47 protein-coding genes and 1 tRNA gene (1 of these 48 running past the window's edge) are annotated in these 57,671 nt (G+C 36.0%); 18 read left to right on the top strand and 30 right to left on the bottom strand.

The window, feature by feature from the left end:
* The 9 genes from mnmG to ilvA all read right to left on the bottom strand — a co-directional run.
* On the bottom strand, positions 1 to 1,442 hold the 5' portion of the coding sequence (gene mnmG, locus ACP5Q2_RS07790) for a tRNA uridine-5-carboxymethylaminomethyl(34) synthesis enzyme MnmG (RefSeq protein WP_428098910.1). It extends 424 nt beyond the left edge of the window; the window shows 1,442 of its 1,866 coding nt (coding positions 1-1,442); it begins with the start codon at positions 1,440 to 1,442; its stop codon lies beyond the left edge, outside the window.
* Between the two features lie 12 nt (positions 1,443 to 1,454).
* Positions 1,455 to 2,768 carry a tRNA uridine-5-carboxymethylaminomethyl(34) synthesis GTPase MnmE gene (mnmE, locus tag ACP5Q2_RS07785; protein ID WP_424605891.1) on the bottom strand — a complete coding sequence of 438 codons (1,314 nt, stop codon included), beginning with the start codon at positions 2,766 to 2,768 and terminating at the stop codon, positions 1,455 to 1,457.
* Positions 2,769 to 2,782: 14 nt separating this feature from the next.
* Positions 2,783 to 3,628, bottom strand: coding sequence for a bifunctional methylenetetrahydrofolate dehydrogenase/methenyltetrahydrofolate cyclohydrolase FolD (gene folD / locus ACP5Q2_RS07780; protein ID WP_424605892.1), 846 nt, complete (start codon positions 3,626 to 3,628; stop codon positions 2,783 to 2,785).
* A 1-nt stretch (position 3,629) separates the two neighbouring features.
* Positions 3,630 to 6,047 (bottom strand): DNA gyrase subunit A, encoded by a 2,418-nt coding sequence (gene gyrA / locus ACP5Q2_RS07775; protein WP_428098906.1) that lies wholly within the window; start codon positions 6,045 to 6,047, stop codon positions 3,630 to 3,632.
* Positions 6,048 to 6,067: 20 nt separating this feature from the next.
* Entirely contained in the window at positions 6,068 to 8,458 is a 2,391-nt protein-coding gene (gene gyrB, locus ACP5Q2_RS07770; RefSeq protein ID WP_428098903.1) for a DNA topoisomerase (ATP-hydrolyzing) subunit B, read from the bottom strand.
* Positions 8,459 to 8,464: 6 nt separating this feature from the next.
* The gene (gene recF / locus ACP5Q2_RS07765; protein WP_428098900.1) at positions 8,465 to 9,472 is read right to left on the bottom strand and encodes a DNA replication/repair protein RecF; all 1,008 of its coding nucleotides are present in this window, start codon (positions 9,470 to 9,472) and stop codon (positions 8,465 to 8,467) included.
* 12 nt (positions 9,473 to 9,484) lie between these two features.
* Positions 9,485 to 10,591 (bottom strand): DNA polymerase III subunit beta, encoded by a 1,107-nt coding sequence (gene dnaN / locus ACP5Q2_RS07760; protein WP_428098898.1) that lies wholly within the window; start codon positions 10,589 to 10,591, stop codon positions 9,485 to 9,487.
* 266 nt (positions 10,592 to 10,857) lie between these two features.
* The gene (gene dnaA, locus ACP5Q2_RS07755) at positions 10,858 to 12,189 is read right to left on the bottom strand and encodes a chromosomal replication initiator protein DnaA (RefSeq protein WP_428098895.1); all 1,332 of its coding nucleotides are present in this window, start codon (positions 12,187 to 12,189) and stop codon (positions 10,858 to 10,860) included.
* Positions 12,182 to 13,384, bottom strand: coding sequence for a threonine ammonia-lyase (gene ilvA, locus ACP5Q2_RS07750; RefSeq protein ID WP_428098893.1), 1,203 nt, complete (start codon positions 13,382 to 13,384; stop codon positions 12,182 to 12,184). The genes dnaA and ilvA overlap by 8 nt, the downstream gene beginning before the upstream one ends.
* 112 nt (positions 13,385 to 13,496) lie before the next feature.
* Here ilvA and ACP5Q2_RS07745 point away from each other — a divergent pair, with 112 nt between their 5' ends.
* Together ACP5Q2_RS07745 and ACP5Q2_RS07740 are read left to right on the top strand one after the other, a co-directional pair.
* Entirely contained in the window at positions 13,497 to 14,003 is a 507-nt protein-coding gene (locus ACP5Q2_RS07745; RefSeq protein WP_424605899.1) for a ferritin-like domain-containing protein, read from the top strand.
* Positions 14,004 to 14,032: 29 nt separating this feature from the next.
* Positions 14,033 to 14,821, top strand: a complete 789-nt coding sequence (locus ACP5Q2_RS07740) for an RMD1 family protein (RefSeq protein ID WP_428098889.1) — start codon at positions 14,033 to 14,035, stop codon at positions 14,819 to 14,821.
* On the opposite strand, the gene ACP5Q2_RS07735 is transcribed toward ACP5Q2_RS07740, so the two are convergent.
* Genes ACP5Q2_RS07735 through mqnC form a run of 6 tightly spaced genes read right to left on the bottom strand, consistent with a single transcriptional unit; the run spans position 14,822 to position 27,403 of the window.
* Positions 14,822 to 17,341: a POTRA domain-containing protein gene (locus tag ACP5Q2_RS07735; RefSeq protein ID WP_428098886.1), complete on the bottom strand. Its 2,520-nt coding sequence runs from the start codon at positions 17,339 to 17,341 to the stop codon at positions 14,822 to 14,824. It abuts the gene before it with no gap.
* Positions 17,310 to 20,693 (bottom strand): translocation/assembly module TamB domain-containing protein, encoded by a 3,384-nt coding sequence (locus tag ACP5Q2_RS07730; RefSeq protein ID WP_428098883.1) that lies wholly within the window; start codon positions 20,691 to 20,693, stop codon positions 17,310 to 17,312. The genes ACP5Q2_RS07735 and ACP5Q2_RS07730 overlap by 32 nt, the downstream gene beginning before the upstream one ends.
* On the bottom strand, positions 20,683 to 22,428 hold the full coding sequence (locus ACP5Q2_RS07725; protein WP_428098881.1) for an N-acetylmuramoyl-L-alanine amidase: 1,746 nt from the start codon (positions 22,426 to 22,428) through the stop codon (positions 20,683 to 20,685). Before ACP5Q2_RS07725 ends, ACP5Q2_RS07730 begins: the two co-directional genes overlap by 11 nt.
* Positions 22,421 to 25,228 (bottom strand): excinuclease ABC subunit UvrA, encoded by a 2,808-nt coding sequence (uvrA, locus tag ACP5Q2_RS07720; protein ID WP_428098878.1) that lies wholly within the window; start codon positions 25,226 to 25,228, stop codon positions 22,421 to 22,423. Before uvrA ends, ACP5Q2_RS07725 begins: the two co-directional genes overlap by 8 nt.
* A 10-nt stretch (positions 25,229 to 25,238) precedes the next feature.
* Positions 25,239 to 26,384: a GAF domain-containing sensor histidine kinase gene (locus tag ACP5Q2_RS07715; RefSeq protein ID WP_428098875.1), complete on the bottom strand. Its 1,146-nt coding sequence runs from the start codon at positions 26,382 to 26,384 to the stop codon at positions 25,239 to 25,241.
* Positions 26,381 to 27,403 (bottom strand): cyclic dehypoxanthinyl futalosine synthase, encoded by a 1,023-nt coding sequence (gene mqnC / locus ACP5Q2_RS07710; protein ID WP_424605906.1) that lies wholly within the window; start codon positions 27,401 to 27,403, stop codon positions 26,381 to 26,383. The genes ACP5Q2_RS07715 and mqnC overlap by 4 nt, the downstream gene beginning before the upstream one ends.
* Positions 27,404 to 27,517: 114 nt before the next feature.
* Here mqnC and ACP5Q2_RS07705 point away from each other — a divergent pair.
* From ACP5Q2_RS07705 to ACP5Q2_RS07670, 8 genes are all read left to right on the top strand, one after another.
* Positions 27,518 to 27,589 (top strand) — tRNA-Val (locus ACP5Q2_RS07705).
* A 21-nt stretch (positions 27,590 to 27,610) separates the two neighbouring features.
* The gene (locus tag ACP5Q2_RS07700) at positions 27,611 to 27,964 is read left to right on the top strand and encodes a hypothetical protein (protein ID WP_428098872.1); all 354 of its coding nucleotides are present in this window, start codon (positions 27,611 to 27,613) and stop codon (positions 27,962 to 27,964) included.
* A 127-nt stretch (positions 27,965 to 28,091) separates the two neighbouring features.
* Positions 28,092 to 30,161, top strand: a complete 2,070-nt coding sequence (gene glyS / locus ACP5Q2_RS07695) for a glycine--tRNA ligase subunit beta (RefSeq protein ID WP_428098869.1) — start codon at positions 28,092 to 28,094, stop codon at positions 30,159 to 30,161.
* An 8-nt stretch (positions 30,162 to 30,169) separates the two neighbouring features.
* A complete protein-coding gene (gene ppdK, locus ACP5Q2_RS07690; RefSeq protein WP_428098866.1) occupies positions 30,170 to 32,791 on the top strand; it encodes a pyruvate, phosphate dikinase in 2,622 nt (873 codons plus the stop codon).
* A gap of 51 nt (positions 32,792 to 32,842) precedes the next feature.
* Positions 32,843 to 33,430, top strand: a complete 588-nt coding sequence (locus ACP5Q2_RS07685; protein WP_428098864.1) for a recombination-associated protein RdgC — start codon at positions 32,843 to 32,845, stop codon at positions 33,428 to 33,430.
* A 13-nt stretch (positions 33,431 to 33,443) separates the two neighbouring features.
* On the top strand, positions 33,444 to 33,938 hold the full coding sequence (locus tag ACP5Q2_RS07680; RefSeq protein ID WP_424605913.1) for a hypothetical protein: 495 nt from the start codon (positions 33,444 to 33,446) through the stop codon (positions 33,936 to 33,938).
* A 50-nt stretch (positions 33,939 to 33,988) separates the two neighbouring features.
* The gene (locus ACP5Q2_RS07675) at positions 33,989 to 35,419 is read left to right on the top strand and encodes a sensor histidine kinase (protein WP_428098861.1); all 1,431 of its coding nucleotides are present in this window, start codon (positions 33,989 to 33,991) and stop codon (positions 35,417 to 35,419) included.
* Positions 35,416 to 35,772 (top strand): response regulator, encoded by a 357-nt coding sequence (locus ACP5Q2_RS07670; RefSeq protein ID WP_424605916.1) that lies wholly within the window; start codon positions 35,416 to 35,418, stop codon positions 35,770 to 35,772. Before ACP5Q2_RS07675 ends, ACP5Q2_RS07670 begins: the two co-directional genes overlap by 4 nt.
* A 33-nt stretch (positions 35,773 to 35,805) precedes the next feature.
* Here the strand turns inward: ACP5Q2_RS07670 and gpmI are convergent, their stop codons facing one another.
* The 7 genes from gpmI to gltX all read right to left on the bottom strand — a co-directional run bounded on the left by gpmI (position 35,806) and on the right by gltX (position 44,387).
* Entirely contained in the window at positions 35,806 to 37,335 is a 1,530-nt protein-coding gene (gpmI, locus tag ACP5Q2_RS07665; RefSeq protein WP_428098858.1) for a 2,3-bisphosphoglycerate-independent phosphoglycerate mutase, read from the bottom strand.
* Between the two features lie 2 nt (positions 37,336 to 37,337).
* On the bottom strand, positions 37,338 to 37,700 hold the full coding sequence (locus ACP5Q2_RS07660) for a TraR/DksA family transcriptional regulator (RefSeq protein WP_428098855.1): 363 nt from the start codon (positions 37,698 to 37,700) through the stop codon (positions 37,338 to 37,340).
* A gap of 34 nt (positions 37,701 to 37,734) precedes the next feature.
* A complete protein-coding gene (locus tag ACP5Q2_RS07655; protein ID WP_428098853.1) occupies positions 37,735 to 38,181 on the bottom strand; it encodes a 23S rRNA (pseudouridine(1915)-N(3))-methyltransferase RlmH in 447 nt (148 codons plus the stop codon).
* A gap of 148 nt (positions 38,182 to 38,329) precedes the next feature.
* Positions 38,330 to 40,015 (bottom strand): SulP family inorganic anion transporter, encoded by a 1,686-nt coding sequence (locus tag ACP5Q2_RS07650; protein WP_428098851.1) that lies wholly within the window; start codon positions 40,013 to 40,015, stop codon positions 38,330 to 38,332.
* Positions 40,016 to 40,290: 275 nt separating this feature from the next.
* Entirely contained in the window at positions 40,291 to 41,592 is a 1,302-nt protein-coding gene (locus ACP5Q2_RS07645) for a pyridoxal phosphate-dependent aminotransferase (RefSeq protein ID WP_428098848.1), read from the bottom strand.
* A gap of 18 nt (positions 41,593 to 41,610) precedes the next feature.
* Positions 41,611 to 42,933, bottom strand: a complete 1,323-nt coding sequence (gene der, locus ACP5Q2_RS07640; RefSeq protein WP_428098846.1) for a ribosome biogenesis GTPase Der — start codon at positions 42,931 to 42,933, stop codon at positions 41,611 to 41,613.
* Positions 42,927 to 44,387, bottom strand: a complete 1,461-nt coding sequence (gene gltX / locus ACP5Q2_RS07635; RefSeq protein ID WP_428098844.1) for a glutamate--tRNA ligase — start codon at positions 44,385 to 44,387, stop codon at positions 42,927 to 42,929. The genes der and gltX overlap by 7 nt, the downstream gene beginning before the upstream one ends.
* 41 nt (positions 44,388 to 44,428) lie before the next feature.
* Here gltX and ACP5Q2_RS07630 point away from each other — a divergent pair, with 41 nt between their 5' ends.
* The 6 genes from ACP5Q2_RS07630 to ACP5Q2_RS07605 all read left to right on the top strand — a co-directional run bounded on the left by ACP5Q2_RS07630 (position 44,429) and on the right by ACP5Q2_RS07605 (position 48,890).
* Positions 44,429 to 45,736 carry a diguanylate cyclase gene (locus ACP5Q2_RS07630; RefSeq protein WP_428098841.1) on the top strand — a complete coding sequence of 436 codons (1,308 nt, stop codon included), beginning with the start codon at positions 44,429 to 44,431 and terminating at the stop codon, positions 45,734 to 45,736.
* Positions 45,737 to 45,983: 247 nt separating this feature from the next.
* Positions 45,984 to 46,490 carry a hypothetical protein gene (locus ACP5Q2_RS07625; protein ID WP_424605926.1) on the top strand — a complete coding sequence of 169 codons (507 nt, stop codon included), beginning with the start codon at positions 45,984 to 45,986 and terminating at the stop codon, positions 46,488 to 46,490.
* 81 nt (positions 46,491 to 46,571) lie between these two features.
* Entirely contained in the window at positions 46,572 to 46,736 is a 165-nt protein-coding gene (locus ACP5Q2_RS07620) for a hypothetical protein (protein WP_428098839.1), read from the top strand.
* Between the two features lie 104 nt (positions 46,737 to 46,840).
* Positions 46,841 to 47,137, top strand: a complete 297-nt coding sequence (locus tag ACP5Q2_RS07615; RefSeq protein ID WP_424605928.1) for a hypothetical protein — start codon at positions 46,841 to 46,843, stop codon at positions 47,135 to 47,137.
* Positions 47,134 to 48,132, top strand: a complete 999-nt coding sequence (locus ACP5Q2_RS07610) for a 2-hydroxyacyl-CoA dehydratase family protein (protein ID WP_424605929.1) — start codon at positions 47,134 to 47,136, stop codon at positions 48,130 to 48,132. Before ACP5Q2_RS07615 ends, ACP5Q2_RS07610 begins: the two co-directional genes overlap by 4 nt.
* Positions 48,117 to 48,890, top strand: a complete 774-nt coding sequence (locus tag ACP5Q2_RS07605; RefSeq protein ID WP_424605931.1) for an acyl-CoA dehydratase activase — start codon at positions 48,117 to 48,119, stop codon at positions 48,888 to 48,890. Before ACP5Q2_RS07610 ends, ACP5Q2_RS07605 begins: the two co-directional genes overlap by 16 nt.
* Here ACP5Q2_RS07605 and obgE read toward each other — a convergent pair.
* The 6 genes from obgE to leuC all read right to left on the bottom strand — a co-directional run bounded on the left by obgE (position 48,835) and on the right by leuC (position 53,148).
* Positions 48,835 to 49,848, bottom strand: a complete 1,014-nt coding sequence (obgE, locus tag ACP5Q2_RS07600) for a GTPase ObgE (RefSeq protein ID WP_424605932.1) — start codon at positions 49,846 to 49,848, stop codon at positions 48,835 to 48,837. The genes ACP5Q2_RS07605 and obgE overlap by 56 nt on opposite strands.
* A 69-nt stretch (positions 49,849 to 49,917) precedes the next feature.
* Positions 49,918 to 50,181 (bottom strand): 50S ribosomal protein L27, encoded by a 264-nt coding sequence (gene rpmA / locus ACP5Q2_RS07595; RefSeq protein WP_424605933.1) that lies wholly within the window; start codon positions 50,179 to 50,181, stop codon positions 49,918 to 49,920.
* A 10-nt stretch (positions 50,182 to 50,191) separates the two neighbouring features.
* Entirely contained in the window at positions 50,192 to 50,506 is a 315-nt protein-coding gene (gene rplU, locus ACP5Q2_RS07590) for a 50S ribosomal protein L21 (RefSeq protein WP_013452138.1), read from the bottom strand.
* A gap of 88 nt (positions 50,507 to 50,594) precedes the next feature.
* Positions 50,595 to 51,125, bottom strand: coding sequence for a YqhA family protein (locus tag ACP5Q2_RS07585; protein WP_424605935.1), 531 nt, complete (start codon positions 51,123 to 51,125; stop codon positions 50,595 to 50,597).
* A gap of 15 nt (positions 51,126 to 51,140) precedes the next feature.
* The gene (leuD, locus tag ACP5Q2_RS07580; protein ID WP_428098833.1) at positions 51,141 to 51,743 is read right to left on the bottom strand and encodes a 3-isopropylmalate dehydratase small subunit; all 603 of its coding nucleotides are present in this window, start codon (positions 51,741 to 51,743) and stop codon (positions 51,141 to 51,143) included.
* A 13-nt stretch (positions 51,744 to 51,756) separates the two neighbouring features.
* Entirely contained in the window at positions 51,757 to 53,148 is a 1,392-nt protein-coding gene (gene leuC, locus ACP5Q2_RS07575) for a 3-isopropylmalate dehydratase large subunit (protein WP_428098830.1), read from the bottom strand.
* A gap of 224 nt (positions 53,149 to 53,372) precedes the next feature.
* On the opposite strand from leuC, the gene groES reads away from it, so the two are divergent.
* Positions 53,373 to 53,666, top strand: coding sequence for a co-chaperone GroES (gene groES / locus ACP5Q2_RS07570; protein ID WP_424605938.1), 294 nt, complete (start codon positions 53,373 to 53,375; stop codon positions 53,664 to 53,666).
* Positions 53,667 to 53,681: 15 nt separating this feature from the next.
* Entirely contained in the window at positions 53,682 to 55,307 is a 1,626-nt protein-coding gene (groL, locus tag ACP5Q2_RS07565) for a chaperonin GroEL (RefSeq protein WP_428098827.1), read from the top strand.
* A 30-nt stretch (positions 55,308 to 55,337) separates the two neighbouring features.
* Here the strand turns inward: groL and ACP5Q2_RS07560 are convergent, their stop codons facing one another.
* Both ACP5Q2_RS07560 and ACP5Q2_RS07555 read right to left on the bottom strand, forming a co-directional pair.
* Positions 55,338 to 55,955, bottom strand: coding sequence for a CsgG/HfaB family protein (locus ACP5Q2_RS07560; RefSeq protein ID WP_424605940.1), 618 nt, complete (start codon positions 55,953 to 55,955; stop codon positions 55,338 to 55,340).
* A gap of 635 nt (positions 55,956 to 56,590) precedes the next feature.
* The coding region (locus ACP5Q2_RS07555) for an AAA family ATPase (RefSeq protein ID WP_428098824.1) at positions 56,591 to 57,671 on the bottom strand (1,081 nt) is incomplete at its 5' end.

The raw sequence follows: 57,671 nt of genomic DNA, 5'->3' as shown, positions 1-57,671 counted from the left end.
TATGACAATACACCTAAACAATCCTCTAAAAGTGCCTTTTCCTGTATAAACCTTTCATATCTTGATTTAGGAACAATCCCCAAAGCAAAACCTTTATCCAACAAACGATACTCCGCATTATCCTCCCTCAGCAGCAAACGATACTCAGCTCTTGAGTGGAACATCCGATAAGGCTCATCAACACCCTTCATCACTAAATCATCGATCATAACACCGATAAAACTTTCATCCCGCCCTAATACAAATTGCTTGTTGTCTATAGAAAGCACTGCGTTGATACCTGCGATTATACCCTGAGCTGCAGCCTCCTCGTACCCAGTGGTGCCATTTATCTGTCCAGCAAAGAATAAACCTTTTATCTTCTTTGTCTCTAATGTATGGAAAAGCTCATATGGTTGTACAAAATCATATTCAATAGCATAGGCAGGCCTTATAAACTCCACCCTTTCAAGCCCCACAAGGGATCGATACATAGCAATCTGCACATCAATCGGCAAAGACGAAGAAAAGCCGTTTGCATAGATCTCCTTCGTATCTAAACCTTCCGGCTCGAGAAAGATCTGGTGTCTATTTTTATCCGGAAACTTTTTCACCTTATCCTCAATGGAAGGGCAGTATCTGGGGCCAATCCCCTGTATTACTCCGGAATATAAAGGAGAACGATGCATGTTATCCCGGATTATCTGATGCGTATGCTCATTAGTATAAGCTATAAAACAAGATACCTGAGGAAGGGTTATTGATTCAGTTTCAAAAGAAAAAGGCTCCGGTGGGTTATCACCTTTTTGTTCCTCAAGTAGATTAAAATTGATAGTATCAGCATGTAATCTGGCAGGGGTACCAGTCTTTAATCGCTGAACATCAAATCCGAGTCGTTTTAAAGATTCCGCAAGATGGGTAGAAGGAAATTCATTAGCCCTGCCGGCTGGATACCTCTTATCACCAATATGAATAAGACCATTAAGAAATGTACCAGTGGTGAGGATTAAGGATCTACATTTAAAAATATACCCTGTATCACATTCCACACCAAATACTGCACCATCTTTTACAAGTATATCGGTAACAACCGCCTGTTTTACATCTAAATTAGGCTCAGTAAGCAATTTATTCGTCATATATTGACGGTAAAGTTTTTTATCAGCCTGTGCTCTGGAGCTGCGGACAGCAGGTCCCTTTTTTCTGTTTAAAATCCTGAATTGAATACCTGTTGCATCAATACATTTTGCCATCTCACCCCCAAGGGCGTCGATATCTTTTACCAAACATCCCTTAGCAAGGCCCCCAATGGCAGGATTGCAGCTCATCTGGGCAATTGTCTCTATGTATATAGTAAGTAACAGTGTCTTAGCACCCATCCTGGCTGATGCTAAAGCGGCCTCTATACCAGCATGGCCAGCACCCACAACAATTACATCATAATTATTAGCATATTGAATCATAAAAACCTCAACCTATTTTCCGATACAGAATTTTTCAAATATATTATTTAAAATATTATCCGTATACCTTTCACCGGTTATTTCATATAGAATATTCAAAGACTGTTGTAATTCAAACGCTGCTACGTCAAGATCCAGAGACGTTAACGCATTTACAAGTGCATTCAGACAGGATAAGAAATCTTTGAAAAGTTTAAGATGCCTATCATTGATTAATACCGATGTGTAAGCCGCATCAGAATCAGACAACGACAACTTTTGGGTAATTTGTGGAACAATCTTCTCCACGTCTATGGAATATTTCAAAGAAAAAGCAAGGTCATGACTGATATCAAACTTATTAATTAGATCCACTTTATTGACAAATACAAGTCTCGTTTTATACTTTGTTATGTCCAGAATATATCGATCTTCATCATCAAATGAAGAAGCATCAAGTAAAACTATCACCAGATCGGCATGTTGTATCATCTCAAGAGATCTGTCAATACCAAGCTTTTCTATAGTATCGCTGGAACTTCTGACACCGGCTGTATCGATAAGCTTAATCGGAATCCCACCTAAATTTGCATATTCCAGTATGTAGTCCCTTGTAGTACCAGGGATATCTGAAACGATAGATCTCTCCTGAGAAAGCAAAAAATTGAGTAGCGACGATTTACCTACATTTGGCTTACCAGCTATAACCACAGAAAAACCTGTTTTATAATGTTGTATGGTATTATAATTTGATATAAGTGTTGAAACTTCATTAGAGATAAAGTCAATCTCTTTATAAAGATTATCAAAAGAAGACTGATCCAGTTCTTCATCTGGAAACTCTATAAATGCTTCTATAACAGATCCGATATCTACCATTTTTGATATAATTGAATCAACTTTCTTTTTCAATGCACCGGTTAATGTATTGTAGGAAAATTGAACAGAATACTTTGATTTTGAGCTGATAAGATCCAGAATAGATTCCGCCTGGGAAAGATCTATTTTACCATTTAAAAATCTTCTTTTGGTAAATTCACCCGGTTCAGCAAAACGAAAACCTAACTTATAGCAGTCTGAAATAAAGGATGACACGATAAGTGGATTACCGTGAAAAGATACCTCCAGCAAATCCTCACCGGTGTAAGAATGTGGAGCTTTGAAAAAAGTCAGTATTACATCATCCCTGAGTTCAGATCCTTTGTAAGTTGCATTATAAACCCTTCTATGTTCTAAATTTGTAATATCAAAAAGTTGAAGCGATTTTAGTGCATCATCCCCAGAGATCCTGACAACTATAATGGCAGAGTTTATAAGTGGTGTAATTGGAGCAACAATAGTATCCATTTTAATAGTTTATCTTAAATACTTTTTTCAAAAGCCTTCATGGTATTATACATCAACATAGTTATAGTCATAGGCCCCACACCACCAGGTACCGGTGTGATATGAGATGCTAACTTTTCCACTTCATCATACTTAACATCCCCCACCAGTTTCCCCTCGAAACGGTTTATCCCCACATCTATTACGACGGCTCCCTCTTTTACGAAATCTTTTGTCACGAAATTAGGCTTACCAATTGCAGCAATAAGGATATCAGCGGCACGACAGATTTCGTGAAGGTTTTTTGTCTTAGAATGGCAAATGGTCACAGTAGCATTAGCTTTTAACAAAAGGGCTGACATCGGCTTTCCGACAATATTACTTCTACCTAAAACAACAGCATTTTTACCAGTTAGATCTATGTTGTACTCCTCAAAGAATTTCATGACGCCATAGGGTGTACAGGGGAAAAGTGTGTCTTCACCGATATGCATCAAACCAACATTGTAAGGGTGAAATCCATCCACATCTTTGGCGGGATCAATTGAGTATAAAATCCTTTTTTCGTCTATCTGCTTAGGAAGAGGTAATTGCACAAGAATACCATGTATTGTGCTATCAGAATTATATTTTTCCACCAGTCTTAAAAGATCTTCCGTTGATGAGGATTCAGGGATCCTTTCCACCACAGATTTATATCCAGCTTCAATGCAGGCCTTTTCTTTCATATTAACATATACGGTACTTGCTGGATCATTTCCAACTAAAATAACTGCTATGCCAGGAACTTTGCCATACTTTTCTTTATATGCAGAAACCTTCTCTTTAAGACTTCCCCTTATCTTTTCAGACAATTTTTTTCCATCCATCACTATAGCCATTTTATTCCTCCTTTATTATGGCAAATGACACTATCTCATCATCTGCAACACTCATAAGCTTAACACCCTGAGTATCCCTGCCTAAAACAGGTATATCTGAGACAGCAATCCTTATTATCTTTCCAGTTTTACTCATTAGCATTACATCATCTTCGATCTTCACCTGCTTGGCACCAACAATTGGGCCCGTCTTAGGTGTTACCTTTGATAACTTAAGGCCTTTACCGCCCCTTGACTGAATTCTATAATCGGAAACAAGGGAGCATTTACCATACCCATTAGTTGTGACTGTCAGAATAAACGGCGCACCGGTGAGAACCTCCATAGATACCACATAATCATCCTCTTCCAGAGTAATACCTCTAACACCTGTAGCAGTTCTTCCCATATCTCTTACTTCTTTTGATTCAAACTGTATCGTTTTGCCATTCCTGGTGGCAATGGTAATGTTATCATTATCAGTGGTAATAACAGTAGATACAAGTTCATCATTTTCCCTTAATTTCATCGCCACAATACCGCTTCTACCACTTTTAAATTCCTCTACGGCTGTCTTTTTTACAATACCAAACTTTGTACACATAAAAATGTATTTATCATGGTCATTATCCGAAAGGGTGACAACTGACGCTATATATTCCCCCTGAGAAAATGAAAGAAGATTGGAGATATGTCTACCCCTTGTGCCAGGTGCTGATTCAGGCAGCTCATAGACCTTTAAGAAATGGATCTTACCCTGATTGGTGAAAAAGAGCAGTTTAGAATGGTTTGAGGTGACTATAAGGGTTTCTATGAAGTCTTCCCCCTTGCTCAATGTGGCGGATTTACCTTTACCACCTCTTTTTTGTGAGGAGAAAAAGCTTAGAGGTGTTCGTTTTATATAGCCCTGATTAGTAATAGTAACAACCATTTCTGTGTCAGGTATAAGATCCTCTATACTGAATTCATTATGGTCGTAAACGATCTCAGTTCTTCGCTTATCCGCATACTTATCCTTAATCTCCAGCAACTCATCCTTAATAATTCCCATAAGAATTTGATGATTATTCAAAATTGATTTATAATATTCAATATTCTTTAAAGTCTCTTTATACTCCTCAACTAACTTTTCGATCTCCAATCCCGTAAGCTTTTGAAGCTTCATATCTAAAATAGCTGACACCTGTAAATCGGAAAAAGAGAAACGATCCATTAATTTAACTTTTGCTTCTTTCACGTCTGCAGAGCCTTTGATGATGGCAATAACTTCGTCTATATTCTCCACTGCAGTTTTAAGTCCTTCTAAAATATGAAGTCTTTCCTCAGCTTTTCTCAGCAGATATTTGGTTCTACGGGTAACAATGGTAATCCTATGACCTATAAATTCATCTAAAATTTTCAAAAGGGGCAAGGTTTGTGGCCTACCATTGACTAAAGCAACTATGTTTATACCAAATGTCACTTCCATCTGGGTAAACTTATACAACTGATTTAGTATAACATCTGGCAATTCACCTTTTTTAATATCAATCACAACCCTTATTCCGTCCCTATCAGATTCATCCCTCAACTCTGTAATCCCAACTATCACCTTATCCCTCACCAATTCGGCAATCTTTTCAATAAGGGATGATTTATTCACCTGATAGGGGATCTCAGTAATTACGATCTGCTCCTTACCAGATTTAAGCTGTTGAATCTCAGCCCTTGCACGAATTTTTATTGCCCCTCTACCGGTAAGGTAAGCTGTTTTTAGTTCGGATACTCCCATCAGAATACCGGCAGTAGGGAAATCTGGACCTTTTATGAATTTTAATATATTATCAAGTGTCGATTCTGGGTTGTCAATCCTATGAATTAAAGCGTCCACCACTTCTCCTAAATTATGTGGGGGGATATTTGTGGCCATACCCACAGCGATACCACTCGATCCATTTATGAGAAGATTTGGTACCCTAGTGGGTAATACAAGAGGCTCTTCAATGGAACCATCATAATTGGGAGCAAAATCAACAGTATCTTTATCAATATCCAGTAGCAATTCATCAGTAATTTTAGCCATACGTACTTCTGTATATCTCATTGCTGCAGCGGAATCGCCATCCACTGAACCGAAATTACCCTGACCATCCACAAGGGGATACCTCATGGAAAAATTCTGAGCCAATCTCACAAGAGTATCATATACGGCAGAATCACCATGAGGGTGAAATTTACCTATGACATCCCCCACCACCCTTGCAGATTTTTTGTATGGTTTATTATGGGACAATCCCATTTCATACATAGCATATAGTACCCTTCGATGGACAGGTTTAAGACCATCCCTTACATCAGGTAAGGCTCTACCAACAATAACACTCATTGCATAATCCAGATAACTGGATTTTATGGAATCCTCTATACTTATATCGATAATACCCTTTTCTTTATTACTCATTAATACTCCTTATACCTTAATTATATATCTATATTTTTAGCATACAATGCATTTTCTTCTATAAACTCCCTTCTGGGAGCCACCACATCCCCCATTAATAAAGAAAACAAACCATCAGCTTCTTCGGCATCCTCAATAGTAACTCGATATAAAACCCTTCTTTCGGGATCCACAGTAGTTTCCCACAGCTGTTCCGGATTCATTTCCCCAAGACCCTTGTACCTTTGAATCGTGAGCCCTTTCTTACCCCTTGATTCCACAAAATGTACAAGATCAGAAACCTTATTAAAATACAATTCCTCACCATCCACCAATATTTTAATGGGAAGTCCACCTAACTCATTTAAAAACCTTGCAAGCCTTTTGATCTCTTTAAACTCTGGTGTAGTTAAAAAATCAGTATTTATGGCATATACAGAACCAGATGTAGATGTAAAAAATATATTGTATCTATTGTATTCCTCATTAAAATCTATAAAATATGAATGATAACCTTCAAATGCACCTTTTTGATCCAACGTATTCATCAAGTCTTCCACAAACCTTTTATCCGAAAGATTTTCCGGCTCTAAGTTCTGTTGAGTGGCGATATTTAATATCAACTTCTCTAAATACCCTTTCTTTTCGTATTTTGATATCAGTTTATTCATAAAAAATAGATTTCTGATAATCTCCCGATACCTTATTTCAGATATTTCGAGTATGCTCACACCCTCAAGACCCATATCAAGGATAAAATCCTCAAACTCTTCCTCATTGTGAATATACCTTTCCACTTTATTTTTTTTAATTTTATAAAGTGGTGGTCTTGCTATATATAAAAAACCCCTCTCTATTATAGGTCTCATATATCTGAAGAAAAAAGTAAGAAGTAGTGTGGATATATGAGCACCATCCACATCAGCATCTGTCATGATGATTATTTTATGATAACGCAATTTATTCAAATCAAAATCTTCCTTACCTATACCACAACCAAGTGCCGTTATGATCGTTTTTATCTCGTTGTTGGAAAGAAGCTTATCATATCTTGCCTTTTCCACATTTAAAATCTTACCCTTCAAAGGTAAAATCGCCTGAAAACGTCTATCTCTGCACTGTTTTGCAGAACCACCTGCAGAATCACCCTCCACTATGAAAATTTCCGAAATGGCAGGATCTTTCTCCTGACAATCTGCAAGCTTACCGGGCAAAGTTGAAACGTCTAAGGCATTTTTTCTTCTGGTTAGCTCCTTTGCTTTTTTGGCAGCTTCCCTTGCCCTATAAGCCTGAACAGCCTTATCAAGAATCTTTTTTACTATAACTGAATTTTCCTCAAAAAAATCGGGTAAAAATGAACCCAAAACAGATTCAACTGCCACTTTACCGATAGAAGATCCAAGCTTCGATTTGGTCTGCCCTTCAAACATAGGTTCATTTAATTTTATCGAGACAATTGCAGACATCCCCTCCCTGACGTCGTCACCTTCGAGAGATATTTTATCTTTCAATAGATTGTATTTGTTTATGAAATTATTAAAAGCTTTCGTAAAAGCGGATTTAAAACCTGCTTCGTGAGTACCACCTTCCTCTGTATGGATGTTGTTCACAAATGAAATAATCTTTTCATCAAAAGATGTGTTATAAAGAATTACGCATTCCACAACTACGTTTTCATACTTACCTGAAACATAAATTGGATCATCAAAGAGCAGTTCTTTCCCCTTATTCAAGAATTTGATATAACTTACAATGCCACCATCAAAACAGAAATCATGAACCTTTTCGGATGCTTCATCCACAGCTTTTATCCTAATTCCGCTATTTAAAAAGGCAAGCTCTCTAAACCTTTTGGATAGAGAATCGAAGTGAAATTCTGTGGTTTCAAATATATCAGGATCAGGTTTAAACCTTACCTTTGTACCTGTCTTATCTGTCTTACCTATCTCTTTGAATTCTGTGACAGGGACACCCCTTTCATACCTCTGGAAATAAACTTTACCATCCCTCTTAACCGTCACCTCAAGATACTCCGATAGGGCATTAACCACAGAGACACCAACACCATGTAAACCTCCGGAAGCAAAATAAGCCCCGGAATTAAACTTACCACCGGCGTGAAGAGTGGTCATCACCACTTCCACAGTAGGTTTCTTGGCGGTGGGATGAATCCCCACAGGTATACCCCTTCCATCATCTTCCACAGTTACAGATCCATCCACATGAAGGGTGACAAAAATATTTTTACAAAAACCTGCCATAGCTTCATCTATAGAGTTATCAACCACTTCGTAAACAAGATGATGTAACCCTTTCACATCGATAGAGCCTATATACATACCTGGTCTTTGCCTTACAGCTTCAAGACCTTCAAGTACTTTGATCGATTCTTCACTATAACTATTTTCAGCGTTATTTAATAATTCTGACATAATACCTCACGAAAGTTTTATTATATTTATATCTTTATCTATTTTAGATTGTCCTGTCAAAAAATATTGATATTTATCAAAGAGTCCCATAAAAAAAGAAACCCTTTCCACATCAAGACCACTTTCAAGCTCATCCAAAAGAAGAATTATACTCTTTTTTGAAAAATCTTCAACAACTTTTAAAAAACAGTAAATACAACATAAAGATAAACTTTTTCTTTGTCCAAACGAAGCTATATTTTCAAAAGACTCACCATTTAAGTTAAACAAAATCCTATCCCTATGCGGTCCAGACAACACTTTTTTTATGATAAGCTCCTTATCTAAAATATCTTCATCAAGATGATTTGGAATGTAGGATAACGAAAAAAATTCGGTATTAAAAGATGGGATATCAATTAAATATTTTTCTATATAAGTATTAAAGCTTTTTATTAAATTTGATCTTTTATTATGTATCTCTTTCGTATAAAAATACATTTTTTCATGTATCGACTTGTAGAGCAATCTATCTTTAACATCCTTTAAAATATACTTTTTTTTTAATTCCAATAACTTATTATACCCCAGCAAACTACCGATATAAGATCTGTCAAGATAAAAAATTGTTCTATCTAAAAAATTTCTCCTCATCTCCTGTTCTTTGGATAGAAAACCTTCATTTTCCGGAGAATAAAAAATAACCGGATGATTATGATAAAAATTTATGATGTTTTCGTGTCTTTTCCCATTTATGGTCAATCTTTTTTTAGTATCGTAATACAAAGAGATATTATATTTTACATCATTCTCAACAAAATTAGATGATATTTCAAAAAATTTTTTTTCGATATTTATTAGAGATTTCAATCTATTAGTTTTAAAACTTTTACCCGTAAGGATAACAGAAATGCCTTCCAATAATGATGTTTTACCAGATCCATTTTTACCTGTAATATAATTTCTATAATCAAACGAGAAAACACTATTTAAATGATTTCTGAAATTTTTCAGTTTTATATCTTTTAAAAACATCTTTTAAAAGAGTTAGCCTCTATCCATTGCAAGTGGTACGATGAGATATTTATAATTTCCTTGTTCTGGATATATAAATACAGGATTTCTTCTTCCACTTAATTTTAAAATCACATTATTGCAGTCTATATGCGATAGAATTTCTAATAATAATTTACCATTTAAAATGACATCAATCGGATCACCGCTGTATCTTATTGCGTTTAATTTATCAAAACCTTGTCCATACTCAGTCTCAAGTGTATAAACGGTAATTTGATCTGAGGATAGGGATAAAACAATTGCATGTGTAATCTCAGTTGATATAGGGAGAACCTTTCTTATATTATCTGATAAGCTATCTTTGTCTACCAGAACTTCTATAGGAGTTTCTGAAGAGAATAATGCATTTATAGATTTTACCGCTTTTTCAATCAGTCTTGAATATATCTTTATATTTCCAGCTATAAGCATGAATTGCTTTAAATCTGTATAAATTTCAATAGTTGATGTTCGATCGAGAACTTTTAAGATATCTGAAGCTGTCTTTTTTGGTATATTAATGATAAATTCATCAGACTGCTCTTCCGGAAGTTGAATAACATAAGATGATATCCTCTGAAAGTCTGAAGAGTGAAGCTCAAGTTTGTTTCCATATACTTTTAAATGTAGACCTGTAAATTCTATTTTTGTGGCGTTTGTTGCCACACAGAAAAGGGTTTTGTCTAAAGCATCTGCAAGTAGAGAGGAATCAATTTTTAAGCTATATTCTGCTGTTATATCTGACATAGCTGGAAAAAACTCTGGAGACATTGTGGCTAAAGAAAAGTTTGCCTGACCGGATGATATTTTCAACCTTGAACCATCAAAGAAAAACTCTATAATAGACGAATCTGAAAATTCCTTTATTATATCAAATAATTTCTTACAAATAACGGTTGTGGTACCTTCCATCTCCACATCCAGATCCAGCTCCGCACAAAAACCGGAAAGTATAGAGTTTGTTTTGAACACTACTTTACCTTTTTCAGCCGAAATGTATATGTTTTGAAGAATCGTATTTGTGTTTTTCATACTTATGAAGTTTACCGCGTTTTGTAGTATGTAAAAGACCTCGTTTTTGATTATCTTAAATTTCATAATTACCCCACAATTATTTCTATTAATGTTTTTTAAAAGATAATAGTAATAATAAACGAATTATTTTATGTTTACAAGTGAAAAATTCATCGAATTGATAAATTTTTATTGGATATTTTTTATGTTCAAAATTGTGTGGGATAATGTTGAAAAATATTTAAAAAAATAAGGTTAGTTTTATTTTGTATTCTTATCAAAAGCTATTCAGTGTTAAAAAGTGGTATCTTTAAACATAAATTTGAATCTGATGTTTGAAATATGTTGGATTATTTATAAATATTTCTAATTATGGTATTTATGACGCTTTTAAGCTCCTGATCAGATTGTATTCTGTTTTGTATCTCTTTTATTGAATGAAGTACAGTGGAATGATTTCTACCGCCAAAAATATTTGCTATATCCTGTAAAGGTAAATTCAACTTCTCCCGTAAAATATACATGGCCACTTGTCTTGGATAGGATATAACTCTACTTCTGTTTTTCGATTTTATCTCCTGCAGCTTGACATTAAAATAACTACAAACTGCATTAATAACAGATTCCGGTGTAACGATTATATCTTTTTTTATCATAAACTTTTCTAAGGCTTTTTTGGCAAGATCTATTGTGATCGGTTCATTGTGAAAAGTCGAAAATGCATTTAATCTTATTAGGGCACCTATAAGGTCCCTTATATTATCCCCTTTAAGGTTTTCCGCCAGAAAATGGGCCACTTCATCGGAAATATATATATTCATTATTTCAGACCTTTTAAGTATTATAGCCACCTTTTCATCCACAGAAGGTGGTTGTATATCCGCCACAAGACCCCATGAAAAACGACTTCTTAATCTTTCTTCAAGATCTGGAATTTCATTTGGCTCTTTATCACTCGTAAGTACTATCTGCTTCTGCATATCATAAAGGGAGTTGAATGTGTAAAAAAATTCCTCTGTACTTCTCGTTTTACCAGCTAAAAATTGAACGTCGTCAAACAATAATAGATCTATATTTCTATATTTTTCCCTAAATATATCCATCGTTTTGGATTTAAGAGCATATATCATTTCGTTTGTAAATGCTTCACTTGATATGTATAATATTTTTAATTTTGGGAATTTTTCCAGAATCTTATTCCCTATTGCGTGCATAAGATGTGTTTTACCAAGTCCAACACCACCGTATATGAATAATGGGTTATAAGTTTGAAAATAGCCTTCAGCAACTGCTAAAGCGGCCGCATGGGGGAATTGATTGGAAGAACCCACCACAAAGTTATCAAATGTATACTGTTTGTTTAAATTAGTTGAATTATTTAATATGGTGTTTTGTGCTTTTACTGTTTGATCCTGAGGTTGTTCTCTATATGACTGTGTGGATGATCCTATTACAATCTGGATTTCCGATTGTATGTTGTATTCTTCAAGAAATATCTTTTTAAGTGTTTCGAGATATTTATCTTCCACCCAATTTTTATAAAACCTATTGGGTGCTTCTATGATAATAAGATCCCCTCTCATATCCAGAATTTTAAGAGGTTTTAGCCAGGTATTAACTATTTGTGGTGAAAATCTAGCTTCAGCTAATTTTAATACCTCTTCCCAGAGATTATTATCCATATATACTTATATCGTACCCTTTTTCTGTAAGGGTGTGTATAATCTCCTCAATGTGGGAGCTACCTTTTGTTTCAAGGTGAAAAATAACTTTCGTAGAACCAACAGGTAAGTTTACATCGTACCTGAAATGCCTGATATCTAAAACATTGGCACCCAGATCCGCCACATCCCTTGTAACCTCAGCAAGAGAACCGGGAATATCTTTTAATATTACGGTTAATTCAAGGAATCTTCCTGTAGAGGCAAGACCTTTGTAAAATACCCTGGTGAGTAAATTAACATCGATATTCCCACCAGATAAAATCAAAACTACGTTTTTCCCTTCCACGGATAGTTTGTTTGACAAAATTGTGGCAAGAGGAGTTGCACCTGCACCTTCCACAACAAGCTTAGATTTTTCTATGTATTGCAATATTGCATAGGCTATCTCATTTTCAGAAACAAGAATGATGTCATCCACATATTTTTTACAATATCCAAAGGTTATATCCCCAGCCTCTTTAACGGCTATACCTTCCGCAATGGTATTGGAATTTGTAAGCTTTACTATATTACCTTTTTTTATGGCATTATACATCGAAGCGGCATTTTCAGCCTGTACACCAATTATTTTAATATTACTATTTACATTTTTTACAAACTTGGAAATACCTGAAATGAGACCTCCACCACCAATTGGCACCACAATGGTGTCTATATCCTCTTTTTCTTTTAAGATTTCATATGCAATTGTGGCCTGGCCATCTATGACATCTTCATCGTTGAAGGGATGAACAAAGAAGAGATTTCTATTTTTTGAAAGGGAAATAGCTTTTATGTATGCATCGTCGTAGGATTTTCCGTGTAAAACAACTTCAGCACCATATCTTTTTGTATTTTCCACCTTTACAAGTGGAGTGATCTCAGGCATAACAATTACAGCAGGGATAGATAAAAGATTACAACCGAAGGCCACCCCCTGAGCATGGTTACCAGCAGAAGCGGTAATTACACCATTTTTGCATTTATCGTAGTTTTTCAAAATTGCATTCAAAGCACCCCTGAGCTTGAAAGATCCAGTCCTCTGCAAGTTTTCCATTTTGAAGTATATATTGGCCTTATAAGGCTCTGAGAAGTTATTAGAGTAATAGAGAGGTAGATATTTTATGTAAGGTTTTATTCTTTCGTATGCTTCCACTATTTTTCCTATTCCCATGAAAGATAGATACACTTATCTGAAATTAAGGTCAAGAGGAAGTTAGAAATTTTTGTTGAAAAAAGAATGATGGTCATTATAATATGAGTATTAAAGTTTACAAGGAGGATATATGCACAAAAAGAGTATTGAGCTTTTAAATCAGGCAATTGCTGAGGAGATGACGGCGCTTCAACAATATATGTATTTTCATTTTCACTGTGATGATCAGGATCTGGATATCTTGTCCAACATCTTCAGACAAAATGCAATACAGGAGATGATTCATGTGGAGCGTTTCGCCGAAAGGATACTATTCTTAAAGGGTGAAGTGGAGATGAAGGCATCACAGGATGTTCAAAAGATTACCAATCCTGAAGAGATGTTAAAAATGGCCATAAAACTGGAAGAGGATACAATTGTCCTCTATAATAAATTCGCAAATGAATGTGCACAGCAAGGGGATTCTGTGACCAAACAGCTTTTTGAGTCGGTTATTGCAGAAGAAGAGAGACACTACGATGATTTCGACAAGGAATCTGAAAATATAATAGCTTATGGTAAGGAATATCTTGTGCTTCAATCTATGGAAAGGGCAAAAAAGAGGGGTATACCTAGACCAACAACCCCTGTGGAATAATGGGTCAGTGATTCTGACCCTTTTTCCCTATGTTAACACAAAAAAGTATAAAAGTATTCTGTACGGCAAGAAGGTACGATAAATCTGCTCTATTTTCATATCTGAGTAATAGATACAAAACAACTATTATAAAAGATGCTGCTATTGTCGAATTACCGAAAGGTGGCGTAGCTATTTTTTTTAGTTATGGTGTTTCCGTTTTCTGGGATGTGGATTATGAAAGTCAGAGGTACCTTTTGGATGAAATATCGGAATACTCAAAGGAATTATTTCAAAAGCCTATAGTTGAAGACTTTAATTATGTTGTTGATAATTCGCAACAAAATACAAAAATAACCCGTGACATATTTATTTTAAACGATGATAGCAATCTGGTAAAGCTTGCCATTTCTTACCCCCTTTCCCAATCGACGGAGCTTTATTATTTTGAAGAGGCAGTTATCACTATCATAAATAGGAACGAATTTTTAGTGAATGAATTGGTGAAAAGGGGAAGAATAAAGTTGCCCCAGAAACAGCTTTCCATGGAAAGGGGTAAAATATTCAGGGAGATATCAGAAATATATCTAAGCTATGGCTTTCTGGATGTGCCGGAATTTTTCTGGGAATATCCCGATTTAGAACCGTTGTACCAGTCGATAGCCAATTATCTTGATATAAAACCGAGGATTGAGGTTTTAAATAAAAAGCTTGCGGTCATACAAGACCTTTTAAATATGATCTCTGATGAGCAAAAGCACAACCATTCTGCCTTTCTGGAAACTGTAATTATAATTCTCATTGCTATAGAGATAGTTATAAGTGTTATAAAATGGTAGCTAAAAATTTACCCCAAAATTCATATAAAATGCATTGCTACCTCTATGGGGACTAAAAGGGGCATATCCGTAGGACATTGAAAAGAATCCCACACCTTTCTGGGAAATAATCAGCTCTAAGCCTAAATCCTTTGCATTACTCATTTTGTTGAAATCATCTCCATATAGAGCATATTCGAAAAAGGGACCAATTACCACAAAGTCGATCGGTTTATAACCCAGAAATATTTGTGAATAGGTTAACGATTTGTCCCCTAGTGTGGCATTTGTGATGGGGTCTTTAAATCCTAATTCTCTATATCCATAAGCTTTCATTCTTTGGGGACCACCTAAAACGATCAGATAATTTACCGGTATTTTATCTTTATCTCCGCTTAAATGGTGAAGTTCGGCGGTCAACTTCAATAGAAATGGACTTTTTGGTAACAATTTAAACACTTCAAATTTACCTCTGGATTCAACGATGGTATTATCTTTGGTAAATATCGGTGTTTCTGATATAGAAATGAAATAGCCATCACCGGAGAGTGATTCAAAATCTTTGGAACTATAAATCAGTTTCAAAGGTACATTTAAAATCTTATAATCTTTCTCATATATATCTGCATAATATTTTGAAAAAGATGTTTTATAAATATCTAAATATGATAATGACAACCCAACGTAAAGCTGCAAATTATCTAAGGTTATTTTCGAGATGGCAGTAGGGGTAGCTTCTTTAAACTCAAAATCGTTTTCATCTCTATCTTTAAGGTTTATGGCAAGATAATCATCTACAATTTTATGTATAGTCTTCTGTCCGGCAAGTGATAGTAAAAGGGACGTCTCGTTGTAGGATTTTTTGACGGAGAGGCTCAGAGTCCTACCGCTGTTTAGGATGTCAAACCTGTTGTAACCTAACTCAAGGGAAAACCTGTCTATGGAGTCGTAACCAAATATACCATAAATTCTATTTTCTTTTCCTTTAAGTCTATTTATGGCAAGTATGGTTTCGTTATCTATGTTAAATTGTTGTAAAGATACTTTTTCAGAATTTTTATTTCTCAGTAAATAATCGTATATCTCTTCAAATTTAGATGTGGTTAACGTATCATTATCATTAAAGAACCTTTTTTTGATTTTATTTACTACCTCATAGGTGTTTGACAATATCCCGGATATATGAGGCGTTGAGCAGTTTAACGTAAAAAAAATACTCTCATTTTCTATTTTTTCTACGTTAAGTCCTGTTATCCAACAATTATTGGAGTAACTTTGATAGATCTCTTTTCTTAGATTATCTATGTCCTGTGGGTAGAGTTTATAAATTTTTTTGGTTTCATATCTTTTACCGTTTACAAAGATAGCTTTTATTGTCTTAGGCGTCTTTGTTTCTACTACAATTCTACCTTTAACAGAGTTTTGACTTCGTATTATATTGTAGTCTTTAATTGCAAATTCTTCATATCCTTCGGATCGTAACTTATCTTCAAGATATTTTTTAGCTTCATCATCCTGACAGGATAAAATCAAAGATTTAAGATTTGAGTCAATAAGATCTGAATTTTTTTGATTGTTTATGAAGAGATTGATATCAAATGATCTCACGTAATTGTCTGCATCAATCTTTATAAAGATCTCTCTATCTTCTATCGTAATATCCACTTCAGAATTTATGAATCCTGAAGCTTCGAGATATTCCGTCAATTTTAGTTCGAGCTCTCTGATATCAAATTTATCAGTGGTATTAAAATGATCTATGAAAAATTTTTTAATACTCATATTATCAAAATCGAAATCATTTTTTATGTTCAATTTATACTGCTCGCCTTTTGAAATGTATATGACAGGTTTTATCACCACTCCACCTTTAATAAGAGTAATGAGTAATGGTATGGGATCATCGAGTGGATAAATTCTTCTTATTCCTTTTATTATCAGATCCTGTCTTAAAACTTTACTATTAAAGTAGTAATTATTCTTGAGTAATTCTTTTGCTTTTTCCACCTCCTTATTTATTGTTTCTTCTGTGTAAGGTTTTATTGGAATTTTTATAGATTTCACATCTTCGTCTATTACTATTTCTATTTCATCTATGTAATATCTCAATCCTTCATCCACAACTATTTTGATATTTTCACCATCGCCATCGACTTTAATTTCTGCATCGATAAAGCCGTTGTTTTTATAAAAAGCTTCGATATTTTTTCTGATTTTATATAAAGTATCTATATAAAAGGGGTCTCCGATATTAATTCCTGATGCCAGTAATAGCTGGCTATTTAAAATAGAGAAATTTCCTTTGAAGTTTATCGATCTTATTAATTTGGATTTTTGCACTACAATTTCATTGTCATCTTCATAATTAATGTAGTAACCCAAGAAGGATAATAACTCTGTAAATTTTTCACTGGTTAACTTACTGCTATACTCCTCAAAACGTAGTTTAAGGTCGGAGGGAATCTCTCCCTTTATCTCTTTTGAAAATAGTTTTGTTGCAAAGATAACACTAAAAATCAAAACTAAAGATAGTACCCGCACCTGTACCTCCATCCGTTTTTGAAAAGATGGTTAATTTAAACCAGTCAAATAGTGTATATTCCAGACCAACTTTACTATTTCGATTTTCATCAATACTTGTGGTGTAGTTTACCTCAATCCTGTCGTTGAACTTTCTACCTACTTTAAAAATGCCACCCGAAGCGTTAGGCTCTATACCTATTGTATTAATTCCGAAGAATCTATTTGTGTTTTTTACGATATCCTTAAAAATGGCATCGTTGATAATTTTACTCATCAGATTATAACTTCCCATGTTTCTACTTGAACTAAAATAGGTATCACCCTTTTGCTTTGAATCGTAAATGGTGATTCTATAGTCCGGAATGTAGCCATTCACATATATCCTCGTGGTGTTTAAGGCATCGGTGCCATTTGCTTCCATATCCGCATAGATTGTGTCGTTATTTAAGATTTTCATTACCCCTTTTGTCACTAAAAATTTAGTCCCCTGTATGGTAAAGTAGCTATTTATGAGCTTTATGTCACCGTTTAATTTTAGTTTTTCCTCATACTTTAACTGCAGATTCAGATCAGCGTATCCATTTAACATCCCATCTGTTATTCTCACCGGTTTAGTTGTTGATATTTTTAAGCTGTATCTGAAAGGTAATTTCATTGGTGGAGTGGGAGAGTTATTTTTTTCATACTTTGCATACCTGAAGACAGATTTATCAACGAATATCTCACCGTATATCTGGTTTTCACCCCCATGATAGAGGAGATTTCCGGATATAGCACCGTAAAACCCTCGTTTTTCCGCAAATATATCTTTGAAAATTAAATTGCCGTTATACTGTGTTATATCGTAATATCTGTTTGATTCCAATTTACCCGATATCTCATTCGATTTTATTGATAACTCTATCTTTTTATCTGAGACATATCCATCAGCCCTTATATTTTTTAGTTTAAGCTTTATATCGGGATAAATTACATCAAAAATTGTATGTAACGTTCCATCAAGCTTTGGATAAGAATTAAAATCGTATTCAAACCGGACTTTCCCTTCTATTTTTTTGATATTTGTGTGTTTTATAGATATTTTTGAGTCTTTTAGGTCTATTTCACCATTCAGCTTATTTAAATCTGATTTTAAAAGCACAACTTTCAGGTCTTTGAAGTCTGATGATGATGCAATAAGATCTCCTCGTATAATAGTAGTTGAATCAGCCGTCAATGAGAGATTGTTTATGTATATATCTTTAAAACTATTTAGTATGGTTATTGTATCTGATGATCTGATCTCAAATATTTTAAGATCGTTTGATGACACCTCCATATCACCGATTACGGAGATATTATCGATATTGAAACGCTTTAATGTTATCCGTGACGATAATGAGCTGTTATCAATATCCATATAGCCATTAATGTATAATTTGTCTGATTTATGTATAAAAGTTAATCCATTTAGATTACCTATTATATCAAAACGGTTATTTTCCAGATGTTTTATTTCAAAATAGACTGATCCTTTGTATGAAGGGTCTTTTGGTTTACCTTTTATGAGTAGATTAAGATTTTTGATGATTGGATAGCCGGAAAGTTTTATCTTTTCTGATTTTATCATACCGTCTATAGTGTCTCTTTTAAAATCGATTAGAAGTTTTGGTTTGATTCTGTTGTTCTCCAAAAGTATTTCATCTACCGCCATCAATGAATTTTTAAAAGAAAGTTTAACTCTATTAGGGGAGAATTTGAAATCATCAATACTTATATCAACATTTCCGGTGTAATCACCATTTGAATAGTTTACAACTGTTTTGCCTGAAATTTTATATGATATGTCAGATTTTTCAACAAAAAAGTTCATCACTTCATAAAAAGGAACAGCTTCAGTTATTACTTCGTAATTTTCCTTTTTAGTGTTGAAATTGATAAAGCCTTTGGTTTTTATCCTACCCGTTTTCAGCGTTGATATATTTGTAAAAGAGATATTGTCCGATGATAGATCAAATTCTCCGCGGGTTTTAGCAGTTTCTATACCATAAATTTTCTGGGGGATATTTGAATCATAATATCCTTTAAGATATATGCTATCTTTTGTTATATTTATTTTACTTTTGATCATTCCATAAAAATCGTTATTTATGGCGTGCTTTATGTCTGAGTTATTTTTCAACTCCCCTTCAATATCCAAAAAGATTGAATCAGCGTCTGGATCATATACGCCGTTTCCTTTTGCAGAAAAAGTTTTTGATCTGGCTACTAAATTTTTCAAAATGTAGGCATTATCATCTTTCATCAGATCTGAAAAAACGGTATATTCTTCATTACTTGTGATACCGAGCTGTATCTTCCCATTTCTACTATCAAAATCTTTTAGTTTGATGTAATTTAAATATGGATGCCAGTTGTCGTCTTCGTGGAGTTTATAACCATCAATAAATTTTATTATTAAATCGACTTTCTTTGTTTTCGTATCAAAAAAACCTTCCGAATAGATTTTATTATTATCAAATACAATATAATCAGATGAAAATTTAAATTTATCGCCTATAACACCTGCCATTGATAACTTAATGTTCAATCTCTTATCGTCATATTTTAAGTTACAATCTATCATTGAGCGTAATTGTCTGTCAGATAGATCGCCTTTTAATTTTATTAAACCTTTTAAGTGTGGATTTAACATCCTTACAAAATTCTCACCTATAAAGCCTTCAAAGGAGGATTCTGCTTTATTACCTTCAGATATATCTATTGGTCTCGTTGCCTGTAAAAAAAAGTTCTCCCCTTTTAAGTCAAATTGATAGATTTTAAGACTTTTAGGGGTGTATAAGAGTTTTATCCTACCTATAAATCTATCTTTTATCTCATCCTTAGAAAAGTCACCGCTTAAATAAGGTATGCTGAATTCACCACCATATCTGTAAAATATGCTATTTGTTTTCAATGATACTTTTATGTCATTATAGGTTGTGTTTAGATATAATGATGATATTTTTAAATCTTTTAATTTTGATAGATCTATTTTTTTGCTGGGCTGGTTCCAGAAATATTCCGGAATATCTGCTTTTATATTGGAGATTTCGATATCAAGACAGCTTTTACCCATAAGATATCTTAGTGGATAAAATCTTAATACGACGGAATCGCTTTTAAAGAATGCCCTATCAACCTCCAGCGTAAAACCTTTCAGATCGAAATAAAATGGAAAGAAGAGTTTATTAACTTTTTCTATACTGACTTCATAAGGGGAATATTTTTTAATAAGATAATCTAAGTTGGTCTGGATGGCATAATTTATGGAAATAGCTATTAATGATATAAAAAAAATAAGAGCGATGATTATTTTTGGGTATGTCTTACCTTTTTTTTCATTTACCATTATAGTGTTCTATATATTTTAAAAGACCATTAAATATCCCTTCAGCCATTTTGTTTTTATATTCTTCGGTGGTATAAAGCTGAGCAGTATGCGGGTTGGAAATAAAACCGCACTCAATAAGTATGGATGGCATTTTTGCTCCAACTAATACATAAAAAGGTGCCTGTTTCACCCCAATATCACGATCTGCTGTGGAAGAGGAAATACTTTTCTGTACATAATTTGCTAGCATTAAAGATTCTTCCAATTTGGAGTTTAGCATAATATCTTTCAGGATCCCTTGAAGATCGGATATCGATTTTTCTGATGCCTGGTTTTCAAACGCTGCCACTGCTAATGAAGATTTATCTTTAGTTACGTTTAATACGAATGTTTCAATACCATGTGCATCAGGGTTTCTGCTGGCATTTTGGTGTATGGATACAAAAATATCTGCCCTGTTTTTATTCGCAAAGGCGGTTCTCTCCTCAAGTGGTATGAAGATATCTGTATCACGGGTCAAAAGGATTTTAAGGGCTGAATCGTATTTTTCAAGCTTCTGTTTTACCCTCAAAGCTATATCAAGGTTTATATCCTTTTCCATCAGTCCGTTGTAAGTTGCACCAGGATCTTTACCTCCATGTCCGGGGTCTAAAACTATTGTTTTTACTTTTAGACCAAAGGCAGATGCAAGGGTGTGTTTGTCACCGCTTTCAACGAGGGTTACCTTCCCTTTACTTTTCTGTTTTTTATCCACTTTAGGCTCAAATTTAGACTCCCCTTCTTTTAACTTGTTTAAGCTATCTTTGCTGACATCTATAACTATTCTGTAAGGATTTTCCATCTGGAAAACGGTGAAATCGTTTACCGAGTCTATATCAAGTACAACTCTGGTGGTGTATTTTTCATAAATACCCCATCTGAGACCTTTGAGCAATCCGTCGTTTATATCCATATTTTTTGGTACTGATGGGTTTATTACAGAATTATAGATATCCACAAATAGCCTAGGGGGTTTATTAAATTCTGGATTTTCCTTAAGCCAGTGTTTATAAAAGTGAGCTTTTCCTGAAAGCTCTATCACCACCCTTGTATAGTCGTCATTGCTCCAGTATTTTACGCTTTTTATTTCAACGCGGGGTGCATTATTTTCAGAATCGATAACATCAGATTTTTTTTCATCTGGATTCTTGATATTCTCCTGTGATGTTTTTTCTTTGTCGTTTTTCGTTATCTGTGGATTTTTTTGGGGTGATGGTAGAGATGAGGTGGAATATTTTTTGTTTAATATGGTGAGTTGCTGCTGGGCTATTTTAGCTTCTTTGGACTTTGGGAATTTTTTTATGCAATTTTCGTACATAAATTTTGCCGTGGGAATATCTTTCATTTGAATATATATCTCAGCTGCTTTTAAGTGGGCATTAGCTGCAAGGGTTGATCTATAATTGCTTGAAAGTAGTTTGTAATATTTAAGGGCTTCAGCTTGATCAATGCTATTTTTAAATCTTGCATAGGATCCGTTGTAAGTTTCCGCAGCATAGTAAAGAGATTTTTCACCTAATGCAGATTTTGGATTCTTCTCGTATATCTCAAGAAATTTGTCCGCCACCATTTTATAGGAGAATCTTGTGACATTTTTGGATTTATTTATAAAGTTGAAATCTTTCATATTTAAATTAAAATCATCCTGAACGGATGCTGAGGCCACTATTGCCAATAAAAAAATAATTAGAAAGCTGAATATCTTTTTAAACATCAAATAATTTCTCCTTTAGGTATTTTCCTGTATAAGATCTTTCACATCTGCAGCATTCCTCCGGTGTACCTTCAAATATAATCTCACCACCTCTGTCGCCACCTTCTGGTCCGAGGTCAATTATATAATCTGCTATTTTTATTACGTCAAGGTTATGCTCAATTATTATAACAGAATTTCCTGCTTCTGACAATGCCTTAAATATCTTGACAAGTTTTTTAACGTCGTCAAAGTGCAGACCTGTGGTGGGTTCATCAAATATATACAGGGTTTTGCCGGTGGATTTTTTCATCAATTCTTTTGCCAGCTTGATTCTCTGGGCTTCTCCTCCAGATAGTGTGGTGGCTGGCTGTCCCAGATGTATGTATCCTAAACCCACCTCTTTCAACACTGAAAGTTTGTGGTTGAGCTTGGGGATATTTTCGAAAAAGTCATAGGCTTCGTCTACGGTGAGTTCGAGTATTTCGGCTATGTTTTTCCCTTTATATTTGATATCCAGAGTATCTCTATTATACCTGCTTCCATGGCAGACGTCACACTTTACATACATATCAGGCAGAAAATGCATCTCTATCTTTATATACCCTTCCCCCTGACATTTTTCACATCTACCCCCCTTTAGATTAAAGCTAAACCGTCCCTGTTTATAGCCCCTTAATTTAGCTTCTGGGGTTAGCGCCATTACCTCTCGGATATCGGTAAAAACCCCTGTATAAGTGGCGGGGTTTGACCTTGGGGTTCTGCCTATTGGGGATTGATCTATATCTATTATTTTATCTATATGTTCTATCCCGGTAATCTGATCGTGGACACCTGGCTTTTCTGCCGAACCTAGTAATTTTCGTTTGATGGCAGGATATAGTATATCCATTACAAGGGTGGACTTACCGGATCCACTGACACCTGTGACAGCCGTAATCAAGCCCACAGGGAACCTGACTGTAATGTTTTTAAGATTATTTTGCCTTGCTCCAACTACCGTAATGAATCTTCCATCCGGTTTTTTTCTTTTGGGGATGTCTATCTTCTTTTTACCATTCAGGTAAGAGGCTGTCAGGGATCGTTTTGACTTTAATAATTCCTCATAGCTACCCTGAAAAATTATCTCCCCTCCGTGTATTCCGGCACCTAATCCCATATCTATTATGTGATCTGCATTTTTTATTGTATCTTCATCATGCTCCACAACGATTACAGTATTACCGATATCTCTTAGGTTTTTGAGCGTATTGATCAGCATATCGTTGTCCTTTTGGTGGAGACCTATACTTGGTTCATCAAGGACATACAAAACTCCCGTCAGTCCGGAACCCACCTGTGTGGCAAGCCGGATACGCTGTGATTCACCCCCGCTCAGGGTCATTGCACTTCTGGAAAGTGTAACGTAATCTATTCCAACGTTTTTTAAGAAGGTAAGTCGGTGCATTATCTCTTTGATTATCTTCTCTGCCACCTCTTTTTTAAACCCTTTAAATTCAAGGTTTTCAAAGAAAGGGATAAGCTGATCAATGGTCATGGAGGATATCTCTGCTATATTTAATCCTGCTATTTTTACCGAAAGGCTATGGGGTCTGAGACGGGTTCCCTTGCAGCTATCACAGGGCATACTGGACATATAAAGTCTGGCTTTTTCTATATCCTGATATCTCTCAGAATACAGAAGCTCTTTAAGTTCTCCGATGACCCCTTTAAACTCCTTTTCGTAAACGATCTTTTGATCACCCTTGAAGGTATAAAGTTTAAGAGGTTTATCCGTTCCGTAAAAAAGGATCTGTTTGCTCTTTTCGTTTAGTTTGGAAAAACTGGTGTTTACATCTATACCGTACTGTTCAGAAAGAGCTATAATCATGTTCATCTGATGAAAATTTTCAAGTTTCCCCCATGGTGCAATTGCCCCTTCTTTTATCGATTTTGTAGGATCAGGTACGATCAATTCCTCATCAAATACCATCTTGACGCCCAGCCCTTCACATTCTGGACACGCCCCAAAGGGGTTATTAAATGAGAACGTTCTGGGTTCAATCTCCGGAATACTTACGTTACAATCCACACAGGCAAACTTTTCACTATATAGAAATTTTCCTTCTTCAGTGATGAGCTCCACGAGTCCATCTGAGAGCTTTAAAGCAGTTTCTATAGAATCGGTCAATCTCCGTTTGATATCATTTTTTACCTTTAATCTATCGATAACTACTGAGATATTGTGTTTTGTATTTTTATTTAAATTGATATCATCTTCCAATCGTAACAATTCGCCATTTACATAAGCCCTCACATACCCTTCCTTGAGAAGTTTCTGGAAAAGTTGCCTAAACTCCCCTTTTTTCCCCATCACAATGGGGGACAGTATCTCAATTTTGCTGTTTTCAGGAAGAGAAAGTACAATATCTGCAATCTGCTGCGGAGTGTAGCTCTCAACCTTTTTTCCACAAACCGGACAAAATACTTCGCCTACCCTTGCAAATAGGAGTCTAAGATAATCATAAATTTCTGTAATTGTCCCCACCGTTGATCGGGGGTTCTTACTGATCGATTTTTGTTCTATACTGATGGCTGGGGAGAGATAGTCTATGGAGTCCACATCCGGCTTTTCCATCAACTCTAAAAACTGCCTTGCATATGCCGAAAGAGATTCCACGTAGCGTCTTTGCCCTTCGGCGTATAAAGTATCAAAAGCAAGTGTGGATTTACCAGAGCCACTTACCCCTGTGATTACGATGAGCTTATGTTTGGGTATCTCAAGGGAGATATTTTTTAAGTTGTGTTGCCTTGCACCTTTTATTATAATATGATCTTTCACTTTCTAAACCTTAACCTGATATTGGCAATCTGATCAAAAATTTTGTATACTCTCCGACTTTCGATTCAACGGCTATCGTACCGTTATGGGCGTTGACTATATCCTTTACCACCGCAAGACCCAATCCTGTACCTTTCTCTTTCCCTGCAGTGTAGAAGGGGTCGAATATCCTATCCACCATTTCTGCCGAGATCCCTTTGCCGTTGTCTTCAATTATAAATAGCAGATGATTATTTTCCTGCAATACCTTCAGCTTAATTTTTCCATTTTCACCCACTGCATCAACTGCATTATTTATAAGATTAAAAAGCACTCTGAAAAGTTTATCCTTATCTCCATAAAAAATTATACCTGGGGGGTAGTTCACATAAAAATCGATATTATATGGTTTTAACATGATGCTTGTGTGTTTTATGATATATTCCATAAAATCGTCCAACTCTATTTTGGTGGTTTTCAAAGTTATCTGATTTTTGGAAAAATCGAGTATATCCATCACAAGGCCATGTATAAGCTTCAATTCTGTATATATGTTATCCACATATTCCTTAAAATCGCTTTTATCTTCGGAGGCTATTTCTAAAAGCTCCACATAGTTCTGAACGATATTTAATAGATTTTTGATATCATGGATTATCGTGCTGGTGAATTTTCCTATGAGCTGTAAATTTTCTGATCGCCTTATCGATTCATAAATCTGTGCTTTTTCTATGGATATGGCACACTGGGATGCAATATATTTGGCGATCTTTATATCGTCATCGCTGAAATAATCATCTTCTTTGTCCGTAAGATTAAGAACTCCTATCAACTTATCCTTTATCCTTAGGGGCACAGACATGTATGATTTTGTATCGTAGCCAAGTTCCCAATTAGCGTTTGATCCTTTGTTTATGACGATCGGCTCCCCTGTGGTTGCCACTTTACCACTTATCCCATTTCCTAAAGGAACTTTTAGACTTTTGTAATCAAGGTGTAGTCCTACGGCAGCTTTAATTACCAAATGATCCCCATTGATTATCATTATGGATATCCTTTTTACAGATAGATACTCCTGGGCTATTTCTAAAATATCATTTAATAACTCATCCTCTTTGAGGGTGGAAGCCATCTTTTCAGATATCTCCACCAATATATCAAGGAGATCTTTTTTCAATTGTACACCTTTAAAATGTTATACCTCATATCCCTCTGGGCGGGTGTAAAACCTGCCCTTTTGATAAAATGTAGAAGCTCCTCTAAAGATAGGCTATAGCTGACGCCGCAGGATGCCACCACGTTTTCCTCAATCATCAGGCTACCGAAGTCGTTGCCACCAAAGTACAACCCCAATTGCCCAATCTTTGGCCCCTGGGTAACCCAGGATACCTGGATATTGTCTATATTTTCAAGATAAATTCTTGATATGGCTAGCACTTTTAGATATTCAGTAGCGGTTACCTGTTCGCCACCCAACTCTGTATTGTTTGGCTGAAAGGGCCAGGGGATAAAAGCTGTAAACCCACCGGTTTTTGACTGTAGATTTCTAATTTTGTCGAGATGTTCTATGATCATCTCCGGGGTATCGGTCTTTTTAAACATCATTGTGGCCGTAGTTTTTAGCCCTTTTTTGTGGGCTATTTCCATTATTTCAAGCCATCTGGTGGAGTTGATTTTATTTGGGCTTACTCTGGAACGTTCCAGATCCACCAGAAGTTCTGCACCTCCACCCGGGATGGAATCAAGCCCTGCTCTGATTAATCTGTCAAGGGTTTCCTCAAGAGGGAGAGAGCTTACTTTTGATATGTGATCTATCTCCGGACTTGAAAACCCATGGATCCAGACATTGAAATGCGTTTTTATGTATCTCAGCATATCTTCATAAAAATCTATGTTGAGATCCGGATGGAGCCCCCCCTGTAAAAGGATCTGGGTACCATTTAGAGCTATAGTTTCTTCAATCTTTTTTTTCAAAATTTCAAAATCGATAACGAAAGCATCATTATCCTTCTTATCTCTGTAATAAGCACAGAATTTACACTTACAGATACAAACATTCGTATAGTTTATATTCCGGTCTATTACAAACGTTACGATACCTTCCGGATGTTTTTTCTGTCTTATTTTGTTCGCTCTATCTGCAAGGGTCAACAATTCTTCTTCGAATAGCTTTACCCCTTCGTCAAATCTCAGCATAATCTTATCTCCATCTTGAGGTTATCCTATTACAACATGAGAAAATGTCAACAAAAAAATGTAATCTAAACTTATTGACAAAAAAGGGAAGATAGATTAAAAACATAATATCAAAGGAGCGTAGCTCAGTGGGAGAGCATTGCGTTGACGTCGCAAGGGTCAGGGGTTCAATCCCCCTCGCTCCTATTTGCTATTGCGGGGTGGTTTATGGTGAAATTTATCTTACTTTTTATTTCTTTGATTTTTTCCTTCAGTTATCTCTATGCAGATGATGACCAGCTGGTGAAGATTTTAAATCGAGAGAAAGAGCTTCTGGAGATGGAAAAAAATCTCAATATCGAGTACAATGAAAGGAAAAGATCCATCTTAAATAATACAAATGAGTGTCTTTCCAGAGCCAAAACAAAAAAAGAGATAAGGGATTGCAATAAATTTAAAAGGGATGAGACTGAATTTCTACAAAAAGAGATGAAGTTTCGTAAAGAGCAGATTACACAGGAAAGAAAAGATCTGGCGGAACAGAAAAAAAAATTAAAACCACGTAGAAAGAAAAAGAGCTGATTTTTTATTTTCTTTACAAATAGAATACAAATTTCCCTTGAAAAGTTAGATTTTAGTGGTTATAAATAAAAGATTTTGTAAAAGTGTTTTAGCATCATAGAGGTAGAACTACTTTCCCGGAGGATATATGTCTTATTATTTTTTGGAGATTTTAAGTGAAGAGATCCCTGCCGATTTTGTAAATGTGGGAATAGATTATCTTGGCACAGCTTTTGAAAACCTTTTTAAAGAAAACAGGATAACTTTTGAGAAAATTGTTTCAGATGGCACACCCAGAAGACTCTTTGTATGGGTGTCCGGGCTGGTGGATCATCAGCCTGATCAGGAAGAGGAGATTGTGGGGCCACCTGCATCCGCAGCTTTTGATCCAGAGGGGAATCTTACCAATGTTGCATTAAATTTTGCCAAAGCAAAACAATTGGATCTGGCTACATTAAAAAAGATAAACACCCCAAAGGGGGAGTATCTTGCTGGAAAGAGATTTATCAAAGGAAGATCTACAAAAGAAATCATATCTGAGAATATTGTAAAGTTGATCCAGAATATACCATTTAAAAAGACAATGCGCTGGGGAGATAAGTCATTCAGATTTGGAAGACCGGTGAAGTCCTTTATATCACTTTATGATGGCGAACTTTTACCTTTTGGCATAGATGGAATTGAGGCTTCTGATATAACAGCTGGGCATAGATTTATGTGGAAAGATAGCATTAAGATCGATAGCCCTGAAGACTATTTTCATAAACTAAAAAATGCTTTTGTGGTGCCTGAGAAAGGGGCAAGACGTGAGATGATAGTGTCAGATATCTTAAGTATAGCTCACCAATATGAAGTGGATGTGGATATAGATGAGTCCCTTTTAGATACTGTAACAAATCTTGTGGAGTATCCTTTTGCTGTACTGGGAAGTTTCAGTGAAGAGTTTCTACAGCTACCTGAAGAGGTACTTATAACCTCAATGAAGAATCATCAAAAGTATTTTTATACAAAAAACAGGAAAAATGGGAAGATAAGTAACTATTTTATAGGGATATCAAATACTAAACCTGTAAACGATAATATCCGTAAAGGGTATGAGAGGGTTTTGCGGGCAAGACTTAAGGATGCTGCATTTTTCTTTGAAAATGACAAAAATGTGCCTCTTGAATCAAGGGTTGAAGAGCTGAAAAAAGTTGTCTATCAGGAGAAGCTTGGGACATCTTATGAAAAGATGGAAAGGTTCAGGGAGGTTTCAAGATACCTAACCGAGGTGCTTAATCTATCGGTGGAGGAGCGTAAGCTTATTGACAGGACTGCTTACCTTTGCAAGGCCGATTTGATGACGGAAATGGTGTACGAATTCCCCGAACTGCAGGGGGTGATGGGAAGAGAGTACGGCAGGATTCAGGGGGAGCCCCAAGAGGTTTATATAGGTATCTATGAACACTATCTTCCAAAATTTTCTGGTGATAAGATACCTGCTACAATCACAGGTGCAGTGGTATCCATTGCGGATAAGATAGATACCATATGCGGCTGTTTTTCTATTGGTCTTATACCCACCGGTAACAATGACCCTTATGCGTTGAGGAGAAACACGATAGGGATAATTCAGATTATAAGGCAGAAATCGTTCCGGATAGATATAGATAAGCTTGTTTCAAAATCATTGGACGTTTTAAAATCGAAGGTTAATTTTGACTTAGAAATGGTAAAAGACCAGGTGATGGAATTTATAAAACAGCGATACAAACAGGTTTTGATATCAGAAGGGATAGCCTCTGACGCAATTGACGCTTCTATAGATCTGTTCAATGATCTTATAAAGATTGAAAAGCTTGCCAGTACCTTATCCGATGCTAAAGGGAAAGATTCCTTTAATTCGATAGCCCAGAGTTATAAACGTATAAATAACATCCTCAAAAAAGCAAACCATACCAGAACCGATTACAATAGTGAGATTTTAACCGAAGAAACGGAGCGAAAACTCTTGGGTAAAATTAATGGCATAAAAAATGATTTTATGATATACTTAAACAAAGAGGAATATGGTGACGGCTTGAATGCTTTATTGCAGCTGGAGCCATACATCAACGAATTTTTTGATAAAGTAATGGTGATGGTGGAAGATAGAAATGTGAGAGAAAATAGGTTATCAATGCTTTGCTCTTTGAAGCAATTATTTGATAAAATTGGAAATTTATCAATGATAAATTAGGAGGATTTATGGTTAAGTATGTCTATTTTTTCGGCAATGGAAAAGCCGAAGGGGATGGCTCAGACAAAAATCTGCTGGGCGGTAAAGGTGCAGGATTAGCTGAGATGACAAACCTTGGGATACCAGTTCCACCTGGATTTACCATCACCACCGAAGCCTGTATAGCTTATCAGAAAAATAAAACTTATCCGGAGGGGATGTGGGAGCAGACCCTTGAAGCTTTGAAAAAGCTCGAGGAAACAACAAAGAAGAAGTTTGGTTCGAATGAAAACCCTCTGCTGGTATCTGTAAGATCTGGTGCAAGGGTATCCATGCCAGGTATGATGGATACCATCTTAAATCTTGGATTAAACGATGAAACGGTGAAAGGACTTGCAACCTCTTCCAACAATGAAAGGTTTGCCTATGATTCATACAGAAGGTTTATTCAGATGTTTAGCAATGTTGTTCTTGGTGTGGAACATTCCAAGTTTGAAAAGCTGATTAGTGAAGTCAAGAAGGGAAAAGGGTACAGTCTTGATACTGATCTGACTGCAGAGGACTGGAAAGGGCTCGTGGAAAAGTTTAAGGCTCTTGTTCAAAACGAAACTGGAAAGCCTTTCCCTCAGGATGTAATGGAGCAGTTGAAATTGGCCATTAATGCTGTTTTTGATTCATGGGATAATCAGAGGGCTAAAACATATAGAAAAATCAACAAAATCCCTGATGACTGGGGTACCGCGGTGAACGTTGTGGCGATGGTATTTGGGAATATGGGGAACGATTCTGGTACAGGTGTGGCATTTACAAGAAATCCATCAACCGGTGAAAAGGAGTTTTTTGGTGAGTTTTTGATCAATGCTCAAGGGGAAGATGTTGTGGCGGGTATAAGAACACCGGAGCCTATCTCAAGGCTTAAGGACGAGATGCCAGGTGTATTTGCACAGCTCGAAGAGGTGTACAAAAAGCTTGAATCCCACTACAAGGATATGCAGGATATAGAATTTACTGTAGAAAGAGGCGTATTGTATATGCTTCAGACCAGAAGCGGTAAGAGGACTGCGAGAGCAGCAGTAAAAATCGCCTATGATATGTACAAAGAGGGTTTGATAGACAAAAAAACGGCTGTATTGAGGGTTGCTCCTGAGCAGGTGGATCAGCTTTTACATCCGATGATAGATCCAAAAGAGAAATATACACCAATTGCAAAAGGTTTACCAGCTTCCCCTGGAGCTGCTGTGGGTAGAGTGGTATTCACTGCCGATGATGCTGAAAGCTGGGCAGCTAAGGGTGAAAAGGTAATACTTGTAAGAGACGAGACCTCACCGGAGGATATTGGCGGAATGCATGCTGCTGAGGGTATTTTGACCGCCACAGGTGGTATGACCAGCCATGCTGCTGTTGTGGCAAGAGGTATGGGTAAATGCTGTATAGTTGGATGTGGATCCATTCATATTGATGAAGATGAAAAAGTATTTACCGTTGGGAATATTACTGTAAAAGAGGGTGACTTCATCACCATTAATGGTAGTACTGGTGAGGTAATTTTAGGAAAAGTTAAACTTGTGGAGCCAGAGCTTTCGGGTGAATTTGCTGAAATATTAAGCTGGGCTGATGAATTTAGAAAGCTCGGGGTCAGGACAAATGCCGATACTCCACATGATTCTAAAGTGGCGAGGGAATTTGGTGCTGAAGGGATAGGTCTTTGTAGAACGGAGCATATGTTCTTTGAAGGGGATAGGATAGATGCCGTAAGGGAGATGATTCTTGCCGATACAGAAGAGGAAAGAGTAAAAGCACTTGCAAAAGTAAAACCTTACCAAAAAGAGGACTTTAAGGGGATCTTTAAGGCTATGGATGGCTTCCCTGTTACTGTTAGATTGCTTGATCCACCTCTTCATGAGTTTATTCCACATACCGATGAGGATATTCAAAAGGTTGCAAATGCATCCGGAATACCATTCGATGTGCTTAAAAAGAAAAGAGATGAGTTGCACGAGTTTAACCCGATGCTGGGACATAGAGGCTGCCGTCTGGGGATAACTTACCCTGAGATATACGAGATGCAGGTTTATGCTATTATGGAGGCGGCTTGCGAAGTTGCCAAAGAGGGAGTGAAGGTATATCCTGAAATTATGATCCCTCTTGTGGGGCATTATAAAGAGCTTGAGATGTTGAGGGAGATGACTGTGAGGGTTGCCGATGAGGTAATGCATAAGTATGGCATTACGCTAAAATACCTTGTGGGCACAATGATAGAACTTCCGAGGGCAGCTCTTACGGCTGATGAGATTGCTCAGTATGCGGAATTTTTCTCATTTGGTACAAATGACCTCACCCAGACTACACTTGGATTAAGTAGGGATGATTCAGGTAAGTTTTTACCATTCTATGTGGAAAAAGGTATCTACAAAGAGGATCCTTTTGTATCTCTTGATCTGAATGGTGTGGGGCAGCTTGTGGAGATGGGAGTGACAAAAGGTAGAAAGACAAGGCCAGATCTCAAGACCGGTATCTGTGGGGAACATGGTGGTGATCCTGCTTCAATCTTCTTCTGTCACAGAGTGGGGCTTAATTATGTGAGCTGTTCACCTTACAGGGTACCTGTTGCAAGACTTGCTGCGGCGCATGCTGCATTAAAACAACAATAATAAAAATAAAAATTCTTAGGGGGGCTATCCCCCCTGTTTTTTGGTGATTATATGGGTATTTTATCAGGTTCGATGAATCTATTCAGGGTTTACTTCAACGATCCATTTTCTTTTAACACTCTCCAGTTGAGTGATATCCTTGAACAGTATTCCTTTAACGCTCTTTATAGTGATGAAAAAAATATCAATTATGGCTTTGTACCATTTGAATATCCGGAAAAGGAAAGTTTTCAGGATAGTTCATTGCTGTATGGTGAGCATATATTGTTTGGGATGAGGTATGATGAAAAAAAGATCAATGCAAAATACTTCAATCTTGAATTTGTGGCATTGAAGAAAAAGTTTATGGAGGAGAATCGAAAGGAGTTTCTCTCCAAAATGGATGTGGAATTTATAAAAAATACGCTTACGAACAGACTAACAAAATCTGCGGTTCCCAATTCTACCATTGTGGAAATTCTTCTGGTGCCGGAGAATAAAGAAGCTTTTATATCGGTGCAAACCACAAAGATTTTTGAGGCCCTTTCGCATCTTTTTAAAAGTGCATTTGATATATCTATCTATCAGGAAACATTTGTGGAGCTTGCCAAAAGAGTTTTAAATAACCCTTCAAAAATGGACAGAGTGCTGCAGTTATAAGGTGGTCATAAAGATGATAAAAAAAGATCTAAGCTTCCTTGAAAATGAATATCTTCAATTTTTGCTGATGAATTATTTTATAGGCGAAAACGAAATTGAATTAAACACCGAATATTACACTTATCTGCCGAAAGGTAAGGTGAGTTTTATCTCTCCTGAAAATGGAGAAAAGGTGGATATAGAATCAAGTAATATATCCGACTGTGCAGAGATGTATACCTCTCTCAAAGACTCCAAGGTTATCAAACAGATCACTATGACTCTAAACGGTAAAAATATTACTATCGATTTTGTTTTGAAAACATCCCCTCTAAGGATCACAGGGATCGTAGCTCCTAAGTCACTGGCGGAGGAGTTTGATGATAAAGTGATGGAGAGACTCCTTTACTTTGATCTAATAAAACAATTCTACCAGAAAACCCTTAAGAGCTTTCTGGAATTGAGAATAAGTGATGACTGGCAGCAGCTTTTAAAAAACTTTGAGGATTACCTTTCAAAAATTGTCTAAAAAAATTCAAAAAATTTTTAATTTTGTAAAAATCCTGCTATAATAAAATTATGAAAAAGATGAACAACAGATCAGATGTGGCAGTGAAATACCTTTTGATATCAAAAGATGGTAATGCTTTGATGGAGATTGGTGAAAAATCTGCCGGTATTGAAAAGCAGATTAAGATAGATGGTTATGATATTGAGACCATAGTAGGCTTCCCTAATATTGAGAAGAAAGAACAAATTATTGATGGTATTGCAAAAATAATAGAATTATTAAAAAATGGGAAAAAAATTTTTAATGATGATGTATTGATTGAATATGTTGATATGATTATCAATGAGAAAAGCATAGATGAGATTCTATACTTCACTTTAAAACATATAATTTCCTCTAACTTGGCTGAAAAAACGGCATTTTTTATTTTAAATGATAAACTGCTCAAGTTGAGAGGGGTGGCTTATCTTAAAAGAGATAATGAAGATATTATCTTTGAAAATAGGGCTATTAAAAGTTGTCAAATAGATCTGAGTAATAGAGGGAAGATAGCTGATGCCATGTTTTTCGATAAAGTCGTAACTGTAAATTATAGTGAATTGCCAGGCAAGAATATAGAAAGGTATTTTGATAAAAATACAATTATAATTCCAGTATATAATATCAAAGGTGTGGTTGGGGTGGTGTTATTAGAAGATGATGGTACTAAGGCGAAAGACGATGCCTCGTTGAGACTTGTATCAAGATTGGTATCTCTTGGAATTAACTACTCCAGCATTACAAAACAACTGAAACTTTCAAAGGAAGATGTGGCCTACTTTAAAGAAAGTATCGAAGTAAGTAGCACTTTGACGCACATGGGGAAGATCACCGCTTCGGTAGCTCATGAGATAAAAAATCCCTTAGTTTCCATTGGTGGATTCGCCAAAAGATTGGAAAGATATGTTTCAGATGAGAGAGGACTGAGCTATCTTAAGATCATTCAGTCTGAGACCACAAGATTAGAGCAGATTGTAAATGATATCCTGACATATTCAAAAATATTTAATATTAAAAGGGAGAAAGTCTCATTATATTCCCTACTTATGGATTTAGAGGAATTCTTTAAAGATGAGCTTATGATAAAAAGGATCATGGTGAAGATAAATTGTCCTGAGGATTTAATCGCCTATATTGATCCAAGAAAATTTAAGCAGATATTTGTGAATCTTATTAAAAACTCCATTCAGTCTATTGAAAACGATGGGGAGATCACTATAGATGTGGAGAGGGTCAAGAATGGAATTAACATTATAATAAGGGATACGGGGGATGGTTTCCCAATTGAAATTATCCAGAGGCCTTTTGAGCCTTTTGTCACCACCAAAGAAGCAGGTACAGGCCTTGGGCTATCTATATGCCATAAGATAGTATCCGCCCATCAGGGTCAGATATGGCTGGATAATTATGATGATGGCGCAATGGTCAAAATATTTATACCATCTGAGGGGGAAGTATGAAAGTAAAGAAGATTTTGATAGTGGACGATGAACCAAACGTGGCAAGACTGTATGAGGATTATCTTAAGGATTACGGCTTTGAAGTGAAATCGATAAACAATCCACACGAAGCCACCAATGAATTTTATATGTTTCAACCAGATTTGGTATTACTGGATGTCAATATGCCGGATAAAGATGGATTGACCGTTTTACGGGAGTTAAAAAAGGTCTCTCCTAACGTTCCGGTGTATCTTTTGACGGCACATGATGAGTATAAAAGAAATTTCAATGCTCTTTATGCAGAAGAGTACATTTTGAAATCAAGGGATCCAAAGATAATAGTAAATTTGATCGAAAAGATCAAAGAATAATAAAAGATTATGAAGCTGTCCAATATATTGCGTCTAATTCTTCCGTTTTATCAAAGGTACCCCTGTCATCTCTGGGGGGATTGGCAGGTCCATTATTGTTAATATAGTGGGGGCGATGTCTGCCAGCTTACCATCTTTTACGGCTGAATCGATTTCACAATTGTAATTAAAAATTATAAAAGGTACTGGATTTGTGGTGTGGGCGGTATGAGGTTGGTTGGTCTTGTAGTCCCACATCTCTTCACTATTTCCATGATCAGCTGTTACGATGAGTGCTAAATCGTTTTCTTTTGCAAATTGAACGACTCTTCCCAATTGTTCATCCACCTTTTTGCAGGCGTTTATTGCAGCTTCCTCCACGCCGGTATGACCCACCATGTCTGGGTTGGCAAAATTCATAACGGTAAGATCAAATTTATGCTTTTTCCAGGAATCAATAAAATTATCCACAACCTTTTCAACACTCATTTCTGGTTTTAGGTCATAAGTGGGTACATCCTTGGGTGAAGGGATAAGGATTCTGGATTCCCCTCCAAATTCAATTTCTCTTCCACCATTGAAGAAAAATGTTACGTGGGCATATTTTTCTGTCTCTGCAATTCTTAATTGGGTTAATTTGAGATTGCTTAAATATTCCCCAAGAGTGTTTTTTAGATCTTCCGGTGCAAAAAGATATGGAAGCTTAAACGTAGCATCGTATTCTGTCATTGTGACAAAAGGGAGATTGGAAAACTTTCTTGTTTCAAAGAAATTGAAATCAGTTTCTATAAATGCTCTGGTGAGTTCCCTTGCCCTATCCGCTCTGAAATTGAAGAAAAGGATACCATCACCATCTTTTATCCCATCATAATTACCAATTACTTTTGGCGTGATAAATTCATCAGTAATGTTATTTTTATATGATACTTCACATGCTTCGATGGGAGAAGTGTAATTTTCACCTTTTGAAAAAACAATCGCATTGTAAGCCTTTTCCACTCTATCCCATCTTTTATCCCTATCCATAGCATAGTATCTACCGATAACAGTGGCTATGGTTCCATAATTAATCGATTTTAAAAAACTTAAAAGGTCTTCAAGAAACCCTTTACCACTTGTGGGGGGGGTATCTCTACCATCCATAAAAGCATGTATAAATGTTTTACCGATCCCGGCTTCTTTAGCGATATTAATCAGACCTTTTAAATGATCTATATGGCTATGGACGCCGCCGTCACTTAGAAGTCCAAATAGATGAAGAGACCCATTGTATTTTTTGATATTTTCAAAAAAAGTTTGAAGGGTTTTATTATTATTTATCTCTTTTGATTGTATTGCTTTTTGAATCCTTACCAGATCCTGATAAACGATCCTACCTGCCCCAATATTGGTGTGTCCAACTTCGGAGTTACCCATCTGCCCTGATGGTAAACCCACAAATTCTTCACTGGCATTAATAAGTCTTTTTGGGGATTCATTCCACAATTTCAGAAAGTTTTGAGGATTGGAGAGTAACACTGCATTGTGTTCTTTCTCTTCTCTGTAACCCCAACCATCAAGTATAAGCAATACAACCTTTTTCATAATTACATCTTTATGAGACCTTTTTTCTCAAGATCTGTTTTACAGTCTACGCAATATCTTGCGAAAGGAACCTGCCTTAATCTCTTTTCCTCGATATCGCAACCACATTCAATACAGATGCCATAGGTACCCTCTTCTATTCTTTTCAGAGCCTGCTCCACAAGATTAAGTTTTAAAGCATCTGTTTCAACCCTTCCGAGCATAATGTTTTTGTTGTATAAGTTATAAGCTTCATCAGCTGAATCCTGCCCATCCTCGGTACCAAAAGAGATCGCTTCAGAGTACTTCTCTTTTAGCTTCTGCTTTAACTCTTCTCTCATCTTCAAAAGAATCTGTTTTTGAGATTCTAAAAAGTTTTGATCCATAAATCCTCCTATTACGAAACTATTTCAAATAGTTTCATTTGTGGTAGGGGTGACCACTAATTATAGTAAATGCTCTATAAATCTGCTCAAATAGTACTAAAAGGGCAACTTTGTGCGCCATAGTCATCCTTGATAGCGATATCAATTTATCACATCTGGAAAGAAACTGTTTCCCCAATCCAAAAGCTCCACCTATATAGAATACCACATTTTTTTTTATGTTCAACGTATCATTTAAAAAATTTGCAAACGATTCTGATGTGTAGCTTTCACCTTCCAAATCCATTGCTATCTTGAAGCTATCTTTACCTAATTCAAATAGTTTTACAATCTCTTTATCTTTAAGTGGAAGATCTTCTGCCACCTTAAGCTCCCTAAACTCGAAATTCACAAACGAGTTTAACCTGGTTGCATAGTCATTTATAATCCTCTGGTAATCGTTATCTTTGACTTTTCCAGCCAAAACAATAGTTAGTTTCATAAAAATTGAAAGCTTATATATTATAACTAAAAATAAGTCAAGTAAAAATACCCCCTGTCTGTCATGAATCTTTTTTTGTAAACCTTAGCAATTAAATTCTTAATTTTAAGCCTTAAATTAACCATACAAATATTTAAAGATGTGGATTTTATAAGTATTTCTTTGCAACCTCCAGAGCCTTATCTATATGGTCAGTAATATTTTCTTCACCTATTAATTGATCTACTCCAGCCTTAAGTAGTAATGATTTAACATAGGGGTTTACTCCGGATAAAACTACTTTAGTTTTCCTTTTCATAAAGTATTCACATATTTCGATAAGGGCATGCATCCCTGTGGCGTCCACCATAGGTACATTACGCATTCTCAATATAAAAACTTTTGGGGTATTTTCTATTGATGTTAGTGTGTTTTTTACTTTGTCAGCTACACCGAAAAAGAAAGGTCCACTTAATTCATATAAGTCGACTCCATTAGGAATTATCTTGTTGTAAGTTGCATCCGGGTCGAAAATGTCTTCCTCATCTTTTTCTTCTGACTTATCCAATTCAATTTTCAGGTCTTTTATTTCTGTCATAGATATCATTCTTCTCATGAATAGCAATACTGCAAGGAGCATTCCTACCTGGATTGCCACATTTAAATCTATAATTACCGTAAGCAGGAAGGTTGTGAGAAATACGGAGATATCACTTTTTGGAGCTTTAAAGAGGTCTTTTATGTGCTCTAATTCACTCATATTGTATGCTACTACGATTAGAATTGCTGCAAGTGTTGCAAATGGGATTTTTATGATTATTGGTGATAAAAGTAACATAAACAATAAGACCCATAATGCATGGAATATCCCACTAAGTGGTGAAAATGCGCCATTTTTTATGTTTGTTGCAGTTCTTGCGATTGTTCCAGTGGCGGGTAGACCTGTAAATAAGGGTGATGCTATGTTTGCAATCCCCTGAGCTATCAATTCCATATTTGACCTATGCTTACCACCTGTCATGCCATCAGCAACCACTGCACTTAAGAGGGATTCTATTGCACCAAGTATAGCAATAGTGACGGCATCTGTTATTACTGCTTTGATTTTTGCTAATGAAAAAGGAGGTAGCTGGGGATGAGGTAAACTGTTTGGTATTGATCCAAATCTATCCTGAATTGTTTCTATAGGTAATTTTAAAATATACATAATTGCAACGCCAAAAATTACGGCAATAAAGGGACCTGGAATTTTTGTGGTAATCTTTTTGGAGTAGATTATTATCAAAATTGACAATACACCAATTAATGTGGTGGTTAGATTTATATCAGAGATGTGTTCAAAATATGTCATGATTTTTTCAAAAAATTCAGATGGAACTTTCTTTATGCCCATACCAAAAAAATCATTGAGTTGTGTGATAAAAATTATCATTGCGATACCCGCACTAAAACCTTTTGTGACAGGGTATGGTATAAACTTTATCACAGAACCCAATTTTAATAATCCCATCAAGATTAGTATTAAACCAGCAATGATTGTAGCAAGCATCAAGCCGTCATAGCCATGCTTATAAATAATACCATAAACGATTACAATGAAAGCACCTGCTGGTCCACCAATCTGATATCGGCTCCCGCCGAGTAATGATATCAAAAACCCACCGATGATGGCAGTGTATAAACCTTTCTCAGGTGAAGCTCCACTCGCGATTGCAAAAGCCATAGATAATGGTAAAGCAACAATGGCTACGATGAGACCACTTATTAGATCTGAAGAGAGATTTTTAGTTGTATACCCTTTTTTTAAAACTGTAAAAAGTTTTGGTTTAAATTCTTTAAAATAAGCAATACTCATAAAATCTCCTGAATTGATTGTTTATTTTGATAAGAAGAACTATTCTTAACTTTATCGATGAAATGTCAATTTAAAATTAATTAAACTGCCAAATATATAGGTGTTTGATTGTATGGTTTAATAAAAGCTTAATAAAATTGATTTTAATATTAAATAAATTATAACAAGATAATCAAATAGCATGGACGTAAAAAATTATTTTATGGCTATATTTTTTCGTTTATCTTCAGTAAGTCAATATGGCAAAAAAGGATAGGTGAAACCTATCCTTAGTGTTAAACACTTTCTACATATTCTATTACTTTATCGGATATTGTTTTTACTGTTTTTTCAAATTTATTCAGATCTTTTTCCAGAAGGGTCATTCTAAAACCAGGTATGTCTGTGTAAAATGATGTGAGTGGTACTACACAGATACCGGTAGAACCTAAGAGGTAATATACAAATCTTTTGTCCAGCTCCATATCAGGATCCATCAGTTTTTCTACAAAACTCTCCACATTTTTATTTGCAATTTTCAATTTCATTTTATTGTTTAAAATACCATCTTTGAAGGCAACAGCCATGTAAAAAGCGCCATCAGTCCTATTTACGAAAAGGTATTTATTTTCTTTTAAAATATCGTAAGCTATATTGGATAGCTTTTGATAGTGTGTTGATCGCTCGAGTAAATAATTGTTGTATTCAGGGTGTTCCATAATGATAGGGAGTGCCATTTGTGGGAGAGTTGTGGAGCAAACTTCAGACATCTTCTTCTGAACTATTGTGTTTACGTATTCTTTGAAGGATTCATCCTTATCAGTATTATAAAACTCCATCCATCCACACCTGGAACCTGGCCATGGGAACTCTTTGGAGATCCCCTTCAGGCTGATTGCCGGTGTATCCCCCACTATGTCCGCCAGTAGAACACTTTTTTTACCATTGTAAACAATTTTGTTATAAATTTCATCAAAAATGAGGTACAGATCGTTTTCCTTTGCTATTTGTACAATCTCTTTTAATAAATTCTCAGGGTAGACAAATCCTGTGGGGTTGTCAGGGTTTAATACAAGTATACCTACAATTGCTTTGTACCTGCGAACCTTTTCTCTAATCTCATTTAGATCTGGTTGCCAGTTGTTTGCAGGATTCATTCTATAAGTCAATGGGGGAATTGACCCATGGGCAACTTCAGAGATATAATGGGATGAATATGTGGGCTCCGGGAGCAATACCCTTAAATCGGGACGGAGACAGCTATAAAGTTTGTCTACTGCATCCCCCAGTCCATTAAAAAAAAGTATATCATCGGGAGTTATCTGTATTCCACCTCTTTTATTAATCTGATTGGCAAGGTATTCTCTCGTAGACAGGACGCCCTTTGTTGGGGAATAGGCGTAGCTTTCATTTTTGGATGCAACATCTTTTACGATATCTTTCATCCATTCCGGAATTATTTCCCCCTTGCTGACAGGATCACCGATATTTTCCCACGTTACCTCTATACCATTTTTTTTCAGTTCTTCCGCCACAAGAACAATATTCCTAATTTCATAGGTTAGTCCACTGTTTCCTTTTGCGATATTTGATCTCATACAACACCTCAAATGGTTTTAATTTATTTTTGTATCTTTTTTACCTCTAAAATGTATCTTCATAGGAATCCCTTCAAATCCAAAGTATTCCCGCACCATATTAAACAGATATCGCTGATAAGAAAAATGCACAGCATCTGGATAGTTTACAAATACCACAAATTCTGGTGGATTGACCCCCACCTGTGTCATGTAGTAAAACTTCAATCTTCTATTTTTTATCATTGGGGGCTGATGCTTCGCCTGGGCAATCTCCAGTATCTCATTCAGTTTTGAAGTGGGTACCCGTTTGTTTGTCTCGTCGAAAAGCTGCTTTGCCATCTTAAAAATCTTGAATATATTTTTCTTTGTTGCTGCGGATATGAAAATGTATTTAGGTTTGTAGATGAATTTGAATTTATCTTCTATATCAGATACTAAATGTTTCTGGGCTTCTGCTTTATCCTCAAGAAGATCCCATTTGTTTAAAGCAATTATTACAGGCTTACCCAATTCGTATGCATCAGCCACAATTTTTACATCCTTTTCAGTTACACCTTCAGTTGCATCAATAAGTGCCACCACCACATCGGATCTTTCAATGGAGTCGTAGGCTCTGTAGTAACCATATTTTTCTATTCGATCTTTAAACATTACAGACTTTTTTCTTATTCCGGCAGTGTCGATTAAGATATATTTATCGCCTTCAAATTCAAAATAGCTATCCACAGCGTCCCTCGTGGTGCCAGGAATTGGGGTTACGATTACTCTTTCCTCATTTAACCAGGCATTGATAAGGCTCGATTTGCCCATATTCGGTCTACCTATGACGACGATTTTAAGTCTTTCCTCTTCAATGCAATTTTCGGGATTTTCTTTTATATGAGAAACGATTTTATCAAGAAGTATGTCAACATTTCTACCATGATTTGCACTTATGGATAACATATCATCAATGCCAAGCTTGTAAAACTCAGCAACGTTTAATTCCCTTTCATCACTATCTATTTTATTCACCACCAGAATAAATGGGATATTTTTTTCCCTCATCATCGATACAACGATTTCATCCAGAGGATGCAGCCCCTCTTTGCCGTCTAACATTAAAATGACCAGATCCACCTCTTCAAGTGCTGAGAAAAACTGTTTGTGCATCTCTTTTTTTATGATGTCATCCTTCAGATCAAAACCAGGGGTATCTATAAGTAAAAAATACTTCCCTTCCCAGTGGCAGATAGTTTCCAGCATATCTCTTGTGACACCCGGCATGTCATCTGTGATGGCTATTCTTCTGCCGGCTATTCTATTAAAAAGTGTCGATTTCCCTACGTTGGGTCTACCTAAGATACCTACTTTCAACATATCTGGCTCATTATTTTAAGGGCCTTATCCAATCTTTGTATAAGATCTTCAACCGAAAGAAGTGTAACTATCTTATCCAGATCGGCACCTTTTGTAAGCCCTGTAACCCCTACTCTTAAGACCATAAAAAGTGCCTTTCCTTTTACACCCACTGACTTCTGGATTTCTGCAGTAATTCGTTTGTATTCTTCAGCTGTAATATATGTTTTCCCCAATATGGCATCTCTAAAAGCTTCCAAAACAGCTTTTGACGTGGGAAGTTTTAAAAGTTCAACCGCTTCACCATCTAAGTTTTCATTAAATTCGGTATAAACTTTGAAAAGATCCGGGAGCTCGGTAAAAATTTCAAATTTTTCCCTCAAAGAAAAGATCATATCTGGGATATTTACCTTATACTTATTCTTAAAATCTTCCGTCATAAGTCCAGCTTTTTCTAAAAAAGGGATGGCTTCAGAAAATAAACGATCTTTGTCAAGGGTTCTGATGTAATGACCATTCATCCATTTGAGCTTTGCAAAATCGAATACAGCTGAGCTTTTTGATATTCTATCAAGGGTAAATAGCGAGATAATCTCCTCTTTTCCCATAATTTCTTTATCATCAGGTGCAGACCAGCTGAGGAGGGCCAGGAAATTAAACATAGCCTCTGGCAGGTAGCCTTTATCTTTGAAAAGGTTAAGGGAGGTATCCCCATGTCTTTTACTTAGCTTGGAATGATCACTACCCAAAATCATCGGGATATGCACAAAGATAGGTAGTTTGAAATTAAGAGCATTATATATAAGGATCTGTTTTGGTGTATTATTTAGGTGATCATCCCCTCTTATAACGTGGGTTATATGCATAAGTGCGTCATCTATTACAACTGCAAAATTATAAGTGGGGATGCCATCAGGACGAACTATTACAAAATCCCCAAAGGTATCTGTGGGGAATAAAACATCTCCTTTGATGAAATCTTTCACAAGCACCTCTTTTTCTTTCACATGAAACCTTATGGAGGGCTTGATACCACTATTTTTAAGTCTAATTTTCTCTTCACTGATCAAATTTCTGCATTTGCCATTGTATATCGGTTGTCTTCCTTCCGTTTTTGCTTTTTCTCTTTCAGCTTCCAGTTCATCTTTGGAGCAAAAACACTCATAAGCAAACCCTTCTGATATGAGTTTTTTTACATATTCATCATATATATGTAGTCTTTCACTCTGCCTGTATGGGCCAAAATCTCCCCCCACAATAGGCCCCTCATCCCAATCAAGTCCAAGCCATTTTAGGTCTTCGTATATTATATTTTCAGATTCTAAGGTGGATCTTTCAAGATCTGTATCTTCTATTCTTAAGATAAAAACACCATTATTTTTTTTAGCGAAAAGATAATTAAAAAGGGCTGTTCTGGCATTACCCACATGTATGTGTCCTGTGGGACTGGGGGCAAATCTAACTCTTATTGACATTATTCCTCCGGTGTATTATAATGTATAACATTTGGTTAATTATGAAAAAGTATATACTTATAGCAGACCCTTCAAAAGTGTCAAGATTTGTTTTGGAATACTATCTTTCAGATAAATACAATATCCTTATGGCTGAATCTATCGTAGAAGCCAGAAGGATGCTTTCTCTTGCTATCCCTTCCCTTGTGCTGGTGGCGTATGAATTAAAAGATGGTTTTGGGAATGAGTTGTGCAGGTATGTAAATGAACATTTTAAAAATGTTCCGGTTGTTATTCTCAGCTCTGAAGACAATGATGAAAGAAGGCGGATTGCCATTGAATCAGGAGCAATAGATTACCTCGTAAGGACAAAAATAGACGATTCCATTGTAAGTTATGTGGATGAACTTGTGGAGCTGATAGAAATATCGAATGTAAGGGGATCCATTGCCTGTACAATAATAAATCATAAAGATGATGAAGTCATAATCAATAACGTGCTTCACTCCCTTGGGATGCAGGTATTCAATTTTAAGAATGAGGATGATCTGGAGATAGAGTTATTATCCAAAAATCCAGATATTATCATTGTAGACCTGGATATAGGTAAGAATAAGGGGCTTGAGCTGATTAAAAAGATCAGGAAGATGGGAACTATGAAAAAGGTGCCTATCATTATCATAACCGATTCACGAGAGAGTACGGTATTAAGATCACTTATGCTTTTTGGGGCAAATGACTACACATTAAAACCCCTTTCCCCAGAAAGTATAATGCTAAGGGTTACAGCAAATATAAGAACCAAAAAGCTTTATGATTATCTTGACCGCATAAACAATGAGCTTTATCAAATGGCCACCACAGATCCAATGACTGGACTTTACAATAGAAGGTATATATTAGAGCAGCTCAATATCCTGAATTATAACTTTGAAAGGTATGGGACTATGTTCAGTGTTATTCTGATGGATTTAGATAAATTTAAAAATATAAATGATACCTATGGACATGACTGCGGAGATAAAGTGATTATCGATTTTGCCCACAGGGTAAAGTCATCTGTAAGGAAAACAGATTTTGTGGGGAGATTTGGTGGGGAAGAGCTGATTGTGGTCTTGCAGAATATAGATGAGGAAAACCTTTATAAGATAACAAAAAAGATCCTCTACTCCATCAGAAACTCTTCCGTAAATTATAACAATTTTGTGATATCCTATACAACAAGTATTGGGGTGAAATATTGCAACAGTTACTACCCAAATATAGATGAATATATCAAAAAGGCGGATAACCTTCTCTATTTAGCAAAGGAAAATGGCAGAAACAGAGCGTATATCGAAAATTCCAGTGGTGTGGTGGAGGTTGTTTAGATTAGTTACCTTAATTTTTATAATAAATCATAATAGTATCGATTCCATTTGACTGTGCGGTGGAGATGTCTCTGCTATTTATTTTATGGACTATGGGGTGACGGCAATAATATTGATTATTGAAATGTTTGGAAATGGTTTTATGTTAAATAATAATGCCCCTCATTTTTAATGTTTATCCCACATGGTTATAAATAAATTCTCAAAACTCAAGGGGTATTGGAAGAATTCAAAAAAAGAGGTGAAGATGAGTTTTAAAGATATCGAGAAAATACAACGATTCATAAGTGAGTTACTGATACATGAAGGTGATTTTGAAAAGGATAAAAATATTCTCGTAAATTTGCAAAAATCGATACTGTGCTTTTCTATGGAAGATGAGAAAAATTTTGACTACAAAAAAGCAGATGAGATCGCATCAGTATTGCTTAACAAACTATTGGGTGAGAAAAACAATGAATCTATAGTAGCAGATATTGGAAGGTATGCTTTTACTGCTGAAATCGATAATTACTTAATCAACATAAAGAATAGTTTTTTGTCTGATGATTATGCAATTCACAAGCTTGAATTAGATATATCTTCGTCAAAAGTGACCACATACTTCCAAAATAAAACGGATGGAGGGATAAAAGTAGTAAAAGTGTCTAAGGAAGGTATTTTGTTTTTGGATGATGCTATCATAGGGGTGATAGATGGCGAATTTTACCAGAAGGTTTACGATTATCTTACTCAAGAATGGAATAATGAATGATATAGAGGGCAATAATTAACAATAGCTGATTGTAATTTAACGAAGGATGTGTATCTTTTTTACACTCTTAGGAGGTATGCTATGGCCAAGACAATGTGTAAGATTTCACCAAAGGATGATTACGATAAGTTTATAGAATCTATACAAAATCCTAAGTTTTACTGCAAATCATGCGGTAGAGTGGCAAATCAGGAGAAGAGATTGTGCAAATCTGAAAAGATCCCAGACAGTAAGAAAAATGGGTAAATTGGTGAGTCGGTTAATCATGGAATGGGTGGATGTGGAATATCCTTGTTTTTTTCTAAAAAAGGTATAATTTGTATTGTTGTAAAAAAATTGTGAGTATGGTTATGAGTAGATGGATGATAGTTTATAAAAATATGAGATGGGATGAGATCGAATTTCAGGTGGATGAGCAGGAGATCCAGATAAAGGTCTTACGAAAGAATGAGGCTTTGAAAGGGAAAATTGTAAAACAGAACGATTTTACCAAAGTTTACAGAGTAACGCTGAATGATGGCAGGGAAGTTGATATTGCGGATTTTGATGAGATCGACAATTTTTTTGAAAAAAATACGATAATTTTCAAAAATCGCACCGGTCTACATAGAGAGATAAGAAGATACATCGATTATAGTCTTCAATGAAGAAAGTCGGGTTTACCACAACTATACCTGTGGAAATAATTCTTTCTGCCGGGAAGATCCCCGTAGATCTTAATAATATCTTTATAACATCAAAATCTCCCCACAAGAAGATCTCCTTTGCGGAAGAGTATGGGTTGCCAAGAAATTGCTGTAACTGGATCAAGGGGATGCTTGCCGTAGTAATGGATAATGCCGTGGATGAAGTAATTGCTGTAACAGAAGGGGATTGTAGTAATACTCATGCACTGATGGAGATTCTCCGTTCAGAGGGGGTTCCGGTTTACACTTTTGCCTACCCTTATGGTGAAAAGGATAAGTATAATTTTATAAAAGAACAGATGGAACATCTTGCTAAATCTATTGGTGGTAATTTAAAGGAAAGTATAGAGATTGCAAAAAGATTAAAGCCTCTGAGGGAAAAGCTCATCTATCTTGATAGGTTGACCATTGATGGTTATGTGAGCGGTTTTGAAAATCATCTCTGGCTTGTATCCTCCACAGATTTCAACTCTGATCCCCAAAGATTTGAACAGGAATTGGAGAGCTTTCTTGGTGAAGCGGTACAAAGAGAGAAGAAAGAACACAAAATAAAGCTTGGTGTAATAGGGGTGCCTCCAATATTCACAGATCTATATCAATTTTTGGAGGGTAAAGGGGTTTCTGTTGTGTTTAATGAAATTCAAAGGCAGTTTTCGATGCCTTTTATGCATGACGATTACATACAAAACTTTATCGATTACACCTACCCCTATGATATTTACCACAGGTTGAAAGATATAAAAAAAGAGATACAGTCAAGAGGGCTGGATGGTATTATTCATTATGTTCAATCATTTTGCTACCGACAGATACAGGATGTGATTATTAAAAAGGAGATTGATATCCCGGTAATTACGATAGAAGGGAATGAACCGGAAGGGCTGGATGCAAGGACAAAGATAAGGTTAGAATCGTTTATTGAGATGTTGGAAGCTAAAAAATGTATGCGGGCATAGATTTAGGCAGTAGATTTGTAAAGATAGCTATGCTGTTTGATGGTAAAGTAGAATATAGGTTATACGATACCGTTGAATTTTATAGAAAATATGTAAAAAGAATAGATGGTGAACTCTTAATAGATCCATCTTTTTTACCAGAAATGCCGGAGAGAATCGTTGCCACCGGGTATGGTAGAAATCTTTTAAATTTTAAAAATGTTGAAGTTATATCAGAGATAAAAGCTCATTACCGTGGAGCATTGGAGCAGATCGATTTAGATAATTTTGTTTTAATAGATATTGGCGGACAGGATAGCAAAGTAATCGTTGTCAGGGATCGATATATAGAAGACTTTGTCATGAATGATAAATGTGCCGCAAGCTCAGGTAGATTTATAGAAACTGCGGCTGATATTTTAAAGACCCCTGTGGAAGAGTTTGGTAGGTGCTATGAAAATGCTGCAAAATTGAGTTCAACATGTTCTGTTTTTGCAGAATCGGAGATCATCAGTAAAATAGCTGAGGGTTATTCTCTTGAATCTATTGCGGCGGGTGTTAATGACTCCATTGCCCGCAGGATACTCCCTCTGGTTAAAAAATATACAAAACATAGTATATATGCCAGTGGTGGGGTTGTGAGACTGAGTGGGGTACTGCACTTTTTATCTATTCATCTTTCGAAAAAGGTTGATGTTTTGAAAAATCCTCATTACAACGGGGCTATTGGTTGTCTTGCATATTCTGTGGGTCAATCTCTGAAAGCTTTTCACTTATAAATCTAATTAAATCTTCCACACCCTCCATTGTAATGGCTGATATTTTAAAGAAATCTTTATCTTTGATGAAGTTTTCAAAATCTCTTAGATTATCTAAATTTACTGAATCGATTTTTGTGGCAACCACCACTTCATACTTATTTGCCAATTCTTCAGAATAAGATTTAAGTTCATTTCTTATCTTCAAATAGTTTTCCACCATCGATTCTTCAATTGAGGAGTCTATAAAATGGAGGATAAACTTAGTTCTTTCAATATGACGTAGAAACTGAATCCCCAGACCGAGTCCCATGTGGGCTCCTTCGATTAAACCTGGCATATCGGCTAATACAAATGACCTTCCAAATTCACGTTTTACCACACCTAAATTTGGAGTTAATGTGGTGAACGGGTAATCAGCTATTTTGGGTTTTGCTGCAGAAACGACAGAAATAAACGTAGATTTACCTGCATTAGGGAATCCCACGATCCCAACATCCGCAATCAGTTTAAGCTCCAGTATGAGGTTTTTTTCCTCCCCCGGTTCACCAGGTTCGGCAATTCTTGGTGCTCTTTGGGTTGGACTTACAAAAGCTAAATTACCTCTGCCACCTCTACCACCTTTTGCCACTATTAATTTTTGACCGTCTTCAAGTATCTCCCCGATTATATCACCGGTTTCAATCTCTTTTACCACTGTACCCAACGGTACATTTATGAGTAGATCGTCACCAGATTTACCGTTTTGATCATTTCCCCGTCCGTGTTGTCCCCTTTCGGCTTTGTATATATGCTTGTAATTGAGGTCTAAAAGGGTATGCTTTGATTTATCTCCCACCAGAATGACATCTCCACCTCTTCCGCCATGTCCACCATCAGGTCCACCTTTGGGGACATACTTCTCCCTGCGGAAGCTTATGCATCCATCACCACCATCTCCAGCTTTTACAATTATCTTAACAGTATCTATGAACTTCAATTTAAAACCTCTTTACGTAAAAAAAAAGGGTGCATATGCACCCTTAAATGTCTTAGGGGGAATATATTATTAAGCTGTCTGCTCTGTATATACTGAAACAAATTTACCTCTTGAGCCTTTATCTTCAAATTTTACCTTTCCATCAACGAGAGCGAAAAGGGTATAATCTTTGCCGCAACCTACATTTTTACCAGGTTTAAACTGTGTTCCTCTCTGTCTAACTATGATATTTCCAGCCACAACTACCTGGCCATCAGATCTTTTTACTCCAAGGCGTTTACTGTGACTATCCCTACCGTTTCTTGTACTACCACCAGCTTTCTTGTGAGCCATTTCACGCCTCCTAACTTACTTTTATATCTTTTATTTTAATTTTTGTGAGATGTTGCCTATGACCTATCTTCTTTTTGAAGTCATGTCTTGGTCTTCTTTTGAAAGCAATAACCTTTTCACCTCTTGTTTGTTCAATAATTTCTGCTTCCACAAAGGCACCTTGTACTGTGGGAGCGCCCACCTGCACATTTGAACCATCAGAGACCATAAGCACAGTATCCAACTTTACAAGAGCACCAGGCTCACCTTCTATCTTTTCAACTTTTAAAACATCGCCAGCCTTAACTATATACTGCTTTCCACCTGTTTTTAATATCGCAATCATTGTTACCTCCATTTTCTAAAAGGATTGAGTTAATAACATCTTTTTTTTAAATAGTCAACTAATTTTTTCAATTTTTGTATGCAAATTGCTATTTTTCTCCATCGTGACTACCTTTGGCGTTTATTATATAAAGAGAGAAAGATACCAGCAGTGTGCCAGCTGCCAGAATGAGGAGCTTTATCATGTCCCAATCTTTCTGGCTTATGGAATACTTGAAAAATGTCACTATGAGGACCATCACAACCACTTTTGCTATTTTATCTTTCAGTTGGTCAAGGGAGTGGATGACGAGGATTTTGGATGATTTATTATCCTCTTCCAGCAGATCTATTTTGCTGATAAACAATTCATATAGTCCTATACCGAATATGAAAAGTACAGTAGATATGAGGTAGTTGTCTATTGCTCCGATAATTTTCCCCAGTGATTCCTTCTGGATCGATTCGTAGTAAGAATAGTTTTCGATTGAGTATATTAGCTTTTTAAAAAGGATAAATATATCGAGTGTTCCCATAAAAATCAGTATTATGGCAGCAAAAACAGACGAAATGACCGCAAATAAAAGAAATAGTCTACTGTGCCAGAGAAGTTTTTCAAAGAATGATTCTATCTTTTTCATACTTTGAATTTTAATCTAAACAAATCTATATTTCAACCCTTTTTCGAATTCTATAATTTTGTCCCTGTTTTTCAATAGTTCACCCAGACTATCGTATGTGCCGTCAATCAAAGCCTTTCTGGCGCTTTCTTTTATTTCGATGTTGTAAGTGTTGTTTCCCACCACCAGGGTTTTATTTTCAATGTCGATCAAACATTCAATAGATGGATTATTTGCTATAATTTCCGAAATCTCTTTTATCTTTTCTTTTGGAAGTGTAGCGCACACTATCCCCAGTGTTAATGAATTGCCGTAAAATATCTCTGCAAAACTTTCAGCAATAATTGCCTGGAATCCGGCTCTTTTTATGGACTGTGGGGCATGCTCTCTGGAGGATCCACAGCCAAAATTGTTTCCACTGAGGATTATGTTGGCACCTTTGTATTTTGGGTCGTTCATGGGGTGATTTTTGGGAGTACCATCGTTTTCAAATCTCTCATCATAAAAAGCAAATTCCCCGATCCCATCAAAAGTGACACATTTTAGATACCTTGCGGGTATAATTCTATCGGTATCTATATCGTCACCTATGATAGGTATTATTCTTCCCTTTACTGTTTTTATTGGATCTATACCCATAGTAATCTCCTTTTTACTTTATTGAAAAGATTTCTCTTGGATCAGCCACTGCGCCGGCAATTGCTGATGCTGCAGCAGTCAACGGGCTTGCCAGTATCGTTCTGCCGGTGGAGGATCCCTGTCTACCTTTAAAATTTCTGTTTGAAGTGGATACTGAGATCTGATCCCCCACAAGTTTATCCGGATTCATTGCAAGGCACATAGAGCAACCCGGAAGCCTCCATTCAAATCCAGCTTCAATAAAAATTTTATCAAGACCTTCCGCTTCAGCCTGCTTCTTGATGGTATAAGAACCAGGTACGACTATAGCTTTCACACCTTTTGCAACCTTATGTCCTTTTAAAAATATGGCCGCCTCTCTTAAGTCTTCCAACCTTCCGTTTGTGCAACTACCTATAAATACCACATCTATTTTTGTCCCTTTTATCTTCTTTCCAGGTTTAAATTTCATGTATTCAAGGGCTTCTCTCACAGAATCAGAGTTATCTCCGGGTATACTTTCGGAAATCCCTATACACTGTTCAGGGGTTATTCCCCATGTCACCATTGGCTCCAACGATGAAATATCAAACTTAACCAGATCATCGTATTCAGCGTCTGGATCAGATTTTATACTTTCCCAATATTTGATTCTTTCATCCCAATCGGCACCTTTGGGAGCATAAGGTTTCCCTTTAAGGTATTCGTAGGTAGTTTCATCAGGGTTGATATATCCTACCCTTGCACCGCCTTCTATTGCCATGTTGCAAATGGTCATTCTTGCTTCCATGGATAGTCTTTTGATTACTTCGCCAGCAAATTCGTAGGCATAACCAATCCCGCCATTAACCCCGAGTTTCCTTATTATATGTAATATTATATCTTTGGAGTAAACCCCTTTTGGTAGATCTCCTTTTAGATCGATTTTTCTAACTTTAAAACTGTTTAGAGCCATTGTTTGGGTGGCAAGGACATCCCTGACCTGACTTGTGCCTATGCCAAATGCAATAGCACCAAAGGCACCATGGGTGGCGGTGTGGGAGTCTCCGCAGGCTACTGTGATACCGGGCTGTGTAAGACCCAATTCTGGCCCCACAATATGTACAACCCCCTGGTAACCAGTCTCTGGACTGAAAAATTTTATCCCAAACTCTTTTGTATTTTTTTCTATAGCCTGCATCATCTCCTCTGCAAGAGGATCAGCAAAAGGTCTCTTTATATCGTCGGTTGGGATGATGTGGTCACACGTGGCAAACGTTCTTTCCGGGAAGAGAACTTTAAGCCCAAGCTCCCTAAGCATAGAAAAGGCCTGTGGGCTTGTAACTTCATGGATGAGATGAAGTCCTATAAACAGCTGAGTTCTTCCGCCCGGTAATTTTGCAACTTCATGTAGCTGCCAAACTTTATTGAAAAGATTTTTCCCCATATCGTATACCTCAGTCTGTTATTTTTATGTGTTAACAGTAGACTATTTTTTTGAATTTGTAAAGTTTAATGTGATTTAAAATTGTAAAGTATCATAAAAATAATTAGGTCGATTAAAAAAAACTCTTGATTTTTTTCTGAAGAGTTATATATATAAAAACTGTTAGCACTTAGCTTTGATAACTGCCAACAAAAAAATTAAAATAAAATAATAAGGAGGTCTTGATGGCAAGTATTAAACCATTGCAGGACAGAGTATTAGTAAAAAGACTTGAGGCAGAGGAAAAAACAGCTTCCGGTATCATTATTCCGGACACAGCAAAAGAGAAACCACAAGAAGGTGAAGTAATTGCAACAGGACCTGGTAAAGTCCTTGAAAATGGTACAAGAATTGAGTTGACAGTTAAGCCAGGTGACAAGATTCTTTTCAGCAAATATGCTGGTACAGAAGTAAAAATCGACGGTGTTGAGTATCTCATAATGAGAGAAGATGACATTTTAGGTATTATCAATAAATAATATAAGGAGGTAATAATGGCAAAAGCGATTACATTTAGTGAAGAAGCAAGACAGGCTATTTTAAGAGGTGTTGATAAATTAGCTAATGCGGTGAAAGTTACATTAGGGCCAAAAGGTAGGAATGTAGTAATTGAGAAAAAATTTGGTTCTCCATTGGTAACAAAAGATGGTGTAACTGTTGCAAAAGAGATTGAGCTTAAGGATGCCCTTGAGAATCTTGGTGCTCAGATGGTTAAAGAAGTTGCATCCAAGACCAGCGATATCGCCGGTGATGGTACAACTACGGCCACTGTTTTAGCGCAGGCTATCTATAGGGAAGGTATCAAAAATGTAGTGGCTGGTTCAAACCCAATGGATCTTAAAAGGGGTATTGACAAGGCTGTTGAAGCTGTTGTCGCAGAGCTTAAAAAGATGTCAAAACCTATCCAGGGGAAAAAAGAGATAGCTCAGGTGGGTACAATCTCTTCTAACAACGATCCAGAAATCGGTAACATCATTGCAGATGCTATGGAGAGAGTTGGCAAAGATGGTGTTATCACTATTGAAGAGAATAAATCTACTGACACAGTTCTGGATGTTGTGGAAGGTATGCAGTTTGACAGAGGTTATCTGTCTCCATACTTTGTGACAGATCCTGAGAATATGGAAGCAATCCTTGAAAATCCATATCTTTTGATCTGTGATAAAAAGATATCCAACATGAAAGAGCTTTTGCCTATTCTTGAGCAGCTGGCAAAACAGAATGCTCCATTCCTAATAATAGCTGAAGACATTGAAGGTGAAGCACTTGCAACACTTGTTGTAAACAAATTAAGGGGTACATTAAACTGCTGCGCTGTTAAGGCCCCAGGATTTGGTGATAGAAGAAAAGAAATGCTCAAAGATATCGCTATTCTTACTGGTGGTCAGGTTATCAGCGAAGAGCTTGGTCTCAAACTTGAAAATGCTAAGCTTAGCGACCTTGGTAGAGCTAAAAAAGTTGTTGTGGAGAAAGAAAACACTACAATAGTAGAGGGTGCTGGTAAAACTGAGGATATCCAGGCAAGGGTAAACGTAATCAAAAAGCAGATTGAAGAGACCACTTCAGATTATGATAGAGAAAAATTGCAGGAGAGACTGGCAAAACTTGTTGGTGGTGTAGCAGTGATCAAGGTGGGTGCTGCCACAGAGACTGAAATGAAGGAGAAGAAGGCAAGGGTAGAAGATGCTCTTCATGCCACTAAAGCTGCTGTAGAGGAAGGTATTGTTCCTGGTGGTGGCGTTGCTCTTCTGAGAGCTAGCAGAGCTATTGCAAACCTTAAAGATCTTACTCCAGATCAAAAAGTTGGTGCTGATATAGTTAGAAGGGCTCTTGAGTATCCAGTAAGACAGATAGCTTCCAATGCTGGGTTTGAGGGTTCTATCGTTGTCAATAAGATCCTTGAAGCAGAAAAAGATACTTTCGGATTTGATGCCCATGCTGAAGTTTATACAGATATGATCGAAGCAGGTATCATCGATCCAACAAAAGTAACAAGATCTGCTCTTCAGAATGCTGCATCTGTAGCAGGCTTGATGCTTACTACTGAAGCAATGATTACAGAAATACCAGAAAAGAAAGAACCTGCTATGCCAAATCCAGGCATGGGAATGGATATGTAATATAAAAAAGCCGGCTAATCGCCGGCTTTTTTATTTGTTATTCTTAAGCTGTTTTAATATATTATCTGTCATTTCGGAAACAATTTCATCCAGAAGTTTATCTGCAGATTTAGCGGCAATTTCTACCTTCATCATGCTTTTGGGTTTTCTATCACCGGCGTTGATGGCTTTTGAATCTTTCATCCTTTCAGCCCCCCACACAACTTCACCTGTTTCAATATTAATAATCTTTGCAGTAATGTGTACTTTTGAGTATAAAACTAAATTGTCATCGTATCTTCTTTTCTCTTCAAATGAAAAGACTGCTCCAGACATAAAGTACTGAGCACCAAGTTGTCTAATCTTGATTTTGGATTTTTCATCCAAACCCCCAAGCGTGTCTAGATTACCCTGAAAGCCGATCTCTTCAAAAATTTTATTTATATTGCTTCTGTCAATTATTTTAAATTTTTTTGTCTGAACTATCTCCACAGAAAATTTTTCTGCTACTTTTTCACCAATATTTGCAGGTAGACCTGTGGTTTTAAAATTCAGAATGGCAAGGGTAGCTGAATTTTGTATTTTAAAGTTATCAGATACGTTTACCTTATTTATACTTTCAGCACAAGCTACTAAAAACAGCAACAAAATAAGAAGCAAATTTCGCATAGTAACCCCCATAAAAAGAGATAACCTTAAAACAAATAAAAAGCAAGAGGATAGTTCTTTGCCTTAACCCTATTTTTTGCCCATAAGTATGGATTAGGGTGGAAAAATGGAAGGCAGAAACAATTTAGCATTAACAATTTGGTTTGGCAGAAACTAGCACAAGGTGCACAATTTTCTTATTATAGTAAGGGAGAATATTTTTTTGACAAATACAGGATATATTTTAACAGGTAAAGCATTGAAATATATTTTGGTTTTTTTAAACTCAAAATTGAATGAATTTGTATATGAAAAGCTGAAAAAGCCGGAATCCTTTTCTACAATTTCATATAAAATAAATTACCCCCAGTTTATTGTTATTGTGCTTTTTTTTGGTGAAATCATAATACAACATTATGGAGGGTTTTATAAACATAAAATGTTGAAAATACAGATTCAAATTGATACATAATTAGAAATGGATTTATCTAAATGATTAGCAATTTTTTATTTGCTTTTTATAATAATGAGTTAAAATTACCTATGCCCAGTAAGTCTTTTTGGTAAACTTTGAATTTGACATGACGGCTACGATCCTAAAGTTTGTTTTTTATTATACAAGATTTACTACTTACATAAACTTTGAAGCAGTATCTTTAAACCCTTTTCCACTCGAAATTTACAATATTCTTCTCTTCAGAGCTTAATTCAATCCCAACTAAATAGATTTCTTTATCATCATTTAAATATTTCTCATAGTATCTTTTTTCTTTGATTTGCTCCAATGCTTCACCTGTTTTACCATCCACTTTAAACTCTATAACGTATATCTTATCTGACACAAATACCGTTAAATCAATTCTACCCTTGTTGGTCACATCCTCACTTATTAAGTCTAATCCCAGGGACATAAGATAGGCATATATCACACTGGCGTAAAAGCCTTCGTAAAGCTTTAGTTCGTTGTTTGTATAATTGGTGTATGGAATGGATGAAAAGAGGGTCTTAAGATTATCTCTTATCACATCAAGATCCCCATTGTAAAAAGCATCATAACTCTGATTTTGAATATCATTAGCTTCCCGATAGTTAAAGAGGTATCTGAGAATATAATCATTTAACGATATCTGGACTTCAAGATTCGGTATTTTAAGCTTGTATCCTATACCTCTGGGGCTCTGGATTACCTTCTCAATTGTAATATAACCTGACTGAAATAAAATCACTTCTAAATCTATATTCTCTATGTCAAAGCTGGATAATATCTTATCATCTAGGGTAAGATTTGTGAGGTTTGGTAGAAAATAGTTTCTTTCTTTTATAAGCTTTATCAAAAAAGATGGTGTACCGGTTTCAAACCAGTAGTTTCTAAATAAAAATTCATTGCTGATAAATTGTAAAATGTCAAAGGGATTATAAAGATTATCTTTTAAAAAGTTATATCCATTGTACCATCTCTTTACCTTATCCATATCCACATCAACAAAATAGTCTTTAAAGCTTGTCTCAATGTCCCTCTGGGTATAACCACAGATATTGCCGTACTTTGGATTAAGCGATATATCCGTAAGCATATTAAGCCCGCTAAATATCGATGCCTTTGAAAATTTACTCACACCTGTCAGAAATGCAAAGCGTATATAAGCATCATTATCTTTTATGATTGAATATAGACCTCTTAGAAATTCCCTGTTTATTTTTGCCTGCTCAACATTCTCAATTACATCCAGTATCGGC

The organism is Calditerrivibrio sp. (assembly GCF_049968475.1).
In the GTDB taxonomy this organism is placed as follows: domain Bacteria; phylum Chrysiogenota; class Deferribacteres; order Deferribacterales; family Calditerrivibrionaceae; genus Calditerrivibrio; species Calditerrivibrio nitroreducens_A.
The sequence above is the reverse complement of the archived record's forward strand: the minus strand, read 5'-3'. Positions and strand labels throughout refer to the sequence as shown.

What these genes read in the sequence shown, in the direction of transcription:
- mnmE (WP_424605891.1), bottom strand. Translation starts at nt 2,768, where the DNA reads ATGGATACTATTGTTGCTCCAATTACACCACTTATAAACTCTGCCATT.
- folD (WP_424605892.1), bottom strand. Translation starts at nt 3,628, where the DNA reads ATGGCTATAGTGATGGATGGAAAAAAATTGTCTGAAAAGATAAGGGGA.
- gyrA (WP_428098906.1), bottom strand. Translation starts at nt 6,047, where the DNA reads ATGAGTAATAAAGAAAAGGGTATTATCGATATAAGTATAGAGGATTCC.
- gyrB (WP_428098903.1), bottom strand. Translation starts at nt 8,458, where the DNA reads ATGTCAGAATTATTAAATAACGCTGAAAATAGTTATAGTGAAGAATCG.
- recF (WP_428098900.1), bottom strand. Translation starts at nt 9,472, where the DNA reads ATGTTTTTAAAAGATATAAAACTGAAAAATTTCAGAAATCATTTAAAT.
- dnaN (WP_428098898.1), bottom strand. Translation starts at nt 10,591, where the DNA reads ATGAAATTTAAGATAATCAAAAACGAGGTCTTTTACATACTACAAAAC.
- dnaA (WP_428098895.1), bottom strand. Translation starts at nt 12,189, where the DNA reads ATGGATAATAATCTCTGGGAAGAGGTATTAAAATTAGCTGAAGCTAGA.
- ilvA (WP_428098893.1), bottom strand. Translation starts at nt 13,384, where the DNA reads ATGGGAATAGGAAAAATAGTGGAAGCATACGAAAGAATAAAACCTTAC.
- ACP5Q2_RS07745 (WP_424605899.1), top strand. Translation starts at nt 13,497, where the DNA reads ATGCACAAAAAGAGTATTGAGCTTTTAAATCAGGCAATTGCTGAGGAG.
- ACP5Q2_RS07740 (WP_428098889.1), top strand. Translation starts at nt 14,033, where the DNA reads ATGTTAACACAAAAAAGTATAAAAGTATTCTGTACGGCAAGAAGGTAC.
- ACP5Q2_RS07730 (WP_428098883.1), bottom strand. Translation starts at nt 20,693, where the DNA reads ATGGTAAATGAAAAAAAAGGTAAGACATACCCAAAAATAATCATCGCT.
- ACP5Q2_RS07725 (WP_428098881.1), bottom strand. Translation starts at nt 22,428, where the DNA reads ATGTTTAAAAAGATATTCAGCTTTCTAATTATTTTTTTATTGGCAATA.
- mqnC (WP_424605906.1), bottom strand. Translation starts at nt 27,403, where the DNA reads ATGCTGAGATTTGACGAAGGGGTAAAGCTATTCGAAGAAGAATTGTTG.
- ACP5Q2_RS07700 (WP_428098872.1), top strand. Translation starts at nt 27,611, where the DNA reads ATGGTGAAATTTATCTTACTTTTTATTTCTTTGATTTTTTCCTTCAGT.
- glyS (WP_428098869.1), top strand. Translation starts at nt 28,092, where the DNA reads ATGTCTTATTATTTTTTGGAGATTTTAAGTGAAGAGATCCCTGCCGAT.
- ppdK (WP_428098866.1), top strand. Translation starts at nt 30,170, where the DNA reads ATGGTTAAGTATGTCTATTTTTTCGGCAATGGAAAAGCCGAAGGGGAT.
- ACP5Q2_RS07685 (WP_428098864.1), top strand. Translation starts at nt 32,843, where the DNA reads ATGGGTATTTTATCAGGTTCGATGAATCTATTCAGGGTTTACTTCAAC.
- ACP5Q2_RS07680 (WP_424605913.1), top strand. Translation starts at nt 33,444, where the DNA reads ATGATAAAAAAAGATCTAAGCTTCCTTGAAAATGAATATCTTCAATTT.
- ACP5Q2_RS07675 (WP_428098861.1), top strand. Translation starts at nt 33,989, where the DNA reads ATGAAAAAGATGAACAACAGATCAGATGTGGCAGTGAAATACCTTTTG.
- ACP5Q2_RS07670 (WP_424605916.1), top strand. Translation starts at nt 35,416, where the DNA reads ATGAAAGTAAAGAAGATTTTGATAGTGGACGATGAACCAAACGTGGCA.
- gpmI (WP_428098858.1), bottom strand. Translation starts at nt 37,335, where the DNA reads ATGAAAAAGGTTGTATTGCTTATACTTGATGGTTGGGGTTACAGAGAA.
- ACP5Q2_RS07660 (WP_428098855.1), bottom strand. Translation starts at nt 37,700, where the DNA reads ATGGATCAAAACTTTTTAGAATCTCAAAAACAGATTCTTTTGAAGATG.
- ACP5Q2_RS07655 (WP_428098853.1), bottom strand. Translation starts at nt 38,181, where the DNA reads ATGAAACTAACTATTGTTTTGGCTGGAAAAGTCAAAGATAACGATTAC.
- ACP5Q2_RS07650 (WP_428098851.1), bottom strand. Translation starts at nt 40,015, where the DNA reads ATGAGTATTGCTTATTTTAAAGAATTTAAACCAAAACTTTTTACAGTT.
- ACP5Q2_RS07645 (WP_428098848.1), bottom strand. Translation starts at nt 41,592, where the DNA reads ATGAGATCAAATATCGCAAAAGGAAACAGTGGACTAACCTATGAAATT.
- der (WP_428098846.1), bottom strand. Translation starts at nt 42,933, where the DNA reads ATGTTGAAAGTAGGTATCTTAGGTAGACCCAACGTAGGGAAATCGACA.
- gltX (WP_428098844.1), bottom strand. Translation starts at nt 44,387, where the DNA reads ATGTCAATAAGAGTTAGATTTGCCCCCAGTCCCACAGGACACATACAT.
- ACP5Q2_RS07630 (WP_428098841.1), top strand. Translation starts at nt 44,429, where the DNA reads ATGAAAAAGTATATACTTATAGCAGACCCTTCAAAAGTGTCAAGATTT.
- ACP5Q2_RS07625 (WP_424605926.1), top strand. Translation starts at nt 45,984, where the DNA reads ATGAGTTTTAAAGATATCGAGAAAATACAACGATTCATAAGTGAGTTA.
- ACP5Q2_RS07620 (WP_428098839.1), top strand. Translation starts at nt 46,572, where the DNA reads ATGGCCAAGACAATGTGTAAGATTTCACCAAAGGATGATTACGATAAG.
- ACP5Q2_RS07615 (WP_424605928.1), top strand. Translation starts at nt 46,841, where the DNA reads ATGAGTAGATGGATGATAGTTTATAAAAATATGAGATGGGATGAGATC.
- ACP5Q2_RS07610 (WP_424605929.1), top strand. Translation starts at nt 47,134, where the DNA reads ATGAAGAAAGTCGGGTTTACCACAACTATACCTGTGGAAATAATTCTT.
- ACP5Q2_RS07605 (WP_424605931.1), top strand. Translation starts at nt 48,117, where the DNA reads ATGTATGCGGGCATAGATTTAGGCAGTAGATTTGTAAAGATAGCTATG.
- rpmA (WP_424605933.1), bottom strand. Translation starts at nt 50,181, where the DNA reads ATGGCTCACAAGAAAGCTGGTGGTAGTACAAGAAACGGTAGGGATAGT.
- rplU (WP_013452138.1), bottom strand. Translation starts at nt 50,506, where the DNA reads ATGATTGCGATATTAAAAACAGGTGGAAAGCAGTATATAGTTAAGGCT.
- ACP5Q2_RS07585 (WP_424605935.1), bottom strand. Translation starts at nt 51,125, where the DNA reads ATGAAAAAGATAGAATCATTCTTTGAAAAACTTCTCTGGCACAGTAGA.
- leuD (WP_428098833.1), bottom strand. Translation starts at nt 51,743, where the DNA reads ATGGGTATAGATCCAATAAAAACAGTAAAGGGAAGAATAATACCTATC.
- leuC (WP_428098830.1), bottom strand. Translation starts at nt 53,148, where the DNA reads ATGGGGAAAAATCTTTTCAATAAAGTTTGGCAGCTACATGAAGTTGCA.
- groES (WP_424605938.1), top strand. Translation starts at nt 53,373, where the DNA reads ATGGCAAGTATTAAACCATTGCAGGACAGAGTATTAGTAAAAAGACTT.
- groL (WP_428098827.1), top strand. Translation starts at nt 53,682, where the DNA reads ATGGCAAAAGCGATTACATTTAGTGAAGAAGCAAGACAGGCTATTTTA.
- ACP5Q2_RS07560 (WP_424605940.1), bottom strand. Translation starts at nt 55,955, where the DNA reads ATGCGAAATTTGCTTCTTATTTTGTTGCTGTTTTTAGTAGCTTGTGCT.